The 57,671-nt window shown below is 56.8% G+C and carries 43 protein-coding genes (1 of these 43 running past the window's edge); 14 read left to right on the top strand and 29 right to left on the bottom strand.

The genetic code is table 11. From position 1 onward, the window contains the following. Window positions 1–1,147: the 5' portion of an efflux transporter outer membrane subunit gene (locus tag HY36_RS15420; RefSeq protein WP_162176011.1), read on the bottom strand. It extends 284 nt beyond the left edge of the window; only the first 1,147 of its 1,431 coding nucleotides appear in the window; its start codon is at window positions 1,145–1,147; its stop codon lies off the left edge, out of view. Between the two features lie 322 nt (window positions 1,148–1,469). After that, window positions 1,470–3,242, bottom strand: coding sequence for a nucleoside transporter (locus HY36_RS15415; protein WP_155841985.1), 1,773 nt, complete (start codon window positions 3,240–3,242; stop codon window positions 1,470–1,472). 141 nt (window positions 3,243–3,383) lie between these two features. Here HY36_RS15415 and lldD point away from each other — a divergent pair, with 141 nt between their 5' ends. Further along, window positions 3,384–4,520, top strand: a complete 1,137-nt coding sequence (gene lldD / locus HY36_RS15410) for an FMN-dependent L-lactate dehydrogenase LldD (RefSeq protein ID WP_035554700.1) — start codon at window positions 3,384–3,386, stop codon at window positions 4,518–4,520. Here lldD and HY36_RS15405 read toward each other — a convergent pair whose 3' ends face one another. Next, on the bottom strand, window positions 4,521–5,936 hold the full coding sequence (locus HY36_RS15405) for an FGGY-family carbohydrate kinase (protein WP_035554698.1): 1,416 nt from the start codon (window positions 5,934–5,936) through the stop codon (window positions 4,521–4,523). It lies immediately after the preceding gene. Window positions 5,937–6,047: 111 nt separating this feature from the next. Between HY36_RS15405 and HY36_RS15400 the strand changes: the two genes are divergently transcribed. The 3 genes from HY36_RS15400 to HY36_RS15390 are packed head-to-tail and all read left to right on the top strand — an operon-like array spanning window position 6,048 to window position 10,295. After that, the gene (locus HY36_RS15400) at window positions 6,048–8,153 is read left to right on the top strand and encodes a bifunctional rhamnulose-1-phosphate aldolase/short-chain dehydrogenase (RefSeq protein WP_035554697.1); all 2,106 of its coding nucleotides are present in this window, start codon (window positions 6,048–6,050) and stop codon (window positions 8,151–8,153) included. 15 nt (window positions 8,154–8,168) lie between these two features. Continuing rightward, on the top strand, window positions 8,169–9,461 hold the full coding sequence (locus HY36_RS15395; protein ID WP_035554696.1) for a TIM barrel protein: 1,293 nt from the start codon (window positions 8,169–8,171) through the stop codon (window positions 9,459–9,461). Window positions 9,462–9,506: 45 nt separating this feature from the next. After that, the gene (locus HY36_RS15390; protein ID WP_035554694.1) at window positions 9,507–10,295 is read left to right on the top strand and encodes a DeoR/GlpR family DNA-binding transcription regulator; all 789 of its coding nucleotides are present in this window, start codon (window positions 9,507–9,509) and stop codon (window positions 10,293–10,295) included. Here the strand turns inward: HY36_RS15390 and HY36_RS15385 are convergent. Together HY36_RS15385 and HY36_RS15380 are read right to left on the bottom strand one after the other, a co-directional pair. Beyond that, on the bottom strand, window positions 10,279–10,614 hold the full coding sequence (locus HY36_RS15385; RefSeq protein ID WP_155841983.1) for a hypothetical protein: 336 nt from the start codon (window positions 10,612–10,614) through the stop codon (window positions 10,279–10,281). The two genes, HY36_RS15390 and HY36_RS15385, sit on opposite strands and share 17 nt — an antisense overlap. A gap of 50 nt (window positions 10,615–10,664) precedes the next feature. Next, on the bottom strand, window positions 10,665–11,330 hold the full coding sequence (locus tag HY36_RS15380; RefSeq protein ID WP_035554690.1) for a TetR/AcrR family transcriptional regulator: 666 nt from the start codon (window positions 11,328–11,330) through the stop codon (window positions 10,665–10,667). A gap of 212 nt (window positions 11,331–11,542) precedes the next feature. On the opposite strand from HY36_RS15380, the gene HY36_RS15375 reads away from it, so the two are divergent. Then, complete coding sequence (locus HY36_RS15375; RefSeq protein WP_081806228.1) at window positions 11,543–13,957, top strand: glycoside hydrolase family 2 protein; 2,415 nt, start codon at window positions 11,543–11,545, stop codon at window positions 13,955–13,957. A 93-nt stretch (window positions 13,958–14,050) separates the two neighbouring features. Here the strand turns inward: HY36_RS15375 and HY36_RS15370 are convergent, their stop codons facing one another. Then, window positions 14,051–15,673, bottom strand: a complete 1,623-nt coding sequence (locus HY36_RS15370) for an isocitrate lyase (protein WP_035554686.1) — start codon at window positions 15,671–15,673, stop codon at window positions 14,051–14,053. A 40-nt stretch (window positions 15,674–15,713) separates the two neighbouring features. Beyond that, window positions 15,714–17,351 (bottom strand): malate synthase A, encoded by a 1,638-nt coding sequence (aceB, locus tag HY36_RS15365; RefSeq protein ID WP_051602866.1) that lies wholly within the window; start codon window positions 17,349–17,351, stop codon window positions 15,714–15,716. 153 nt (window positions 17,352–17,504) lie between these two features. On the opposite strand from aceB, the gene HY36_RS15360 reads away from it, so the two are divergent. Then, entirely contained in the window at window positions 17,505–18,944 is a 1,440-nt protein-coding gene (locus HY36_RS15360; protein WP_035554685.1) for a helix-turn-helix domain-containing protein, read from the top strand. Window positions 18,945–18,963: 19 nt separating this feature from the next. On the opposite strand, the gene HY36_RS15355 is transcribed toward HY36_RS15360, so the two are convergent. The 15 genes from HY36_RS15355 to HY36_RS15285 all read right to left on the bottom strand — a co-directional run bounded on the left by HY36_RS15355 (window position 18,964) and on the right by HY36_RS15285 (window position 36,721). Then, entirely contained in the window at window positions 18,964–19,800 is an 837-nt protein-coding gene (locus HY36_RS15355) for a TauD/TfdA dioxygenase family protein (protein WP_035554683.1), read from the bottom strand. 36 nt (window positions 19,801–19,836) lie between these two features. Beyond that, window positions 19,837–22,134, bottom strand: a complete 2,298-nt coding sequence (locus HY36_RS15350; protein WP_035554681.1) for a TonB-dependent receptor — start codon at window positions 22,132–22,134, stop codon at window positions 19,837–19,839. Window positions 22,135–22,322: 188 nt separating this feature from the next. Further along, on the bottom strand, window positions 22,323–23,573 hold the full coding sequence (locus tag HY36_RS15345; RefSeq protein ID WP_035554679.1) for a CynX/NimT family MFS transporter: 1,251 nt from the start codon (window positions 23,571–23,573) through the stop codon (window positions 22,323–22,325). 129 nt (window positions 23,574–23,702) lie between these two features. After that, window positions 23,703–24,365, bottom strand: a complete 663-nt coding sequence (locus HY36_RS15340) for a cysteine hydrolase family protein (protein ID WP_206741216.1) — start codon at window positions 24,363–24,365, stop codon at window positions 23,703–23,705. Further along, window positions 24,366–25,484 carry an LLM class flavin-dependent oxidoreductase gene (locus HY36_RS15335; protein WP_035554677.1) on the bottom strand — a complete coding sequence of 373 codons (1,119 nt, stop codon included), beginning with the start codon at window positions 25,482–25,484 and terminating at the stop codon, window positions 24,366–24,368. A 106-nt stretch (window positions 25,485–25,590) separates the two neighbouring features. Continuing rightward, the gene (locus HY36_RS15330; protein ID WP_035554675.1) at window positions 25,591–25,911 is read right to left on the bottom strand and encodes a 2Fe-2S iron-sulfur cluster-binding protein; all 321 of its coding nucleotides are present in this window, start codon (window positions 25,909–25,911) and stop codon (window positions 25,591–25,593) included. A 24-nt stretch (window positions 25,912–25,935) separates the two neighbouring features. Further along, the gene (locus tag HY36_RS15325) at window positions 25,936–27,015 is read right to left on the bottom strand and encodes a TauD/TfdA family dioxygenase (protein ID WP_199285774.1); all 1,080 of its coding nucleotides are present in this window, start codon (window positions 27,013–27,015) and stop codon (window positions 25,936–25,938) included. A gap of 120 nt (window positions 27,016–27,135) precedes the next feature. Then, window positions 27,136–27,969 carry an oxidoreductase gene (locus tag HY36_RS15320; protein ID WP_035554673.1) on the bottom strand — a complete coding sequence of 278 codons (834 nt, stop codon included), beginning with the start codon at window positions 27,967–27,969 and terminating at the stop codon, window positions 27,136–27,138. Beyond that, the gene (locus HY36_RS15315; protein ID WP_035554671.1) at window positions 27,966–28,898 is read right to left on the bottom strand and encodes a ribokinase; all 933 of its coding nucleotides are present in this window, start codon (window positions 28,896–28,898) and stop codon (window positions 27,966–27,968) included. Before HY36_RS15315 ends, HY36_RS15320 begins: the two co-directional genes overlap by 4 nt. After that, window positions 28,898–30,187 (bottom strand): MFS transporter, encoded by a 1,290-nt coding sequence (locus tag HY36_RS15310; protein ID WP_051602865.1) that lies wholly within the window; start codon window positions 30,185–30,187, stop codon window positions 28,898–28,900. The genes HY36_RS15315 and HY36_RS15310 overlap by 1 nt, the downstream gene beginning before the upstream one ends. Continuing rightward, window positions 30,184–30,675, bottom strand: coding sequence for a VOC family protein (locus HY36_RS15305; RefSeq protein WP_035554669.1), 492 nt, complete (start codon window positions 30,673–30,675; stop codon window positions 30,184–30,186). Before HY36_RS15305 ends, HY36_RS15310 begins: the two co-directional genes overlap by 4 nt. A 51-nt stretch (window positions 30,676–30,726) precedes the next feature. Then, window positions 30,727–31,677, bottom strand: a complete 951-nt coding sequence (locus tag HY36_RS15300; RefSeq protein ID WP_051602864.1) for a helix-turn-helix domain-containing protein — start codon at window positions 31,675–31,677, stop codon at window positions 30,727–30,729. Between the two features lie 101 nt (window positions 31,678–31,778). Further along, the gene (locus HY36_RS15295) at window positions 31,779–32,984 is read right to left on the bottom strand and encodes an aromatic ring-hydroxylating oxygenase subunit alpha (protein WP_035554667.1); all 1,206 of its coding nucleotides are present in this window, start codon (window positions 32,982–32,984) and stop codon (window positions 31,779–31,781) included. Between the two features lie 122 nt (window positions 32,985–33,106). Beyond that, a complete protein-coding gene (locus HY36_RS15290) occupies window positions 33,107–35,431 on the bottom strand; it encodes an acetamidase/formamidase family protein (RefSeq protein WP_035554665.1) in 2,325 nt (774 codons plus the stop codon). A 198-nt stretch (window positions 35,432–35,629) separates the two neighbouring features. Continuing rightward, window positions 35,630–36,721, bottom strand: a complete 1,092-nt coding sequence (locus tag HY36_RS15285) for an acetamidase/formamidase family protein (protein ID WP_035554663.1) — start codon at window positions 36,719–36,721, stop codon at window positions 35,630–35,632. Between the two features lie 273 nt (window positions 36,722–36,994). Here HY36_RS15285 and HY36_RS15280 point away from each other — a divergent pair, with 273 nt between their 5' ends. After that, window positions 36,995–37,750: a DODA-type extradiol aromatic ring-opening family dioxygenase gene (locus tag HY36_RS15280; RefSeq protein ID WP_241764228.1), complete on the top strand. Its 756-nt coding sequence runs from the start codon at window positions 36,995–36,997 to the stop codon at window positions 37,748–37,750. 25 nt (window positions 37,751–37,775) lie between these two features. Here HY36_RS15280 and HY36_RS15275 read toward each other — a convergent pair whose 3' ends face one another. From HY36_RS15275 to HY36_RS15265, 3 genes are read right to left on the bottom strand one after another with little or no spacing between them, the layout of a single operon-like run. Then, the gene (locus HY36_RS15275; protein ID WP_241764227.1) at window positions 37,776–38,801 is read right to left on the bottom strand and encodes a bile acid:sodium symporter family protein; all 1,026 of its coding nucleotides are present in this window, start codon (window positions 38,799–38,801) and stop codon (window positions 37,776–37,778) included. 59 nt (window positions 38,802–38,860) lie between these two features. Next, window positions 38,861–40,213 (bottom strand): CynX/NimT family MFS transporter, encoded by a 1,353-nt coding sequence (locus tag HY36_RS15270; protein WP_051602863.1) that lies wholly within the window; start codon window positions 40,211–40,213, stop codon window positions 38,861–38,863. Next, window positions 40,210–41,616 (bottom strand): peptidase M20, encoded by a 1,407-nt coding sequence (locus HY36_RS15265; protein WP_241764226.1) that lies wholly within the window; start codon window positions 41,614–41,616, stop codon window positions 40,210–40,212. Before HY36_RS15265 ends, HY36_RS15270 begins: the two co-directional genes overlap by 4 nt. Window positions 41,617–41,905: 289 nt before the next feature. Here HY36_RS15265 and HY36_RS15255 point away from each other — a divergent pair, with 289 nt between their 5' ends. Then, window positions 41,906–42,505, top strand: a complete 600-nt coding sequence (locus HY36_RS15255; RefSeq protein ID WP_035554655.1) for a malonic semialdehyde reductase — start codon at window positions 41,906–41,908, stop codon at window positions 42,503–42,505. A gap of 10 nt (window positions 42,506–42,515) precedes the next feature. Here the strand turns inward: HY36_RS15255 and HY36_RS18460 are convergent, their stop codons facing one another. Continuing rightward, complete coding sequence (locus tag HY36_RS18460) at window positions 42,516–43,448, bottom strand: DMT family transporter (RefSeq protein ID WP_162176010.1); 933 nt, start codon at window positions 43,446–43,448, stop codon at window positions 42,516–42,518. A 168-nt stretch (window positions 43,449–43,616) separates the two neighbouring features. Here HY36_RS18460 and HY36_RS15245 point away from each other — a divergent pair, with 168 nt between their 5' ends. Continuing rightward, on the top strand, window positions 43,617–45,032 hold the full coding sequence (locus tag HY36_RS15245) for an amidohydrolase family protein (protein ID WP_035554654.1): 1,416 nt from the start codon (window positions 43,617–43,619) through the stop codon (window positions 45,030–45,032). Between the two features lie 331 nt (window positions 45,033–45,363). Beyond that, the gene (locus HY36_RS15240; RefSeq protein ID WP_035554652.1) at window positions 45,364–48,135 is read left to right on the top strand and encodes a bifunctional aconitate hydratase 2/2-methylisocitrate dehydratase; all 2,772 of its coding nucleotides are present in this window, start codon (window positions 45,364–45,366) and stop codon (window positions 48,133–48,135) included. Window positions 48,136–48,195: 60 nt separating this feature from the next. On the opposite strand, the gene HY36_RS15235 is transcribed toward HY36_RS15240, so the two are convergent. Together HY36_RS15235 and HY36_RS15230 are read right to left on the bottom strand one after the other, a co-directional pair. After that, window positions 48,196–49,728 carry an alkaline phosphatase D family protein gene (locus tag HY36_RS15235; protein WP_035554650.1) on the bottom strand — a complete coding sequence of 511 codons (1,533 nt, stop codon included), beginning with the start codon at window positions 49,726–49,728 and terminating at the stop codon, window positions 48,196–48,198. Window positions 49,729–49,855: 127 nt separating this feature from the next. Continuing rightward, window positions 49,856–52,477 carry a TonB-dependent receptor plug domain-containing protein gene (locus tag HY36_RS15230; RefSeq protein ID WP_241764225.1) on the bottom strand — a complete coding sequence of 874 codons (2,622 nt, stop codon included), beginning with the start codon at window positions 52,475–52,477 and terminating at the stop codon, window positions 49,856–49,858. A 259-nt stretch (window positions 52,478–52,736) separates the two neighbouring features. Here HY36_RS15230 and HY36_RS15225 point away from each other — a divergent pair, with 259 nt between their 5' ends. Next, window positions 52,737–53,513: an HAD-IIA family hydrolase gene (locus HY36_RS15225; RefSeq protein WP_051602861.1), complete on the top strand. Its 777-nt coding sequence runs from the start codon at window positions 52,737–52,739 to the stop codon at window positions 53,511–53,513. On the opposite strand, the gene HY36_RS15220 is transcribed toward HY36_RS15225, so the two are convergent. After that, window positions 53,510–54,412, bottom strand: a complete 903-nt coding sequence (locus HY36_RS15220) for a MurR/RpiR family transcriptional regulator (RefSeq protein WP_035554841.1) — start codon at window positions 54,410–54,412, stop codon at window positions 53,510–53,512. The genes HY36_RS15225 and HY36_RS15220 overlap by 4 nt on opposite strands. A 163-nt stretch (window positions 54,413–54,575) precedes the next feature. On the opposite strand from HY36_RS15220, the gene HY36_RS15215 reads away from it, so the two are divergent. The 3 genes from HY36_RS15215 to phnE are packed head-to-tail and all read left to right on the top strand — an operon-like array spanning window position 54,576 to window position 57,326. Beyond that, the gene (locus HY36_RS15215; RefSeq protein WP_035554646.1) at window positions 54,576–55,511 is read left to right on the top strand and encodes a phosphate/phosphite/phosphonate ABC transporter substrate-binding protein; all 936 of its coding nucleotides are present in this window, start codon (window positions 54,576–54,578) and stop codon (window positions 55,509–55,511) included. 27 nt (window positions 55,512–55,538) lie between these two features. Further along, window positions 55,539–56,312: a phosphonate ABC transporter ATP-binding protein gene (locus tag HY36_RS15210; RefSeq protein ID WP_035554644.1), complete on the top strand. Its 774-nt coding sequence runs from the start codon at window positions 55,539–55,541 to the stop codon at window positions 56,310–56,312. Window positions 56,313–56,321: 9 nt separating this feature from the next. Continuing rightward, on the top strand, window positions 56,322–57,326 hold the full coding sequence (phnE, locus tag HY36_RS15205; protein WP_035554840.1) for a phosphonate ABC transporter, permease protein PhnE: 1,005 nt from the start codon (window positions 56,322–56,324) through the stop codon (window positions 57,324–57,326). The last annotated feature ends 345 nt before the right edge of the window (window positions 57,327–57,671 follow it).

Genomic DNA, 57,671 nt, shown 5'->3' with positions numbered 1-57,671 from the left:
CCGACTCCACTTCACTGAGCGCATTCAACACTGTCTGCTCATATTGCGCAATTGCCGCTTCGGAGACGGCATCCGCAACCGCGATATCAGCGCGGACGCGTCTGAGGTCGGGACCAGCCCAGCTGATGGACGGCCCAATACCGAACCCGAAGCTCGACAGATCCCCGACATTGTTGCTGTCGTCGAACAGCGCGAACAGATCTGCGTTGAGCGTAATTGTTGGAAACAAATCGGCCCGCGCCGCCTCTCCAAGGGCCAGTTGCCGGGCAATGGTCGCTTCAGCTTCGCGGATGTCCGGGCGTCTCCGTACCAGTTCAGCCAGGGAGCCCGTTGCGATGGCTCCCTCATGTTCCGGAATATCCAAACGCGTGGAGACGAGGTTCGCCAAAGAGGCATCCGGATCGTTCGCCGCCCGCCCTGTCAGCGCTGCCAGAGCATTTCGAGACGACTGGATCGTCGCTTCGTAGCGGGGCAATGAGGCGAGCGTTGTCCGGTATTGTGCCTCAGCACGCTCAAGGTCCAGCCGGGTTGCACGGCCATTGTCAAAAAGGGTCTGAAGCAATTCGAGCCCTTCAGCCTGGGTTTGGGCATTCTTGCGCGCAACTTCGAGCCGTGTTTGCGCCCCGCGCATCTGCACATAATTACGTGCCGTTTCGCTGGCGACGATCACCGCCACGTCTCGGCGTGCCTGTCGCGCAGCCTCAACATCGAACTCTGCCGCCGCGATCTGAGCCTCAATCCGACCGAACGCATCAAACTCCCAGCTGGCGCCTAGTCCGCCCTGAACAGACAAATCGACATCTTCGCCCGACCGAGCTGCCCGGCCGACTTCGGCTGTCGTATTGGCCGACGTCGAATAACTCCGCCCAAGACGCGCCCCGAGCGCAGAGGCCTCTGCTGCACGCAAGTTGGCAGAGGCCAGCTCAAGCGACTTGTTGGCAGACAGGGCGCGATCGACCAGCGCGGTCAGTTCGGGGTCACCAAATTGCGTCCACCATTGAGTGTTGAACGGAAGCTCTGCCTCCACACTGAGAAAATCTCCGCCCACAGGTAAAGCGGCCTCCTCCGGCCGCTGCGGCACAGAGGCACATCCTGCCAAAATCGCTACAGCAGCTACAGGAAGGGACAGATTGAAAACGGCTTTCATGCCGCGCATGTACCGCACTGGCCCTTAATATCCAGTGATAGTTGTCGAGAAACTCCTCACATGTTCGTTATAACTCATTCTACGGAGTCCTCCTTAGGGTAGCGCGCGCCTCCACCTCCGTTTGGCCTTTAGCAGCGCACGAGACTTGGCGGACACAAATTCCTTCGCGCCCGCCAGGAATGGTCTGAATTCCAGAAATGCAGAACATTTCTCTAGGTCAGAGTCCTTCTCGCTCGGTCGCGCCTCATTGTTCCTGAAAGCTGCCATTCATTCTAGCTGCTGCGCCCTGGTCGGGCGATCAGGCAAATCGTGTTCAAATCGCTCAGGACAGCTCCCGCTTCTCCCCACGAATGATCACCGCCAGCGCCGCGCAGGCGAAGAAGACAAGGCTTGGCCAGATGACGTTCTCGCGGAATGCGGCAAGGGCACCTGGGTAAGCAGCCGCATCGACGAAAAGGAGTTGCGCGCCGGACACCAGCATCCATGCGAGGGATAGGAAGCCGATTGCTTGCAAACCCCACCACAAGAGTGTGTGCCCGCCAGACTCGTCAATTGGCGCGCCCGACGCCAGATAGCGAGCCTCCTCCGCCTTCCGCATCGCGAGCGTCTCTTCCTCAATCTCCGCCTGCGGATATTGTTTCGCAGCACCGAAGCTGCGCGCGAGTACCAGATAGGCAATCGTCGCGGTGGCCCATGCAGGCAGCAGAAGAAAGAACTGGTGCACACCGGCGCCAAAATACAGCACAGAGATGATGGCAAGAGCCGCGCCCCAGGCAAGAACTGCGGGCACATTCAGCCCCGACTTGCGATACGAAGTCCAGTACCGACGAAGCCCTGTGCGCGGAAACAACCAATGCTCCGCGACGATGATCGCGCCTACCGGCGACAGGATCAGCCCCATCCACCCGACATAACCAAGCAATTGGGTAAACACGAAGGGTGAACACGCCAGCACCATGGTGACGAGGCCAACGAGAATGGTGACATGGGTACGCTTCCAGGCAGGGTTCAGGCTCTGAAACGCAAGTCCTGCCCGGTAAAGCGTCGGATTGGATGTGGTCCAGCCGGCGATGATGACTGCGATAACCCCCGCAAGGCCTAGCGCCTGTGTCGCCACCGCGCCGGGGTCCAGCAGACCTATCTGTGTATTGAGCGCATAGGCCGCGCCCGCCCCCATCGCGCCTGCGCAGACCCAACAGACAAAATGACCTATGAACATGCCGAGTGCGGAGAACCAACCGTAAGACTTTTTCTTCGCAAAGCGCAGCAGCGTCATGTCTCCCAGGGATCCGTGCATTGCGAGATTGGCGACCCACGCAAAGGCCGCAATGGACCAGAAACTCTTGGCTTCGTTCGGGATGGACCAGAAAGCGCCCTCCATCGGGGTGGGCTGGTACACTTGTGTTGAGAGGACCTGCCAGAACACATCGCCTGATACCGCGGGCAAGGCACTTCCGGTTGCCTGAGCCAGCAAGGGATAGAGCACCAGGGCGCCGACAAGGAAGATGCAGATCATCCAGGGTACGACCGCGCCTGCAAACTGCGCGAGCCTTTTGAAGCCCAAGACAGCAAGCGCGACCACGACGGCCCCCACGGCCAAGGCGATGAGCACAAACCGAATGTCGGTGGGGAACATTCCGGTCTGCGGAGCAATTGGCGCACCGGGGACTGCCGAATTGTAGAATACGCGCACAGCTGAGGCAGACACGGTGATCATGGATCCGGCCAGCCCGAGGAACATCACGCCGTTTACAACCGAATAGATCTTCAGGAAATGGCGACCTGCAATCTTCTCGAGATAGGCGTAGAGTGTCAGGCGTGTGTCGACCGCAATCGGTGCGGTGATGAAGGCCCATGTCAGAACTGCCAGCAAGTTTCCGACGAGCAAACCGAGAATCACATCGGATGCAGCCGCGCCTGCCCCGGCAAACAATGCGCCGATGACAAATTCCGTACCTGCAACATGCTCCCCCGAATAGTTTCCGGCGAAATATCCAGCGGGTTGAAGCTTGCGAGGCGGAACCGGGTGGAAGTCCAGATTCTGCGGCTCACCGGTTTCGACGGCGCCTGCGGCGTCCGCTCCAGCAATCGACATTGCGATGTTCCTCCCCTGAATCACATGCACATGTATGACATATTTTGATTGATTATTATCATTGTTGATTGCATTCGATTTATTGTACGTCAAGCACGAACACGCCAGAGTGGTCGGCAAACCATCAGGGAGGCGACGGCCTTGATCATTTCATCACCACAAGACTTTCGTGCTGCCGCGCTTCGCAAGCTGCCAAAATTCCTGTTCGACTATATAGATGGCGGCGCGAATGCGGAGCAAACCCTCGCGCGGAATACATCCGATCTGCAGTCGATCCGGTTACGGCAACGCGTCTTGCGGGGATCAGATTCGATTGACCTGAGCACATCCGTGTTCGGCGAAACGCTCGCTGCCCCTATCGGCCTGTCCCCGGTCGGCCTGACAGGCATGTATGCACGCAGGGGCGAAGTACAGGCCGCCAAGGCTGCCGAGCGGGCGGGCATTCCCTACACACTTTCAACGGTCTCGGTTTGCTCACTGGAAGAAGTTGCAAGCAAGACAGATCGCGCGATCTGGTTTCAGCTCTACGTTCTGAAAGACCGCGCCTTCATGAAGAATGTGCTTGAGCGCGCCGAAGCCGCTGGTGTGCGCACTCTTGTTTTTACTGTAGACATGCCTGTACCCGGGGCGCGCTACCGCGATGCCCACTCTGGCATGAGCGGGCCCAACGCGCCGTTGAAGCGCATGTACCAAGCCATCACACATCCCGAATGGGCCATGTCAGTCGGGCTGATGGGGCGCCCGCATGATTTGGGCAACATATCTGTCTACCGAGGGAAAAAGACAAACTTGTCGGACTATATCGGATGGCTGGGCGCGAATTTCGACCCCGAGATCTCATGGCGCGACCTGGAATGGATTCGCGACACCTGGTCGGGAAACCTGGTGATAAAAGGCATTCTGGATCGTGACGATGTGGACGACGCCGTCCGCCTCGGGGCCGATGGCATCATCGTCTCCAATCATGGCGGCCGCCAACTCGACACCGTGTCGTCCAGCATCAGAGCATTGCCTGACATCGTCCATGCCGTCGACGGACGAATGAAAGTGCTCGTCGATTCCGGATTTCGCAACGGGCTGGATGTTTTAAAAGCGCTCTGCCTCGGCGCGGATGCCGTCATGTTCGGACGGGCTTACATCTACGCACTGGCCGCGGGGGGAGAGACTGCCGTATCGCAATTCATCTCATTGATCGAACATGAGATGCGCATTGCGATGGTGCTGATGGGCGCGAAGTCCGTGCCTGACCTGTCCGGCGATCTGCTCGACAGAAAATAGTCAGCGCCCCTCCGTGTCATACTCCGCTTCGGCCAGACGACTTTCCCATCCAGATGCATATTTGCCGAGGTCTTCGGGAAGAGGCTCAACCCTCTCCAGAACGCCTTGCGGCTCCAGATCAGGATAGATCAGCCTGAGCGCCCCGAAGGAAACATCGTTCTGCGCACTCGATACAAACACTTGATCATCACCCCGCAAGGATGCCAGCCCACGCACGAAAACCTCAGCCCCTGCAAAACGCCCTTCCACCAGGACGGGCCCCGTTGAAGCAACCAGGTCAAGACAGGTATTCGTCATCAGAGCGGCATACAGACTGATGGTCGCCCCTCTGGCATCTGCCGTTCCGGGTTTTGAAATCCAATGACCTGAGCGCTTTGAATAAGGACCAAATCCCGGCGCAAAACAGGGCATCAATTGCGCGCCAGACCTCATCACGTCCGGCACAGCGTCCATCAACCGCGCCTGATCCTGCCTCCGGTCCACTCGCTGCGCATCCGGCGCGACGAGTCGCTCAATCTCCCGCCCGCCCATGAAGCGTGCAGATGGGACTGGCCGGTTCCACGCATCCACATTGACGAGGCAATCTCTTTCATCAGACAAAGCGGGCAAGTCAGCAGACTTTTCCGGTCGCCGCATCGTTACGAACCATGTACCCGTTGAAACGATGCTCATCTCGTCTTCAGCGAACTGAGGGAATCCCATCGCCGCCACGAGCGCCGCATTCGAATCGTGCAGTCCGCAATGAATGACAGCGTTTGGACTCAATCCGGTCCTGTGGGCCAGGTCGCCGCGCAATTGTCCAATGGGCTCTCCCGCAAAGACGACCGGCGCAAAACGCTGCGCCCAGCCTAACCGCTTCGCCATGGGCGAAAAGTCCCGCTCCATCGGCGCCCATAAATCCGTGTGGCAGCCCAGGCTGGTGCCTTCCGAGCGCATTTCCCCTGACAGAAACCATGCCCAGTATTGCGCCCACGGCATGATTGTCGCGTCATCCAGGACCGCATCATTCTCCTGCACCGCCCAGTATAGTTGCGCCCCCGCATTCAAACCGTCGGCCAGAAAGGGCGAACCAGTAATTTCGAACGGATCCCTCTCCGCCGCGTAGCCACGCCGAACATCGTCCGGAATGGGAACTTCGTAATCGAACGGCGGAATGACATGTCGGCCAGACTTCACCACAACAAGTCCTGCCCCGTGCGCGACCGGGATGATGTGGGCGACTTCTGCGAGAGGCGCGAATTTCTTGAGCGTGAAAATCAGCCATTCGGAGATGCCATCAACGTCCAGCGTGGCGCGCCCATTTGAACTCACACGCTCATTCGCCCGGGTCTCCCGCGCCAGGATATCTCCGTCAGGAGACCAAAGACTGAGCTTGCTGACCGTCTTGCCGACGTCGAGCACGATGACGGCACTCATTCGGATACTCCAACAATTGATTCCACAACAATGATCATTATTAAGCGAAAATGATTGAATTTGGCAATTTGAAATGCTAGCGAGCCGAAAGATGTCGTTTGGAGGCCCCACATGTCCACTGATACCGAAGCTCTCGCCCGCTCCGCCACAAAGTTCGCCGTTCCCGAAAGCCTGTGGAACGACGATGTGGCCGCTGATTTGTCCCCTCCTGAGCTGCTCTTGTATCGATCCAACCTGCTGGGATCGGATCTCACCGTAACGAACTTTGGCGGTGGCAACACATCGGCGAAACTTGAAGGTGTTGATCCGCTAACGGGTGAGACTGTTGACGTCTTGTGGGTAAAAGGATCCGGTGGCGACATCGGCTCCATGAAGATCGAGGGGTTCGCTACGCTCTACCAATCCAGACTGCTTGAACTGGAAAAGCATTATTCCGGCCCCGACGATGACGACAAGATGGTCGGCTACCTTCCGCATTGCACCTACAATCTGAACACCCGCGCGGCCTCCATCGACACACCGCTCCATTCGCTTTTGCCCTTTGCGCATATTGATCACGTCCACCCGGACGCCATCATCGCACTGGCGGCATCGTCCGAAGGCGAAGCCGCCACGCAGGAAATATGGAATGGCAAGATCGGCTGGCTTCCGTGGAAACGGCCAGGCTTCACGCTGGGCGTCATGATCCGGGACTATGTAAAACAGAACCCTGACGTTCAGGGCGTGATGCTGGCCGGTCACGGCATCATCTGCTGGGCGGATACCGCCAAGGATTGCTATGAGCACACAATCCAGCTGATTGCAGACGCGGCGAGTTACCTGAATGAGAAACTCGGAGATGCGCCCGCATTCGGTGGCGAGATCGTGGCACCAAATCCGGAGCGGCGCGCCATAGCCGCCGCCCTGATGCCGAAACTGCGCGCGCTGATGACCGGGGACCGGCCGAAACTTGCCCATTATTCCGACGATGCAGAAACACTGGAATTTGTTGGGTCAGCCGATTTCGAACGACTTGCCCGCCTTGGTACATCGTGTCCGGATCATTTCCTGCGTACCAAGATCGCACCACTCACGCTCGATCCCGAACGTTTGAACGATCAGGCCTACCTGCAATCCTCCCTGGAAGACTACCGCGCAGGATATGCCGGATATTACCAACGCTGCGCGGGCCCGAATGACCCGGCCATGCGCGATGCCAACCCTGTCGTGGTCCTTGTTCCGGGCGTTGGTCGGATCACCTTTGCCGCAAACAAGGCCACCGCCAGGATCGCGGGCGAGTTCTACGGAAACGCTATCAATGTCATGCGCGGCGCTGAAGCCATCGGCGCATATGTCGCGCTGGATGAACAAGAGGCATTCAACATCGAATATTGGGCGCTGGAGGAAGCAAAACTGCAGCGCATGCCAAAGCCAAAACCATTGGTCGGCAAGATTGCAGTCGTCACCGGAGGCGCTGGCGGAATTGGCGCCGCGACCGCCGCGCGCCTGATGCGCGAAGGCGCTTGCGTGATGTTGCTTGATCGCGATGAAGCTGCGCTGGACGCAGCGGCGGCTGGATTTCAGAGCGAATTCGGCAAGGATGTCATCAGAACCGCAATCTGCGACGTGACCGACGAAGCCGCCGTTGCTGCGGCATTCAAGTCGTGCGCGGTCGAGTTCGGGGGCTGCGATATCTTCGTCGCGAACGCTGGAATTGCCTCGTCTGCGCCATTCGAGGAGACCACGTCCGCAATGTGGAAAAAGAACTTTGACGTACTGGCTGAAGGCTATTTCCTGACGGCGCGCTCCGCCTTCACGCTGATGAAGCAACAGGGCGAAGGCTCAATGGTCTTTATTGGTTCGAAGAATGGCGTGGCCGCCGCAAATGGCGCCGCCGCCTATGCCTCTGCCAAGGCTGCAGCGAACCACCTCGCCCGCTGCCTCGCCCTGGAAGGCGCCGCGCACGGCATCCGCGTGAACACAGTGAACCCGGACGCTGTAATCAAGGGGTCTCGTATCTGGGATGGCGACTGGCGCAAGGAACGCGCCAGCGCACATGGCATTGATACGGGCAAGGAACTGGAAGAGCACTACAGGCTACGCTCAATGCTGAAGCGGGACGTGTTGCCGGCTGACGTTGCCGAGGCTGTGTACTTTTTCGCCAGCGACATGTCTGCCAAATCGACTGGAAACATGCTCAATGTAGATGCTGGCAACGCACAAGCCTTCACGCGCTAAACGGGAGCAGCCTCGATGACACATCTTCCCATTTCCGCGGACCTGATCGCCGAACAGAATGACAAACGCCTCGAAGCTGTCGAGGAAGACTACGCCGCCTTGTCACGAAAACTGACGCGCAACGGCATCAACATCAGCGACGTACGCCAGAAAGTGTCTGATTTCAGCGTCGCGGTTCCAAGCTGGGGCACCGGCCGCGGCGGCACCCGGTTCGCGAAATTTCCGATCCCCGGAGAGCCGACCAATATTCACGAGAAACTGGAAGACTGCGCGGTGATCAACCAGCTGTCGCAGGCGACTCCGCGCGTCAGTCCTCATTTCCCGTGGGACAAGGTCCAAGACTATTCCGCCCTGCGCCGCGACGCCGAAGCCCTCGGGTTGGGCTTCGATGCGATCAACTCCAACACATTTCAGGATCAGCCGGGCCAGTCACATTCATACGCCAACGGATCACTTGCATCGACGGACGCGGCCACCCGCGCACAAGCCGTTGCCCACAACATCGAGTGTATCGAAATCGGAAAGAAACTTGGCGCGACAGACCTGACCGTCTGGGTTGGCGACGGAACCAACTTTCCAGGCCAGCAGGATCTGGGACGGTCGCTTGACCGGTATCTGGACGCGGCGGCAGAGATCTACGCTGCCCTGCCGGATGATTGGCGCATGCTGCTTGAACACAAGATGTTCGAACCGGCTTTCTATTCTTCCGTCATCTCTGACTGGGGCTCATCCATCCTGGCCGCCCAGACGCTTGGCGAGAAATGCAAATGCCTTATCGATCTTGGTCACCATGCGCCGAACGTGAACATTGAACAAATCGTTGCCCGCCTCCACCGCTTCGACAAGCTCGGCGGATTTCACTTCAATGACAGCAAGTATGGCGATGATGATCTTGATTCCGGATCAATCAATCCGCACCAATTGTTCCTTGTGTTCAACGAACTCGTCGAAGCCGAACGCAATCCACGCGGCGGTTTCAGCCCGTCCTACATGATCGACCAGTCGCACAATGTGACTGACCCGATCGAGTCCATGATGTCCTCGGCTGACGCCATTGTGACGGCGTATTCGAAAGCCCTGCTTGTAGACCGAGACGCATTGCATGCAGCGCAGGAAACGAATGATGTCATGCTTGCCTTCCAGACGCTAAGGGACGCCTACAAGACGGACGTGTCCCCGCTTCTCGCGGCCGTGCGAGCAGACAAGGGCGGCGCAATCGACATGATCGCCACCTATCGCGCAAGCCAATACCGTGAACGAAAGAGCCAGGAACGTGCCGCGGTCGGGCTTGGCGCTGGAATTGTCTGATCGAAATTGATTGATTCTTAGCGTTCGTCGTTCAAAATACCGCTCATGCATGCGACACAACGTGAATCGATCATTCTGGACCTGCTGGCAGAGCACGGCTTTGTCAGCTTTCGGGACATAGAAGCAAAGCTGGACGGATCACCGGCCACGATCCGGCGCGACCTTGAGCGACTGGACGAGGAAGGCAAGATCATCCGCGTTCGCGGCGGGGCAAAATCTGTTTCGTCCAGCGACGGTCAGGCGAAAGCGGATCTGAAACTGTTCGGCACGCCATTTCATGAGAATGTCGTTCTGAACACCCAGCAGAAAAAAGCCATTGGCCAGGCCGCAGCGCAATTATGCAATGCGGGCGAAGGCATCATGATCGATGGCGGGTCAACCACATTACAGATGTGTCCATTCCTTGAGGGGCTCAATCTGCAGGTGCTGACCAATTCTCTACACATCGTCCAGGCTCTGGGCGGCCAGCCCGGCACACGCGTGCTGATACCGGGCGGGGCGGTGTTTCCAGAACAGAACATAGTGCTACCCCTGTTCGGTGAAGACCTCACTCCCGCCTTCCACGCTCCCAAATTGTTCATGGGCGCCGCCGCTCTCAGCGCGCGAGGCCTGATGCAGGATGATGTGGTTCTGGTCGCCAGCGAGCGCCGCTTCATGGAGCGAGCAGAAGAGGTGATCGTGCTCGCCGATGCGTCCAAATTCGAAAGCTCGTCAGGCAATGTCGTATGCCCACTGAATGAAATCGATGTGCTCGTCACAGACGCGCGACTTGGCGACAAGGACGCCAGCACCATCGAAGCAGCTGGCATCCGGCTGATCATCGCCGACGCCTGACCAAGACAAATTCGGAATCCGGACCCTGGTGCCGAAGCATGAAGCGCCGCCCCACCTGTGCCAGGCAGAACAGTGCGAGCGCGATAGCAACCAGGAAACTGGTCGTCAGCAAAACCCTTTGAAACAAGTCTTGCCCACCCGGGCTGAAGCCGACAAGCGCAGGGCCGATCCCCATTCCGGCGAACGCCAGAACCGGTCGTAATGATGTCACCCGGTCAGTGATATCCACTTCCGCCACGGCGCCCATCATCAGGGGCAAACCACCACCCCAAGCGAAGAGAAACAGGCAGCTGGCCACGTAGAAAATGCCGAGGCTCATATCTTGCGAAAACAGCGCAACGCTGACGAACATCAAAACACACACGGCCGTCACTGGCCCGATGCGTCCGACTCTCGATACTGGAAGAAGAGATTGATCACAGACTCTATGTGAGCGTCGACCAGTTCAGGTGCCTGCACGTCCACATCGAACAATGCCTCCGACTCCTTGGCCAGGACATAGGGCATCTGGCAGATCGACGAGACGATGTAGACCAATGACAGCGGGTGCATCTTTGGCATTTGCTGAATGTTGCCCGCTGTCGCCATCTGTCGCTCCACGAGGTCGCGCCGCGGGGCGAGGAAGTTCTCGACAATCCAGTTGAGTCGTTCCCCGCCGCGCATGGCTTCGGAGATCATGATCCGGGCATGCTCCGGATGGGCAGCGCAGTGGCGAATATAGCGCCGCAGAAAATCCTTGTACCCCTCGACACCGCCAGATGGCTCGCCATCAGAGTCGTCAAGCGCCAGCGCCTGATCGAGCATCTGGAACATGTCCCGAACCGCCTCTCGCCAGAGCTGTTCTTTCGTGCCGAAATGGTATCGGATCATTGAATGCCGAGTGCCAGCGGCCGCTGCTATGTCGCGGACATTCGCCGCCTCGAACCCTTCCTGCGCGAAGGCGATACGCGCCTCATGAAGGATACGGGCCCGCTTCTTTTCGGACCGGTCCTGAGCCGGAGTGCGGTGCTTTCGGGTCTCGGCGGTCTGGCTCAACTTGGTCTTCTTCAAAAAGGTTATTGCTACCGCGCCGACCCTAGAAGATCGCCGCACGGGGTCAACGCACACGCCCACCGCGAGCAGGCAGCGGGCCGATGGCGATTGAACACAAAATACGTCCAAACGGACTAATTTTCAATTGACAAATAGTCCAATTGGACGACTTTTGGCGCACCATCGCTCTTCATCAAAGAATCCGGCAGGTCTGCATGTTGCTCAAAAGATTGAAATGGCCCCTCAGAATATTGGCTGGCCTGATCGCCCTCGTGGTTCTTCTCGCCATTGTCGCCTATTTCAATCGGGTTCACATTCTCGTCGCGCTGATGAAGAATGACGCCTTTGTGGAATGGGCAGGAACGTTTGAACCGGGCGAGAATTACACCGCCAGCCTGCAAGGCTCTTATCCGGTGGCCGCCTGCCAGAACAGTCATGTGGACTTTGGTGAAGCCGTACGCAGAACGGTCTCGCTAGATGGGGTCTGGGACGTGGAGGAAGGCCCGCTTTCAGACACCGCGCCCGAAGCTTTTGCTCATCGCGCCCCCGTCCCCGGATTGATCACCAAGGCCACGCCCTCATTCAGCGAGATGGGCAAAAAGAGCAAACAACGCGACGCGTTCTGGTATCGCACACGATTCAGCGCGCCGAACACTCCGTCTGCACAAGCTCATATCTGCCTGCACAAGGCGGCCTATGGCGTCAAAGTCTGGCTGAACGGTCAAGAGCTGGGCGAGCATTTCGGACCGTTTACCCTGTCAGAGTACGACGCCAGCACGGCCATCAAATACGGCGGCGAAAATGAACTCATCGTCCGGCTCGGCGCAGACCGAAGCCAGTTGCCCGACTTTGTTCCCGCTGGCGACGATGATGAGGTCGCGCGGTGGTATCCGGGGCTTTGGGATAGTGTCAGTCTCGTCATGACCGGGGATGCGTCCATTGCAAATGTGAAGGTCGAAACGGATGTCGACACAGGTCAGGTGACGGTCATTACGGAGCTTCACAATTCGTCCGATACCGCCCTTGGCGCCCGCGTGTCCCAGTCCGCCGCTTCCTGGCCGGTCTCGCAGGAATTCGTGCCACAAATATCTGACGAGGTTACATTGGCACCGGGTAGCAATACGAGCCTGACCCAGACCTTCACGATAGAAGACGCCAAGCTCTGGAGCCCGGAGACGCCCCATCTGTACCTGGTGTCGACCAGAGTTGAAACCGCAAACGCTGATGGCGAATGGGTCGCCACCGACGATCGCGCCACACGTTTCGGGATGAGAAAATCCGAGTGGCGTAGCGGAGACGATAAGGGCTTCTATCTGAACAATCGAAAATACTATTTGCGCGGGACGAATGTCGCGCTGCACCGCTTCTTCGGCGATGCGGAACGTAAGACCCTTCCGTGGAATGAGGACTGGGTTCGTGAACTTCTCTCTGGTCATCCCAAGGACTTCCACTGGAACTCAATCCGAACACACAATGGCCGGGTACCGAACTTCTGGTACGACATTGCTGATGAGGTCGGCCTGATCATTGCCGATGAGTACAGCTTCTGGTCTGTCGCGCGCGGAACGGAGTCTGCGGACTGGTCGATTGTCGAGCTTGAGAAAGAGTTCCGGGGCTGGGTGCGGGAAAGCTGGAACCATCCTTCCATTGGTTGGTGGGATGCGGCCAACGAAAATAATAATCCCATGTCGACCGAGGTGATCGCGCGGGTTCGCTCGATTGATCCGACGCGGCAATGGGAGAATGGTGGCTACCAGCGCCCCGAAGGCCCGAATGACCCTATCGAAGAACATCCGTACAAGCTGAATTCCGGCGGAGCGCTGAACCTCAATGATCGTGCCTATACACTTGATGATTTTTCAACAATGGACGGCCAGCCGCCACAGGCCGTTTGGGGCCTGTTCGCCACTTATGCGGACGCGCCAGAGCACCCCTTCATCAATAATGAGTATGCTTTTCTCTGGATCACGCAGCTCGGTCGCCCGACACCCTTGGCACAGAGTGCATTCGACACGATGACAGGCGGACTGGATCTGTCACCGGACGAGTACCGGGAAGCCTACGCCTACGTCACCTCTGAATTGACGGCCTATTGGCGGGCCATGCGCGGCTATGCAGGTGTCCAGCATTTTGTGTATTTGTCGAAATGCAATGATGAGGACCTGCTGCCGGATACGTGGGAAGTTCGCACAACCAGCGCGACATGCGACAGCTTCCTGGACGTCACCAATCTTGAACTCGAACCACGCTGGGAACGCTATGCGAAAGATGTTTTCGCGCCTCAGCTTGTGTATCTGAAGGAATGGCGTGACCAAGCCTATCCGCGCGGGCAAGACGTCGACGTGCCGCTTATCCTCATCAATGATGAGTATGAGGCGGTCGCCGGAAATGTCCGCCTATACGTCGCCGATGCTGCCGGGAACGCCTCGTCTTCAGATCTCCTTCCCGTCACCATCCCGCCTCTGGGCCGGGTAGAGCTGAACGCGCCGCTGAACATTCCGGACCTGGACGCCTTTACGGTTTATGCCAAACTCAGCTCACAGACGGAGGCTTTCGCTCCAGTCTGGAGCCGGCGGAAAATCGGCTTTGAGCATCCCGGTGTGCAGATACAAGATCCTCCCTTTGAATAGGAACTCACCCGGCAGGATTCCGGTCTCTGGCCCATAAAAAGAAGCCCAGCCAAACTGGCTGGGCTTTAGGTCCGTTTGAAAAGTTCAGTATGATCAGTCGACGTTCTCGAACTGGTTCATCGTGTTGTGAACACCGCCCGCCTTCAGCGCGCGTTCGCCGGCAACCATTTCCTTGAACGTATCGCCAAGGTCTGAGCCCACTTCGTGCTGGTGCTTCACGGCAGACACACCATTGCGGATTTCGCGGCGCTGGATGGTCTGCACATAGGCGGCCATCTTGTTCTCGCCGAAGTACCCTTTCGACAATTCGTCCATGGCGAAGGCCGTCATGTGGAAGGTTGGCAGCGTGATCAGGTTGTGGAACACGCCAGCGCGTTCGCTGATGTCATATTGGAAACGTTGCAGGCGTGCGTCAGCTTCCTTGCCGAGATCGGTATCGTCAAAGCGGGCCGACATGAGTTCTGCCTCCGGATATTCATTCTCGGAGATCTTGCCAGCCGCGATCCAGTCTGCCCGGACCTGCTTGCGCAGATTGAGGGTCCAGTTGAAGCTTGGGCTGTTGTTATAGGTCAGCTTCGCATCTGGCACGACTTCCTTGATACGGTTCACCATGCCCGCGATGATGTCGACGTTCGGCGTATCAGTTTCGATCCAGAGCAGGTCTGCGCCGCCAAGCGTAAGGTTGGCGATACAATCCTCGATCACGCGCTCGGTGCCCGTTCCTTCGCGGAAGCGATAGAGGCCGTTTGGCAGACGGACTGGCTTGACCAGCTTACCATCTTTCTGCAGCGCCATCTCGCCATCCTGAAGCGGATTGGAGTCGGAGATCTCTTCGGTTTCAAGCCATTTGATGTATTCCGAAGCCAGGTCGCCCGGCCCCTGAGATACCGGAACCTTCTGGGTCAGGCCGGCGCCGAGGCTGTCTGTACGCGCGACGATCACACCATCGTCTACCCCAAGCTCCTCAAATGCCAGACGGCAGGCGCGCAGCTTCTCGATGAAGTCTTCGCGGGGAACTGTGACCTTGCCATCCTGGTGGCCACACTGCTTCGCGTCAGAGACCTGGTTCTCGATCTGGAGGCAGCACGCGCCAGCCTTGATCAGCTCCTTGGCCAGCAGATACGTCGCATGCTCGTTGCCGAAGCCAGCATCGATGTCAGCAATGATCGGAACCACATGGGTCTCGAACGTGTCGATCCGGTAGATGATCTCATCCAGGACATCCTGGCTTGCACCCGCTTCCCGGGCGGCGGCCAGTTCGCGGAACAAATCGTTCAGAGCAACTTCGTCGGCCTGACGAAGGGAAACATAGATCTCTTCGATAAGCTCTGCGACAGCCGTCTTTTCGTGCATGGACTGATCCGGCAGGTGACCCCAGGTGTTGCGCAGGCCAGCGACCATCCAGCCGGACAGGTACACATAGGTGCCTTTTGCCGTGCCGCGCATGCGCTTGACAGACTTGATCATCTGTTGCGCGTGGAAGCCGGACCAGCAGCCCAGAGACTGGGTGAACTTTGAGTGGTCGGCGTCATAGGCCGCCATGTCAGCTCTCATCACGCCGGCCATTTCGCGGGCAATGTCGAGATGCGTGGAGTATGTGTTCTGGATTTTCAGCTGGACGATATCGTCTATGCTGATCCCGGCGCGCGTCACGCCGTCGGGATAACGCTTGAGCGCCTCGGCGCGCAGTTCAGAGTAAGTTGGGCGGTTGGACATAGTTTTGTCTCCTTGAAATTTGGTGAAGTCAGTGTGGGGATTAGGCGAGCTTTCGCAGCGCCTCGTAAGCGGGGGTTGTCAGGAAGTCTGGCAGGTCTTCGCCGGTTGCCGTTTCGGTGAAGATGTTTGCGGCAAGTTCGTAGCGGCCCTGTTCATAGGCATCTGCGCCGATGGCTTCGCGGATCTTGGCGAGCTCCTCGCCGAGAATTTCCATGAACCAGTCCTGTGAGAACGAACGGGCTTCACCATTCTGCGCGATGATGCTGGCCTGATGATGCAACCACTGCCAGATCTGGCTGCGGGAGATCTCAGCTGTTGCGGCATCTTCCATCAGATTGTGGATCGGCACAGCGCCGCGACCATTCAGCCAGGCGGCGGTGTATTCAATGCCGACGGAAATATTGGTGCGCACACCCGCCTCGGTGATGTCCCCGGTGTGCGGACGCAGAAGGTCGTCCCGACGGATCGGCGGGAAAGTCCGCTGGCTGCGTACTTGATTGCAGGCCGGCATGTGCTCGTTGAAGACTTCCATCGCCACAGGCACGAGCGCAGGGTGAGCCACCCAAGTGCCATCATGACCCGCCTTCACTTCGCGCAGCTTGTCGGCGCGCACCTTTTCAAAGGCCGCCGTGTTTGCCGCCTCGTCATTCTTGACCGGAATCTGCGCCGCCATGCCGCCCATCGCATGGGCGCGGCGATTGTGGCACGTCTTGATCAGCAGCAAGGAATAAGCATTCAGGAATGCGCGGTCCATGCCGACCTGCGCACGGTCTGGCAGCACGTAGGCTGCGTTCTTCCGAAGCGTCTTGATGTAGGAGAAGATATAGTCCCACCGGCCACAATTGAGGCCAGCGATGTGGCGGCGGAGTTCGTAAAGGATTTCATCCATCTCGAATGCAGCGGGAAGCGTTTCGATCAGTACGGTCGCCTTGATGGAGCCTACTGGAATTCCGAGCGTTTCCTGCGCGAACTCAAAGACCTCATCCCACAGGCGTGCCTCCAGATGGCTCTCCATCTTCGGCAAGTAGTAGAAAGGCCCAAGGCCCGAGGCGTGCAGTTTCGCGCCATTGTGGAAGATGTGCAGTCCGAAATCGAACAGGCTGGCGGAGATGGGTTGGCCGTCAATGAGGAGGTGCGCCTCTTCCATGTGCCATCCGCGAGGGCGCACGATCATCACAGCGGTCTCTTCGCCGAGCGCATAGGATTTGCCAGACTTCGGGTCCGTGTAATCCAGGCTGCCATTGGCATAATCCTGCATGTTCACCTGACCGTCGATCATGTTCCCGAAGGTCGGTGACGACGCATCCTCGAAGTCAGCCATGAACATCTTGGCGCCAGAGTTCAGCGCGTTGATCATCATCTTGCGATCAACAGGGCCCGTGATTTCCGCGCGGCGATCCTGGAGAACCGCCGGGATCGGGGCAACTTCCCAGACGCCATCGCGGATTGATTTCGTTTCAGGCAGGAAATCCGGCAGCTCCCCGGCATCGAACCGCGCCTGACGTGCGCGGCGCGCAGCGAGAAGCTCACGACGCCGGGAACCGAAACGGCGCTCAAGGCGAACCAGAAAGTCGAGCGCACCCTCGGTCAGCACCCGGTCTACGCCCTCTACCCGCTTCAGGACTTCAATATGGTCAGCCTCTTTGGGGGCCCGCTCCAACGCTTCGACAAAAGTCATAATGTGCCTCATCAATCAAACTCGAATTGACACAACACTATTTACACTTCTTCCGAATATCGAGTATGCAATTGTTTCTATTGGGTTTTTATGTTTACGATGTAAGGTAAACCCAACGGTAATTGTAAAGTTTGTAAATCTTCAGGGTATTTGATGAGCCAGCGAAAAGAGAAACTCCTCATTGGCGCGAAGCTTCGACGGCTTCGCCGCACGCTTGGACTGACGCAGGCCCAAATGGCCGAAGACCTCGATGTCTCAGCCAGCTACATCAATCTGATCGAGAGCAATCAGCGCCCCGTGAGCGCGAAACTGCTCGTGTCCCTCGCACAAATCTACGATTTCGATCTGAGCGATGTGGGCGGCGCAAGCGACGCCCGACTGGCCTCCGAACTCATGGAAGCGCTTCGCGACCCCGTTTTTGAAGCCGGGCCGATTGGCAAGAATGACGTCGAAGATGTCGTCAACGCCAATCCGGACATCGCGAAGGCGTTCCTCCGTCTCTATTCGCGCCATCAGGAGATGAATATCCGGCTCTATTCGGACGCCAACCCAATGGCAGACCGGGAAAAGGTCGAAGTGCTGGAACAGACGGATCGGAGCGTGGATTCCGTTCGTGAATATTTCCACGAAAACCGGAACTACTTCCCCGAAATCGACGAAGCGGCAGAAGCGCTCTCAGCCGAATTGTTTCTGACCACGGATGAACCTCATACCACCCTGACAGACCGCCTGAAGAAGCAACACAATTACCAGGTCCGGATTGTCCCGGCTCATGTCATGCCAGACAGGCTACGCTATTTTGATCGGCACCATCGCAGGATCGATCTGTCAGAACTGCTCCACCAATCCGGACGACGCTTTCAGCTGGCCGTCCAGATCGCCATGCTGGAATATGCCCCCCTTATTGAAGCGCATGTCGAGAAAGCCAAATTCCCGGATCGCAGCGCGCGAAACCTGGCCAGCGTCAGCCTGGCAAATTACTTCGCCGCCGCGTTGCTGATGCCGTATGCGCGCTTCCTCCGTGAATGCGAAACAACGAAATATGACATTGAGCTGCTCAGCCATCGGTTCGGCGCAAGCTTTGAACAAGTCGCCCACCGCCTCACCACACTTCAGAAACCGGATGCACGCGGCATCCCCTTCTTCTTCGTCCGAATGGACAGCGCCGGCAATGTGTCCAAGCGTTTCAGCGCGGGGCGGTTTCATTTTTCGAAATTCGGTGGCGCCTGCCCGCTCTGGAATATCCATGATTGCTTTGCGACGCCTGACCAGGTTCGCACCCAAATCATTCAGATGCCGGACAATACGACCTATTTCTCAATCGCCCGCACGATGTCACGGTCGGAAGGCGCCTTTGACCGGCCGCCAACCAAGTACGCCATCGGCCTTGGGTGTGACATCGCCTACGCCCCCCGCCTGATATATGCGCAGACACTCAATCTGCCCGCCATGCAGGCGACGCCCATTGGAGTGAATTGCTATATGTGCGACCGGAACAATTGCCCATCCAGGGCCCACGCTCCGCTAAACAAGAAACTTGTCTTCGATACAAGATCGCGCGGTATCTCTGTCTTCAGCTTCGAGCACGACTAGCGGACCACAATCGCATTCCCTAGGAAACGGGTTTGTCACCCGCGATCGTGACCCGGAAACCGGATCTGACTTCCGGGAAATAGTCCCAAACCGCCAGGTGCTGGACGGCACGGTTGTCCCAAAAGGCGATGGAGTGCGGTTTCCATCGAAACCGTATCTGAAAGTTCGGATTCTTCACGTGGTCGAACAGGAAGTTTAGAACCGCCTTGCTCTCCTCATCCGACAATCCCTCAATATGGGTCGTGTAGGACGAATTGACGAAGATACATTTCTTTCCGGTCACCGGATGCCTGCGAATGACCGGATGGGTCGCAACCGGATACCGTTTATCATAATCCTTGAACAGAGCATGATAAACCGGATTGGCGTCATGCACCGCCTCCAATCCTTCGAGATATGTTTTCATCCGTTCAGACAAGGCGTCATAGGCTTTGTACATGCTGGAAAACATCGTATCCCCGCCCGTTTCCGGAACGGTGTGAAGATAAAGGATACTACCAAGTGGAGGTTCTTCATCTGCACTCAAATCCGAATGCCAGCTCTCTCCGGCAACATATTTTGAGTCCGCATCGGCATGAATGGCCACAATCTCTGGATGTCCATCGATGCCAGCCACCGCCGAATGGATCGCGAGAGGCCCAAACAATCGCCCCAGATCCTTGTGCGCGTCATGACTGATTTCCTGGTCACGAAAGAAGATAACCTGGAACCTGGCCAGCGCATCTCGCAATTCGTCTGCCTGGCTGGGTGAGAGGGGCCGGGTCAGATCAATTCCATCCAACTCGGCCCCCATGTAGGGCGTGACTCGATTTGCGGTGAAATGCTGGTACGTCTTGTCGCCGTCAAATTCGGACACGTCTATTTCCTTCTAATAATTTGGCTTCGCTTCAGATCAGAACTCAAATCCGAATGTGACGAGCAATTGCCGCGGAGGGACATACTCATTGCTCACAGTTCCGCTTGAGTAAGGATCCACGAACCGGCCCGAGATACCCTCTTCATCTCCAATATTCGTGATCGAAGCCGACACGAACCACGGCGCTTCATTCGGCTGATACTGGAAGTACGCATTCCAGAGGCTGTATGATGGCACATCATCCGCGCCAGCCGTGTTGAAAATGCGCGCCTCATACTCTCCAACATATACATTCTCGATGCGAGACGTCAGCTCACCATGATCACCAACTGGCTGGAACCAGGCCGCATACAGATTGTATGTCAGGTCAGCGAGATTTGGCGGGGTGTTGCCCTCGACCTGCACGCCTGCAGACTGACGCGCGAGAAACCAGTCATAAGACCAAGGATATGTAGCGCCTGAATTCACCGCTTCATCTCCGGCGAGGTCAGCAAGGCGGCGATCCAGCGCCACATAGTCAGCAGTGACCTCCCCGTCCAGCATGGCCATATTGCCGCCAAGCATGAGCTGGTCGTTGAAGGTCAGATAGCTGCCCTCCAGTTCGATACCATATGTTTCAGCTTCAGGAATGTTGCCAATGCCCCCGGCATAGGGGATCGGATCCTCTTCGATGAACTGCATGTTTTCATACTGATTGAAGAAGACCGAGGCGTTGAGCGTTGCGCGGCCATCAAGAAATGTGTTCTTGGAGCCGAACTCGATCGCCTCCACAGTCTCTTCATCATATGTCGAGGAGACAACAAGTGCGCCTGACGTTCCGCCATTCAGTCCGCCCGGCTTGTAACCGCGTGACCAGCTCGCATACACCATCGAGTCTTCGGATATATCGTAATCAAGCCCGACTTTCCCGGTCCAAGTCTGTGTTGCGAACGAACTGGCGGTCGGCGTTGAATAGTACGAAGCACCCTCGCCGTCATACTTGTCGTCATTGTAACGCGCGCCGACTGTTGCGCTCAGGTTTTCCATCAGCGGGATTGTCGCCTGAAAGAACGGAGCAATCGACTCACGATTGACGGTCGAAATGTTTTCATAGGCAAGGTTTGAAGGAATTTCCGCCGGAGTGGTGTCACGAGGCAGAACTGGGAGGCCGGGAATGGAGGTGACGCCAAGCTCCCGGTATTCGACCACATATTGAGCCGAGTCCGTGTTCGAATAGAATACGCCTGCAATCCAGTCGATTCCGGATTCCGGAAGTGAGCTGATTGTCAGTTCTTCCATGAAGGTTTCGGCTTCTGTAGCCCACGTCGCAACATGATCGTAGCCGCCATAGGTCGCCAGATCGAGGCGATCGGCGTCAAACGACTGGTCATGCGACATGTCCTGATAACTCGTCACAGACTTCAGCGTCGCGAAAGGAAGCTCGTACGATACGTTGAGCGTGGCAAGTTCCGACCTCAGCTTGAACTTTGCGGGAAAGTCCTGCGTGACTTCGCGAATATCAGGATTGGGGTCCTCAATATTCTTCAGTGCTCCGCCATTATGCTTGTCATTGTATAGCGTATAGGAAAGCGTTGTGGACAGCTTGTCCGTTGGCTCCCACAAGGCGGCGAGGCGATAATGCTCATTGTCTGCGTCATCCAGCTCATAACCGCCATCAATACTGGTGGCCGTCGCATAGCCATCATGAGACGTTTGCTGGATTGACCCGCGGATCGCCGCTGTTTCACCAATCGGCACATTATAGGAGGCAAATCCCTGAACGTAGTTGTAGTCGCCCAGAGTTGCCTTAAACGTGCCCTTCGACTCTCCAAGCGTTGGCTGGTTCGTGATCACGTTGATCGACCCACCGGTTGAACTCTGTCCGAACACAGTGCCCTGCGGGCCGCGAAGGACTTCGATGCGATCTACATCAAAGAACCCCATATTGAGCGCGATGGAATTTGGCAGGAACGCGCCGTCGACATGAAACGACACACCCGGAATTGTCGCGAAGTTCTCTGGAGTCTGCTGGCCTACACCGCGAATGGTGACGATGCGCTCAGACCCGCCACTTTTCGTGATCATGAGGCCGGGAACATACCCATTCAGCTGGCTCGGATCCGTGATGCCCGCCTGCTCCAGGATATCCCCGGTGATAGCGCTCAGCGCGATTGGCGCATCCTGAAGAGTGGTTTCCCGCTTCTCTCCGTACACTGTTATCTGGTTCATGTTGCGGATGTCATCTTCATCACCCGCCGCATCATCGGCAAATGCAACACCACCGTGAACCAGCGCAACACTCAGCGCTGCAACAGCAGCACCACACTTCATAAAACTTCTTTTGTTCCGACCCATGACATTACCCCTCAAGCTGCAGAAAATCACAAACTTTGCGATATCTCACGCTAGATTGGGGTTCTCGTCCTGACTTGATTTGGAGCGCCAAAATAGTTGCAAAAGCTGAACCACCAGAAACACGAAACTTACTCTCCACACACACCAACAGGTTGTATTCGCAGCCACAGCGGACGCTTCACAAGGACTTACGCTTTGAGAGCATCGGCGGAACCAGTTTCCTGTGTCGTGCCTGTGAGTTGAAGCTTTGACAATCCCGGGTCCCTCAAAACCTGGATAAACAATGCCAAAAGCCCCAGCGCAATTGCGAACACGAAGAAAACTGGCGCGAATGAGCCGACCTTGTCAGCGGCCAGTCCAGCTGCCAAGGGACCAAAGGCGGCAACCGAGGAAATCTGGTGCGACACGCCCAGCAATTGGGCACCCAGTACCCTGCCGAAACGCTCAATGAGCACGACCATCGTCGCGACAACGGTGATCCCCCACCCCGCGCCAAACAGCAAGGAAGACACCACAACGATGGCCGGGCTCATGGCGATCGCAAACAGCACAATCCCTACAGCTTGCAAGGCCATACTCACGGCCAGCAAGTGTTTCGACGAAAACCGCTCACAGAGCGGTCCAGCCAGGCCTTTGAATGCCAAGGATACAAACGCCATGAAGCTGAGGCCAAGTGCCCCAACGGAAGGCGATAGCCCAATCAACTTCAAATGACTGACAGCCATTGAGTGGACGGTCGTGACGCATGCGAGATTGAAGGTTACCGCCGCCGCAATGACCAGAAAGAGCGGACGAAACACTGCCGTTTTCCAGTTCTCGGAACTTCTTGCCGCCGAGCCCTCCAGCGCGCCCTCATTGGTCTCCCGTTCCCGATACGACGTCTTGTCCTTTGGAATGGCCAGCGCGCCAAGGATTACCAGCATGCCACAAACCCCGGCCAGAATGGTCCAGTTTGCACGCCAACTCGTCCACTCGACCACGTAGTAACTCAAGCCTGGGCCCACGATATCGCCAATGCCGCCAAGCATGAGATACAGGCCGATCATCCGGGCCGTTCGGATCGGGAACCATTCTCCGATCAACCACACCGCCGTGACATTTCCGGCAAGGGAGAATCCCGCTCCGACAAAGCACATGGCCGCAAAAAAGGTCATCAGCGCTTCGCTCGCGCTCGCCAGACCAAACCCGGCACCGACCAGGACGAAGCCGAGTGCAAATGTCTGTCGTGCACCAATACGCGGAAGCAGAAAGGCCGGCAGAAACCCTGTCAGCCCGACGGCGAGCCCAAGCACGGTGAAACCCAATCCGGCGGACGTGTAGCTCCACCCCAGATCGTCCGCCATAACAAACAGGACGACGCCGAGTGATGCAAATGTGCTGGCATTGAGCACGAAGAAGCCGCCGACCAGAATGGCAAAGACCAACCACTTTCGAAACATGCTCGCCATCCTGTCAATGTGAGGGACCAAGCATCAAAGGTCTCACATCGGGGGCGATCAATATTGTCGCTGTGCGCACTCCGAGTTTGTATTTGCGCCCAGTCGGAGCGGTCGTGCTCCGATTTCGTGTTACCCTTCCAGGGTGTCCAGGACTGTTTGCGTGTCAGCCAGCAAAGCGCAATTCTTCTCCAATGCCATGAGCGCACCGACATGAAGTATCTCTTCATAAGCCGCGCACGCATCAGAAACGACGACGACGTTGAAATTGTGATGAAAGGCAGACCGAGCGGTCTGGTCGACACAGCAATCCGTCGTCACGCCCGCCATCAACACAGTATCAATGCCGCGCGCCTTCAATTCCGCGTCGAGTTCCGTGCCATGAAACCCATCGAACAGAACCTTCGCTATATCGAGATCACCATCCTCCGGGACAAGCTGATAATAGTCTGACCCCGCCTCATCCGCACGGCATATCGCGTGCTGGCCCGGCTTGCCGCGCCAAGCATAGAGGTTCTTCAAGGCGTCCGTGTCTGTTTCATCCCGGGTCACGACCTTCAGGAAACAGATGGTTCCGCTCTTTTGCTTGAGCGCCTCACGAAGACGAGCCATCTGGGCCATTGCGATGTGCGCTGGGCGAAGGTCAACGCCCGCCTGCCCGATCACGCCATCTGGCGAAACGAAATCCACCTGAACATCGACCAGGACCAAAGCGGTACGTGCAGGATCAAGTATCTCGCTGAGCAACTCGGACCCGACATGCGGCAAGTCAGATACAGACGGCAAAGCTGTCATCTATGCCGCCCCGGCGAGAGACGGAAACTTTGCGCGCAACTTTGGAAGCACTTCTTCCGCAAATTTCGGCATTCCCTCAATATAGTCGGGGAAGATCAGCATGAGGCCATCCAGACCCGACACTTCCAATTGCTGTGACAGACGCTCCACAACTGTATCAGGCGATCCTGCAACGTGCGGCGACATGAACGATGATCTGGCCTTTTTCACGAACGCATTCTCCTTGCCGATTTCGGCATCCAGGAACCCGTAGGCGCGCATCATACCGCGCAGGGCCTCTTCATCGAGACCATCCCGATAGTGCTGCGCCGTCGCTTGAGCCTCTTCATCTGTGTCGCCGAGGACAACGGTCATCATCGCGTACGTGCGGATGTACCGCCCCATTTCGGCGGCGATGCCTTTCACCTTGTTACTGGCAGCGGCCAGCACTTCAGGAACGTCGCCAGACAAGAAGATCGCGTCCATTTCGTTCGCGCTGAATCGCATTCCCTTTTCAGACGTACCCGCACAAACAAGGAATGGCTTTTTTGAAGGCTTGGGGTTCGAAACACAGTCATCCAGTTGGAAATACTTGCCATCCATCGTGACAGAAGGCTCGGTCCACAAGCCCTTGATGGCCTTGATCCACTCGTCGGCAAGGTCGTATCGGGCGTCGTGGTCAACATCGTCCGGCCACATACCCATTTGGGAGAACTCGCCCTTGTAGGAACCCGTGACCACATTGAGCCCTGCCCGTCCGTTCGATACCTGATCCAGCGTAGCAATCATTTTCGCGACCGTTCCCGGATTTTGCAGGATCGTGTGGACAGTGGTCCAGACCTTCACGGTTTTGGTGACTTCTGCCAGCGCTGCCATCGTGACCGTCGCGTCGAGTGTCGCATCCCACTGTTTGGTTTCGCCGCCATATCCGCGATACTTTGCCATGGACATGATGAAGTCGTATCCCAGCTCTTCTGCCAAAACCGCGACTTTGCGGTTGTAGGCATATGACCCATCGAGCTCCGGCTTGTTTCTCGACAGGATCCACCCCCCATTGGCGATCGGCATGAAGATGCCCAGATCCTTGCCTCCGGTATCGGATGGCAAGTCAAACTTGGTTGGAGAAACTGGCTCTGACATGTCTTCAATTCCCTCATTTCGATACCGTACTATCACCAAGACAAGCCATCCGGTTCTTGATTTCTCGCGCCTCAACTATTGATCGGCGACCATCTTCCACAGGCGCTCACATTTCCTCAGGCGCAACTTCCACGCACAAACCCGACAGCTCTTCCGTCATGATGATCTGGCATGATAGCCGGGATTGGGGCCGTGCATTGTCGGAGAAATCGAGCAACTCTTTTTCCGGTTCGGATGCCGCCCCCGTACGATCCAGGAACTCATCCCCCACGAAGACATGACAGGTTGCGCACGCGCAGGCACCCCCGCAAATCGCAGCGATATCTTCGGCGCCAGAAGCAGATATGGCCTCCATTACGCTATGGCCAGCGGTTGCCTCTATGACGACCTCTTCTCCGGAGCGCTTGATCACTTTCAGTTCGGGCATTCAGCGTCTTCTTCTGTGGCTTGATCAGGAAATCATTCTGGGCACGGCAGCGTCCGCGACATGGAATTTGCCGATCACTTCATCATCGACACCTTCCCGAGGCTTTTCCCTGACCTGCACGACACCATTCTTGCCAAAACCCTCCACAACCGGTCGCCCTGCATCCCGGCTGAGCCACAAGCGCAGAAGATGGCGTTTGCGTTGCGGTTCAGGATGATCAAAGAACTCCGTACGAGAATGAAGTGCGGCGTAGTTGGATAGCCACTGAATATCACCGGGGCGGAAATCCATATCGATCGCCATGCCTGGCTCATAGGTAATTTCGTCAAACAGCGCGAGCACTTCCTTTTGTGCGTCCGTCAGCTTCGGCACCCCCGGATATTCCTGCGCCGTCAGAATATAGAGCGAGCCCGCATACATGCTGAACACGCCTTCTTCGATACTGATCACCGGCGATGTGTACGTGTTGGCCGGGGCATTGTGATCTTGCCGCCGCCAATCCCAGTGAAACGGCTCCAGCAACAATGGCGCAAGGTCGGGCCGGCGGCGCAGAATTTCATTATAGATCTCGGCTCCTGACACCAGACAGGATGCGCCCCCTTCCTTGGCTGGCCTCAGGCACATCAATGCGACAATGTCAGAACTGTCGGAATGATAGACGAGCTTGTCACGCACCTTTGATGAGAGCGCCGTCGGGTCATCCATCGTCTTGTCGGATGTCGCGTAGATATGGTCAATCAAATCTCCCATCTCATTTTGACGGATCGGATCGCCCATGTGCAGGCCGAGAATGTAATAGATCGCCGAGGACAGGGCATCCGAATACAAATGGGTACGCAATCCTCGCACCAGCACGAAGCCGCGCCCCGTGTCGACATCCCGGCCCCAGGCTTCCACCGCATTCGCGCAGGCGGTCAGCGGGTACTCAGATGCCTGCACGAATCGAAGGTCTGGATCCACCTCAACAAACCGGGCTCCGAGGTCCTCCAATTCCTCTACCTGCTCAGGTGAAAGATGGTAGATCCATTCCTCGCCCGCCTTGATCTCATCGCCACGCCAGGCCGCCGCGGTCGTCACAGGTTTGCACACAGTTTCAGTCGTCATCATGGCCTCCAGGCTCAGGAAATTCAGCAAATTCGGAATTGAGAATATCAACGCCGGATGCATCGGTCTTGCACCGAGCGACATGAATTCTTGTGGCGTGCTGAATTGCTGAAAAAGGCATCACACTGCCTCCACTGACACAGAATGCGTGAGCTCTTTGAACGCATCCATAGCATCAAGCTGGCTTCTGAGATGGTCGGTCGCGTATTTGTACGCATCCGCGCCCAATAGCAGCAGCCGCGGCGGCACATCCATCTCCACCAGGTGCGCAATCGCCGATGCGATCTTGCCAGGGGCGCTTGGTTCCCGGCCCTTGCCTTCCGAAAGCACTTGATGGGCCATATGGGCCGTCGTTTCGTAGTCCGGAATAGTCGGCTCGACTGCGCGCAAGGAGCCGCCGGCGAAATCCGTGCGCATTCCCCCCGGCGCCACATTCGTCACATGAATGCCAAGTGGCGAAACCTCGTCCGCCAATGTCTGACCAATACATTCGAGCGCATACTTGCTTGCGCCGTAAATTCCGGTTCCTGCCCACGGCGCAAGCCCGCTGGCGGAGGAAACATTCACAATGTGCCCCGCGCGTCGCCGGCGCATTCCTGGAAGCACGGCCTGGATCATGGCGATGGCGCCAAGAACGTTTACGTCGAAAAGCGATCTGATTTCCTGAATAGAGGTTTCCTCAATGGCTCCAGTCAATCCGTATCCGGCATTGTTCACAAGCACATCAATCGGACCGTGTTCTCTTTCAGCTTCAGCTACTTTCTCAGAGACTTCATCGAAGTCAGTCACATCAAGCAGCAGCGCAATGGCGCGCCCGCCCGCCTGACTGGAAAATTCCTTGTGATCCTGTTCAGAACGCACCGTGCCGATCACACGGTCGCCTTGCTCCAGCATTTGTAAAGCGATCTGCTTTCCCAGCCCCTTGCTGACGCCGGTAATCAACCAGGTCTTCATCCGGGAACCTCCTCCGACTCCATCTCGAAGATGATCAGCTCAACATCTTCCCGCGAGGGCATGGATGCGGCGGCGCCATCTTTCTCAACGGACAAGGATGCCGCTATGGATGCGTATTGCATCGCTGCATCAAGTTGGTCGCCCATGGCAAGTCGCGCGCACAAGGTTCCACAGAAACAGTCGCCTGAACCGGTTGTGTCTCGCGCTTTCGTGCGTCGCGCGGGTGTTACGTGCAGGTGATTGCGACTGATTACCAGCGCACCCGCGGCACCACAAGTCACGATGATAACCTGATCCGCACGCGAGAGCAGCGTCCTCGCAATTCGGGTGATATCTTCAATATCTTCCGGAAGGCTCTCAATTTCTGCATAGAATGCGAGTTCAGACTCGTTCATCACGATGATGTTCATCACGTGGAACAAGTCATCGCGCGCCCGCAATATTGCTGGCGCCGCATTCAACACAGCTGTCGTATTGGAACCTGCAAGCGACGCACAATACGCAAGTGTCGTTTCGATCGGCGTCTCCAATTGGGACAAGACAACTTTCGCGTCGGCCCGCTTTGGCGGAACGACCTTGAGCTGAGCATTTGCGCCGGCATCGACGACGATGTGATTTTCGCCTGCTGCGTCCACGCAGATATAAGCGCGACCGCTCCGCATGGATGGCAACTTTTCGATATCGCCCGAAGGCACAGAAAGTACCTCCAACTCTGAAATGAGCCATGCCCCGTCCTCATCATCTCCAAGGCAGGCATAGAATTCCAGATTGACCCCAGACCGCGCGGCGGCAACCGCTTGGTTGGCTCCCTTCCCACCGAGATAATGATCAGAGCCTGTTGCAGAAACAGTTTCCCCCGGCCTTGGCAAGCTGGCAACACGAAGCACAACATCCAGATTGACGCTTCCCAATATGGTCAGGTCTGCCATCAGCTGATCACCTCCTGATCGTGAGCAGATGAGTTCTTGCTGAACTCCGGAAGCAACAGGATCAGGACAGTGCCAAGCAAGAGCAGACCTGCGAGCACCCATACCGACGTCACATAGCTGCCCGTGACGTCAAAGCCGATATCCATCAAGACCGGCGCCCCTCCCTGGAAGACTATGACGACGGAGTAGAAGACCCCAATGATCGTTCCGAATGAGCGAAGCCCGAAATAGCGGGACACAAAATAGGACAGACAGCCAAACTCTGCCCCAAGCCCAATGCCCATCAAAGCTGCGCCGATGTAGATGGTCGGCAGGGCCGTTCCATACTGGAAACAAAGCAGGCCAAGGATCGCCGCAGCAAACATGGGCACCGCTACTTTTGGCGTATAAAAACGGTCCAGGAAGTATCCCGTCATGACTTGCCACCCCGCAGTTACCAAGGCGAAGATACTGATGGCCAAGGTCGCGGATTGAAGGGAAATGCCGCGATCCATCAGCATGGGCACCACATGGGTAAAAATGGCGGTCATGCATCCGGCGCCAAGGGCGACAGCCGCCATGAGAATCCAGAATGTCCGCATGGACGCTGCTTCGCCAAGACTAACGCCGGATAGCGTCTCCGTTGCGGGAGAAACTCGCGCACCTCTTTCGCCCTTCTGGATCACCGCCAGCCGGCCAGGCGCGTCCCGCAGCAAGGCGAAAAGAACAGGGAACCCAAGACAGAAGACAATCAGGCCAATCCCGATATAGGCGCCACGCCACCCGAACTGTACCAGCATCAACCCCGCCGCAATTGGCATCAAGGTCGATCCAAGCCCATTGCCGAACCCTGCTGCCACCCCAAGCATCAGTCCCCGCTTTTCATCGAACCACTCGGAAATCACCTTGGAATAAGCAGGCGTTGACGGGATGGCCCCCGCCGCGCCGACAAGCGCAAACAGGGCGTAGAACTGAAGTACGGAACCATTCGCCAGCGCCAATCCCGCAATTGCCGGAGCAAACACAGCGCATCCGAAAAGGATAATGCGCCGTGAGCCCCATTTGTCGGACAATCGACCGGCGATGGGATATATGATCGCCGACATGACAGCCGTTAGCAGCAGGACTCCAGACACAACTGACCGCGGCCAACCAAACTCTGTCGAAATCGGCACAAGGAACAAGCTGAAGACCGCACTGACGGCGGGCGTTGTGCTGACAATATTCCCCACCGTTGCAGCAACGACCACACCCGTCTTGCGAGTTACCGCCTGCTGCCCGATAGCGTCTGCGCCCGCCAGGTCGGTCATTCGCTGGTATACCCCTCTGGGATCACCGGATCTGCTCCGCCTTTGCGCCAAAGAATGATCTGGTTGCCCCACGGGTCTTGAAAGGAATCATTGAAGCCATTGAATTCCTTCCAGTAATGATTTCGCCAAAGCGTCTTTGCTCCGCGCGCCTCCGCCGCTTCCATGATCCGGTCAACCGAATCATCTTCGCTGACCAAAACCCAGAGCCGGGATGTGCGGGTCTCTGTCGATAGCGCCCGGGGATCCACTCCTGCCGGATCAGGGTTGGGGCGCAAGTTCTTCACATTGCCGATCCCGATATGCAAATTGCCGATCTCGCTGTCCGACCCATCCGGATTCTTGAAGTTTCCACCCGGCACCATGCGGCAGTACTGGCCATCCATCCGGACGTCGTCTTCCCAACCCATGACTTCGGCATAGAACTTTCCAGCCGCCACGGGATCGTCCGACATCAAGTCAACGAAGATGAGTGTGTTTGGATTTGGCATATAAATTCCCTGTACTTACTTATTCGGTATCAAATGATGCATAGTGTCATGCTAGGCGCGACCTTGGGCAAACTCTTGATACTCGCCCCATAATTTGTTGACCTCAGCCTCATCCTGGGCGCGGTTTGCCAGCCCTGTCCGCCGATGCTCGCGCGGCGACAAACCAAACTGCTCCCGAAAGCTGCGACTGAAATGAGCTGAACTGCTGAAGCCCCAGCGAAACGCCACTTCGGAAATAGATTCCTGCGCGTGGAGCGGACTGATCAGGTCCGCATGACACCGCTCCAATCGACGTTTCTTGAGATATCCGCTGAAATTGTGCCCATCCGCAGCGAACAGGCGTTGCAGATAACGGGGAGAAACACCAACCTCATCTGCCGCCTTCACAATCGTCAGATCAGGATCCCACAGGAGCGTTTCCAATGTCTGTTGGATTCTGTGGAGATGGGCCGCTCTTGCGCCCTGCGCGCCACCAAGCGATCGCGTGTCTGCAATTTCAAGCAGCTTGCTCGTCAGCAACTCGATCAAGGCAAGCTCAACCGGGGGCAGGTCCTGAGTCGAGATGTCGCCAAGCTCATCGGCCATGACGAGAAGCATGCCCAGCAGCATTCGTCCAACACCAACGCTGCCGTCAATTGTGCCGGATTTGTAATGGGTTGGCGCAATCAGTCGGCCACCCAACGCCACATCCGGAATGCGCACAAACAGGATCGCATTATCTTCACTCACTTCCAGACGGGAGTCGTGTCGCGTCGCGCCGTACACGATCATATTCTGCGTCACGTCTACAGCCACGCCGTCAGAACTGAAGCGCGCATTCCCTTTCAGCAGGACAAGCAACCATATGCCCGCGCCCTGCTCCAACTCACGCCCATCAATGACCTGGCGTCCAGACTCGATGCGTGCGAATTGCAAGCCCAGCGCCGAAGACTGAATGGTCATCCGCCCGTCAATCGGTTGCCCTTCCGGATCTGACACGAAAGGCAGTCGCAACCGCCGCATGGCGTTGGCCCAGGCCGCATTCCTCTGCGTGGTAGGCACTGATCGTGTCTGGAACCGCCAGGTCGTGGGGTGTTCTGAAGGGTGCACGTGCCTGCTCCGCCCTATTCGGCAGCAACCGCAGCCCCGACAGCAGACGGATCGCGCCTATCCCATTCCGCCAGATAGCGGTCGACAAGCCATTCATTGAATTGCGCTTGCGCGCCTTCTTGCCAGGAATACCGCCCACGTTTTGCAAAGCGGGAGCGCAGGCCCAGTTGAACCATCTCGTCCACATGCCAATCCTGAGCGATGATATGAGATGTCGAATTCATGATCATCTCCATCTTGTGCTCATACGCCTCATCCGCCATCGCGCCGGGCGCCACAAGTACGCCCGTGTCCATGTAATGCGTTTCAGGACTGTCAGGCCGGATGATCAGATAGATGACCATGTCGCTGGTCATGACCAGTGACAGGCTGGGCGGGATATTTGCAAACGTCATCCGGTTGCGGGCTTCATCGGACAGTCCCGGAAAAACCGGCAGTACTGCCTTCTGCGTGGGATTAAAGCTCGCGTCAGGATGAAGCGTACCGTTGAACCGCAGATAGCCTGCGGCCCCTTTCGGCGCATCGGGGAAACTTGCCTGTTCTGACGGCACAAAATCATGCAACGGGCCGTGGTGCAGGCGGCTGGCGTGATAGCCATCATTGTTGTTCTCGAACATGACTTTCCAGTTCCACATGAGGCGTGGCGCCGGGTCAGGTCGGGGCCCTTCCGCATTGGCCAGGTCGTAACCACTGATCGCTTCCTGAACATGCGTCAGACGGGGCGCCAGTGGCGCAGCATTCTGATCGAAATTGATGAAGATGAACCCTTCCCACACCTCAACCTTGAAATTCGGAAGCCCATTTGCCTTGCGGTCGAATTCGCAAGTCTTGTTCATCGCCGGCGCGCCGACCAGATCACCATCCAGCGAGTAGCTCCAATGATGATAGGGGCAAACAAATCCACGCGCATTTCCGCTGCCTTCGGCAACCAGCATCGCGCGGTGCTGGCAAACAGACGACATTGCCTTCAATTCGCCTTTGCGATTTCTGGCCACGACAATTGGTTCGTTTACGGTGGAGGTGGTGAAATAGTCGCCCGGCTCTTTCACCCATTCTTCCCGGCCGACACACAACCAGTCATGCGTAAAGAGGGCTTCCTTCTCAAACTCGTAGAAATTGGCGTCCGTATAGCATTCTGGCGGAAGCGTTTCAGCTTCGAGAACATCTCCTTTTGAAGATGCCAGAGACTGGATGAACTCTTCGGTGATGGTGATCGGCATGCCCTGAATGTCCTCTTCTTGTCAGCATCACCCTGTCATTGGCGGCCCGTCCATTCTTGTCTCTGCGCGCACAAGAACTTGTTGGGCTCGCGATTTTCGCCGTATCACCGGGAAACGCGCCCTTACGCCGTGAACAATTCCTTGCGGATAATGGCATGGACTCCCCAGTTCCCATTGACGACCTGAGTAATCCCGAAATCCACGCCGACAGAGAGCAGCGAGATCGCCTCATCCTCATCAAGGTCGCGTGCGGTCATCAGGAAACGACGCGCTTTGCGGAACGCATCCCGCATGGCCAGATCAATTGAAGACTTCTTATAGATGTCACTCTGTGCAGATGCCCCGAGCTCTTTGAGATAGTTCGGATGGCTAAAGCCGAAGATCACCCATTCGTCCTGGGTTTCCAGAAGAGGATAATCGAGATCCCGGATATGCCCTCTCTTGTCGCTCGCCCGATGCAGAATAGGCTGGATAAGCGCTGTCATTGAACACTCGATTGCCGTCCCACACAGCTCCGAGTCTCCTTGCGACGCATGCGGATCACCGAGGGACAACAGCGCACCCGCCACACCGACAGGCAGAAACAGGCTGGACCCCGGCGCAATACGCCAATTGTCGAGATTACCTCCGAAATTGCCTGGCGGAATGGAGTCGACCAGTTTGGATTGCGGCGGAGCAACACCAATCACCCCAAAATGCGGACGCACCGGAATCTCGATGTTGCGAAGGACATCATAGTTTTTCTTGATCGTGCTCGTGTCCACAGGCAAGCCGGGATAATCGTACAATTCATGCACAATACCAAACGGATCTGTCTGAGGGGTCCAGCGATAATTGTAGACGGCACGTGCACAGGACCGCCCCATCTCGCTCTCGACTTCATAAATGGTAATGACTTCGCGTTGTTTCGGTTCCGTCAGAAGATCATTATACTGAAATCCCCAATACGCTGCAGCATTGCTGCCGAATGACTGCCCCGCATATTTCGGGTTCCCGCTGGTCCGCGGCTTCAGTTCCAGAATACGGATCTCGACAATGTCATTCGGCTCTGCCCCCGCGATCTCAATCGGGCCAGTGCAGATATGAACACCAAAGCCCTCACCCGCGCCGCGCCCTGTTGAGGAAGACGAATCCAGGGCGCCCGCCCCTCGTCGGTTGATGGTTTTACCCTCCGGAGTCCAGCGATAGATATCCTCAATCGCCGGGTCTCCCATGACCATACGCTCATGGTCGTCATTCGCATGATGCGTCAGGGTTTCAACCGTCACATAATCCCCGGATTCCACGGTCAGGACTGGCTTCAGCGAACTGCTGAAATGCCCCCAGTGAATGGTTTCAGGCGTAACTGGCAAATAGTGATGCCGGGCTCCATGCTGGACCGGAACGTGCGGCAGATCCGATACGTCAGAAGTTTCCTGTTCGATGTCATCCAGCATCTCGTCAGCCTGGGATTCGATCGCCTGATCTTTCGCTGTCGGCGGCCGTCCCCGTTGCGGGGCTTCGGCTTGCGCTTCTTCCTCTTGCGGCGCTCTGCGATACTCCCGCGGGCTCATCCCGTACTGTTCTCGAAACGCTCGGCTGAAAGACGCGCTATCGTTGAAGCCCCACTGGAACAAGATGTCCGAGATGGAACGCTGTGCATGTAACGGGCTACGAAGGTCCAGCCGGCACCGCTCCAGCCGCCTGAGTTTCACAAAATGACCGAAACTATCGCCAACAGATTCGAACAATTTCTGAAGGTAGCGCGGTGAGATATTGTGTTCCTTGGCGACCTGATGAAGGTTCAGGTCAGGATCACTCAAACGCATCTCGATGGTCTGGAAAATTCGCTCCAGCAACGCCGCCCGGACGCCGGCCGCGCCGCCCAACTCCTTGGTAGAAGCTTCGCTCATAAGCGCCGTGGAAATGAATTCAGGCAGCGCCACCTCAATGGGACGCATCTGGTCATCGTCGACATCCATGATCGTGTCGGCGACAGATCGCAACAATCCTGACAACATGCGCCCAACGCCTGTTTCAGAGACAAGATTGGAGATGTCAGCTTGCGGCTTTGAACGCAGACGCAGTGCCGGATGCGTGACCGGCACCTGAACCATCAAGAAGCGATTGTCGCGCTTGAAATCGAGCGTGACATCCAGATCGCCAATTCCATAAACGATATCGCCCTCGGAGACATCGATGGAGTTGGTTTCCGTTTTGGCGACGAGGTCACCTTCCAGCAGCATGATCAACCAGAACTGGGAGGGGCCCTGCGACAGGTCCAGGCGGATGACGTGTTCCGTGGACGTGATGCGGACAAATGTGAAATCCTGAGCACTTCGATAGCTGACCAATTCGCCATACAGCTCTCCCTCATGCTCCAGAAGCTCCATGGAAAATCGCTGTAACGCGAAGTGCCAAGCGTCCTTCCGCTGCTCCTTCGGATACGCATTGGTTGTAAACTGCACCGACTGGCTCCGTTCCGCTCTCGCTCTCAGTCCTCACCCAATGCTGATCCTCGGACCGCCACTACAGCGGTCAATGAAACCTGCATCTCACACTGCAGGACACAGGTGACGCTGCCTGACTTTTGAGCAGCATCTACCCATTCCGCCGCCGATCACGCCCATTTTGGCCGGGCTGACAGGGGTCACCGACGCGCAGGATCAATCCGGATCTTTCACGACGCCCTTCTCCGGGAAGATGTTGCGATCAATCTTAACGTGAATTCCCTGCGTCCCATCGACGACTTGCGTGATTCCGAAATCCGTCGCGACGCTCATCAGGGAATAGGCATCATTGCGGCTGAGATCCTGATGCTCGGTAAGCAGGTGGAGCATATCCAGCGACGCATTCTTCATCGCCTTGTTCAGGTCTTCATCGAACCCGTGCACGATCCAGTGGTCCGGCGTCTCAAGCAAGGGGGAAGGGAATTTGAAATCCTTGCGCAAGACAATCTGGAACAAAACGTCCAACGATGCCTCGATGGCTGTGCCACTGATCTCGCCGTCTCCCTGGCTGACGTGTGGGTCGCCAATCGAGAACAGGCCACCCTTTACCTGCACGGGATAATACATCGTCGCGCCTGCGCCGATGCGCCAATTGTCGATATTGCCGCCATGCAGGCCCGGCGGAATGGTGCTGACGCGTTCATCAACGGCCGGTGCCACCCCAGCCGTTCCAAGATGGGGCCGGGCGGGCACGCGAACGCCGGTCAGAGCGGGCTCCTTGTCACAATCAGGGCAATGCGTGATTGTCCCCGGAATCAGATACTTGCCTTCAAAATCATAGGCGTACAGCGCATGAGCCGTATTGGAATTCGGGTCTAGCTCGTAGATTGTTACGCGCTCTTTCTCGCCAAACTCCTGGTAGAGATGCCCCCAATTGGCGGCAAGGTTCGAGCCATAATTGCATCTTGGCACCATGCGAAAATACCGAACTTCCAGCATATCGCCTGGTTCAGCACCTTCGACATAGATCGGCCCGGTCATGATATGCACACCGGGAGCGCGGTCTTCTGGCTTCACCCCTTCCCAGATCGCCTTGACGGTTTCATCCATCATCAGATCCGGCGCGTCGCCCGCATGGTGCGTAATTGCTTCGGCCTGAATGAGGTCGCCGCTCTTGACGTGCAAGGCTGGCTTTATGTTTGGATGGAAGTATCCCCAGTGAACCGTTTCAGGCGTCGCCTTCAGATGATGCAGATTTTCGGGCTGGACCTGAACCTTGCTTTTCCGGGTGTCTTCAATCAACGCCATACCTAACTCCTTGAACCAAACGCCGTGTACGAAATCTGGCTGCAAGGCCGGCACTTGGTCTTGTTCAAATGCGCCCAACTAGTTGCGCATGCTTGTCACCCCCCTCAAATGGGGAGCAGGTTCAAGTTTGCGGTCGTCCACCAACAAGACAATCGTCACCATGTCGCCTACCAATCCCTTTTGGATCAGTATCGGGAACAGACTATGCCAGAGACACCGTCCACCAGAATGCCCACCTTGTTCATTCCGCATGGCGGAGGTCCCTGCTTCTTCATGGACTGGAGTCTGATGGGTGGCCCTGCCGATACGTGGGACCAGACCGCTGCATGGCTGAAGAGTATTCCGGAAAGTCTGCCCGAAAAGCCAAAGGCGCTTCTGGTGATTTCGGCGCATTGGGAAGAAGACGAGTTCACGCTCTCGACAGCGTCGAAACCCGGCATGATCTTTGACTATTACGGCTTTCCACCGCACACTTACGAATTGAACTATCCGGCCCCGGGCGCCCCCGAACTGGCAACACGAGTGTCGCAGCTCATCACGCAACAAGGGTTGCCGGAGCCGCGCAACACGGATCGCGGCTTTGACCATGGCGTGTTCGTGCCGCTTCTGGTGGCATTTCCAGATGCTGACATCCCAATCCTAACTTTGTCGCTGACCAAGGATCTGTCACCGGAAAAACACCTTATCCTTGGCGAGGCGCTTTCTGCCCTCAGAGATGAAGGTGTGCTGATTATCGGCAGCGGCATGAGTTACCACAATATGCGCGCGTTTCGGACACCCGCGGCAACCGCCCCGTCAGAAGAATTTGACCACTGGCTGACGGACACAATCGAATCCGATTCAGGAGACGCGCGATGGAATCGCCTGAGCAATTGGCTGTCAGCCCCCCAGGCACGCAATTCTCACCCGAGGGAAGAACACTTCATTCCGCTAATGATTGCGGCCGGCGCAGCCCGCGATGATGCTGGGCGCAAGATTTTCTCGGACAATGTGATGAATGCCACAGTCTCCGCCTTCCAGTTCGGCTGACCCGGCCATTCGCCGGACTGGGGGCCTAGTCTCGCTCTCCATAGTTACGAGCGATAATTGCGCAGACAATCAATTGAAGCTGGTGAAATATCATCAGGGGAAGGATTATGACTCCTACCTGCGCTGGTGCAAACATCGCCGCAGCCATCGGCACACCGCTCGCCAGGCTTTTCTTGGATCCACACATGACGAGGGTGATTTCGTTCTCTTTCGACAATCCCATCAAGTGAGCTGTCCTGCGTGTCACCAGCAGCACGACTGTCAGGACAACCGCACTCACGAGCAAGATCGTTGCGATATCCAAAGCGGACACTCTCTGCCAGATACCCTCTACCACCGCCGCGCTAAACGCCGTGTAGACAACCAAAAGGATAGCTCCGCGGTCAAGCTTTGACAGAATCGCCTTGTTCCGATCAATCCAGCGTCCGATAAGAGGACGGCTGAGATGTCCGATGATAAAGGGCGCTAAAAGCGTCAGCATGATCGAGCGCATGACGCCCAGCATGTCCCCGCCACCCGATTGCAACTCCGAACGCATGAGCAAGCCCGCGAGCAAGGGCGTGATGAAAACGCCAAGCATGTTGGATAGAGACGCCGTGCAGACTGCCGCAGCGACGTTTCCACGAGCCATTGATGTGAATGCGATAGACGATTGCACCGTAGACGGCAGAATGGTCAGGAACAGGAAGCCCATTTTTACGCTGGGACTGATCAGCATATCGGGCAGACAGCTGACCGCGAGGCCGAGCAGCGGAAAAAGAACGAATGTGCTTGTCAGGACAAGGCCATGTAGCCGCCACGCGCCAATTCCGCCAAGAATGGCTTCGCGTGACAGTTTCGCACCGTGCATGAAGAAGAGGAGGAAAATCGCCCCCTTCGTCAACCATTCGAATCCGATCGCCACATCGCCGCGACATGGAAGAATGCTCGCGGTCACGACGACGCCAAGCAGCACCAACGCATACGGGTCCGGCTTCAACCATTTGACCCAGCCAGAACGCGGCATCCCCTTTGGCGGGTTCGGGTCTGACGCTTCAGGGTGAGGGGACATAAGTTCTCCGCAATCGGGCTCATCACACCCGAATTTGAGTTGGCCAAATATCTGGATCGCTACTCCGCGGGTTGACGATATGGCACGTCATTCGCGTCCGCAGGCACATCAACCTGCCCCTCTTGCGCTTCCGCCGGATATGGCGGCTTCATGAACAGAACGAACATGAAAACAAGCGCGGACAGGACAGAAAGGATCAGGAAGATAAGAGAGAAACTGCCGGATACATCGCGGATGACCCCTCCGATCACCGGGCCCAGCGCCGAAATCGCCCCCGTCACACACATGGCGGAGAAAAGTTCGAGATTGTACTTTCTCCCGAAATAATTGAGCAGCAAAACGGTACAAGCCAACTGGGTGGTGCCAAATCCAATCCCCGTCCCGAACGCATACAGCAACAGCATCACATGATCGGTTGTCAGCGCGAGCACAGCGCACCCGATCATCGTCGCGAACAGCGCAAACGTCGCCAGATGCTTCGGATCGAAAATATCTCCCAACGCGCCCGAAAACCCTCGGATGAGCACGGCAATCAATGCCTCAATGCTCAGCATTCCCCCGGCCACGGTTTCGGAAACGCCGCGCTCGATCAAATGGCCCACCGACAGACTCGTGACTGTGACGAGACACATCATATTGAGGCAATAAGCGGCTGCCAGGATTTTGAACTGCGTGGTCTGCATCGCCAGCTTGGCGGGCCAGTCCTTGGTGGTGCGGTAAATATTCCGCCCAAACCGCGAAGCTGGAGAGTCCGCCTGGTCGGGCATGATGACCGGAGCGGGATCCTCCACCTCTGGAACTTCAAGCTCCTCTTTGGCAGGTCGGCGAAAACTCCGTTCGAGACCAATGATAACGGCACAGAGTATCGCCGCAGCCAAAATCGCAAGCGCCTGGTATTCCCAGTAATTTCGCCAGGTCTGCCCTTTCAGGGCAAGCACTCCCAAAACCATGAGCGGCCCCACCACTGTGCCCAGGCCGCTGATGGTTGCGGCCACTCCAAGCGCGGTGGACTGGCGCTTGAACAAACGACTGACCATGAAAGTCGTCGGGATTGACGCCATCATCGGATAGGCCAGACCGCAAATTGCCGCCGCCAGATAGTACTGGATGAGATTGTCGACGCCATGAAGCAGATACAAGCCGAGACTGGCGAGCACTCCCCCAAGGAGAATGGTGTTTCGTACGCCGATTCTGCGAATGAGAAATGGCGGAACGGATGAGGCGAGCCCGGTGACGGCGCCAAGCACGGTGAAACCGAGCCCGGCTTGCGACCAGCTCCATTCAAGATCCATCACCATGAATGGCAGTACGACCCCCAGGGATGAATATGTCGCCGCGGCCAGCAGCAGCTCCAGAGAACTCATCGCGACGAGTTGGCTGCCTGCCTTGAACGGGATTGCGGCTTTGATCATTCTGCCTGCTCCTGCTTGGCGAAGGGGTTGTCTCCATACACATCAGACCGGGAAGTCATCTCGCCCCCTTCGGATTCTGACGCCCGGCCACAGAGTGACAGGGCTGTCAGCGCGTAAATCAACGTGCTTTTGATCATGTCCTCCGGGGTCGGGCGCCAACGGGGGAACCCGGTTGTCACGGCTGGAATACGGTTCATGTTGAAAACGTTGTGGTCGCGCCACATGCTGGAATAGACCGGGTGGGCAAGTTGCAATGGCTCGCCAAGCGTGTCCCGAGTGGCGGCATCCACAGCGGCCACCAATGGCCCCACGCGCGTCTCGTCGGCAGCAAATCCATGCCGCACGACCACCGGCTCAATATCGAATTCGCCGAGTCCCTGTTTTCGCAAATGAGCCTGCAAGCTTCTGAAGACCTGACCGACTTCAACATGCGGCGGCAAGCCGACCTCAAGATACAAAGAGCAAATTTCGGTGCCAGCTCCGAACGCATAGGGCACTCCCCCGCGCACCGAAGAGATCTGGGTTTTCGGCTTCGCAACGCCGCCATCGGACGAATAGATATTCTCTTGTTCGTACACTCGTCCCCAGTCCAGTAACGACTGGATCGCATCGCCCAACCGGTAGATCGGGTTCGGATGATCAGACGCACGCTCCGGATTGTCGAGAAGTGGAGTGAATACCCCTTCCCCGAAAAGCTGAATTCGGAAGACGGCGTAACCGCATGCGACCCAAGTCAGCCCGAAGTCACAGCCTTCCGCGGCAATGGCATAATCCGGCGCGACGCCGCCGTGATAGAAGGCGTAGTGCGTGCCGATTTCCTTGCCCATGTACTGAACGCCTCGTGCCTCTTCGATCGGCTCGGGGCCGATCTCTCCGGGCGACGCGGTCAGATAGAGGCGCCCTGACAAGTCTATACCACAGGCTTTCAGGGCCTTTGCCGCCATCAGGAAGCACACCATCGGGCCGCGATCGTTCGAAATCGGGAAGCCATGAAAGGCACCATCCTGCAACCAGCATTGGTTCCACTCCGGGTTCGCCAACGTTTCGGGCCTGAATTTCTGCGCATCCAGATCAGGGTCCCAGGTCGGGCTCTCAGTATCGAGGTGGGCCGTAAAGAGAAGGCTTTTCCCGTCTCCCTTACCTCCGTACGTGGCGATAATGTTTGGGCGCTCGGGCGTCGCCCCCACTTTCCTTGGCGCGAACCCTTCACGGGTCAGCCAATCAAACACGTATTCAGCTGCAGATGCTTCCTGCATTGAAGGGCTATCGATGTTGCCAAGCTCCAAGGCGGTGCGCGTCAACTCATCCTTGTCGATGGCCGCTTCGATGGCCTCTCGTTCTTCCGGTGTCACTTCATACGCGACAGGGGGCAGATTTTTGAATGCCGGGCTTGCTTCTGTCACGCTGGTACCTGATCCGTTTGGGGGTCGTTCTACTCTGCCAGAAAAGAAATCATTTCAAGCCGCAGCAAGTCTTGATCTGCGCCGCACAGTTTCTTGCCCGCTTCAGATGGATATTTGAGCAGCCCGCCGCAACAAGCGCGCACAACTGGTCGCAACCGCAGATATCTGGCACTGCCGACGTCCGCAAGAAATAGGGCCGTAGCCGCAAAGAAACGCGCAGCGACCGCGATCACATTGCATACCAGCACCCAACCGCCGCTGCATTCGCAGCCTGATATGCGAGATAGACATGAATTTGACCAAAGCAGAACTGGGCCGCGGCGCCCTTGAGCAACTTTTCCTTGAGGCTCGCACCTTCTCAGACTGGCAGGACAAGCCGATTTCGGACGAGGACTGCAAACGTATCTACGAACTCGCAAAACTGGGCCCGACGTCTTCAAACGCTTCGCCGGCAAGGTTCGTTTTCATTCGGACCAGCGAGGGAAAAGACAAGCTCAAACCCTTTCTCTCTTCTGGCAATCTGGAAAAAACAATGTCGGCTCCACTGACAGTCATCGTGGCGCATGATCTGGATTTCGCGGACAGGATACCGGAGCTGTTCCCGCATTTCCCCGCCGCCGCGAAATGGTTCGCTCCAGAAGACATCAAGCTTGAAACCGCCTTCAGAAACAGCAGCCTGCAAGGCGCCTACCTGATTCTGGCCGCACGCAGCCTGGGTTTTGATTGCGGCCCCATGTCAGGCTTTGACCCGCAAGGACTGGACAAAGCCTTCTTCAGCGGCACGAACGTCAAATCGAACTTTCTGGTCAATATCGGATATGGGGAGCCTTCGAACCTGCACCCGAGACTGCCGCGCCTCTCTTTCGAAGATGCGTGTCAGATCGCCTAACGAAACAGGTTCACGCGGGCGTTCGCGAAGTACGTAGCATTCCGGCAAGCGGCGTGTACTTCCAGACACCTGCCACGATGATCAGGACGAGCCCAAAAACGGTCGGCGCGTCGATCGGGTCATGAAAGAGGAATACACCATAGCCCACAGCCCAGACGACTTGTGAATATTGCATGGGGCCCAGAAGGTTGGCTGGTGCATATCTGGACGCAAACATGATTGTCAGATTCCCCAGCGCAATGAAAACACCATAAACTGCGATAGGCAGCCAAAGCGAAAGGTCAGGAAGCCGAAAGTCGGGAATGATCATGATTCCGCAGAAGACCATCGGAAGAAGCGTGGCGGCACCGAAATGGGAGATCGTGTGCTCGTCATGCTTTATATGGCGAAGGATCACGAAAACCGACGACGAACATATGGTCAGCACGAACGCAGCGAGATGCCCGATCGTAAGCTCCCGCATGCCCGGACGCAGCACAATCAAGGTGCCAACGAAGCAGACGAATATCGTAAGCCAGGTCGACCGTGTCACCTTCTCGTTCAGAAACACGATCGACATCAGCGAAATCATGACCGGCATGAGGAAGACCAGTGAAAACGCCTCAACCATAGGCAATTCAGTGAATGCGATGATGCCAGCTATGATGCCGACAGTCTGAATCACGCCGCGCAAAATCCACAGTTTCGGACGCCTCGGCCGAATGATGTGGATCAGTCGTTCTCCGCGCCCGCGCACAAGGGGTGCCAGCACCAAGCATAGCAGGCACCCGAGAAATCCCAGCATGAATGGCGGAACCTGGCCGCCCAGAAAGCGAACCACGGCATCCTTTGTTGCAAACAGAGAGAATGAAACAAGCGCCAGTGTGACGCCTCTCGATAGGTCATTTGTCTGGCTGTTCACGATGTTCACTTTATCTGGATCAGGGCAACTTATCCGCCTCATGATGATGCAAGTCACCCGACGGGTCTTGCCCCAGCGCGGCCAGTTACTTGTCTGCATCAAAGATTGTAGGCTGTCAGGAATTCCTTCGCCTGGCGTCAATTGCAGCGCCTCAAACGCGTTTAACATCGGTCGCAAGAGAACCAGCTCCTCGAACGGTCGGAGAACGCGATGGATACCAATCAGCCAAACTCGCCTGCATCTGCTGACTTGATCATCAAGCATGTCTGGATTGTCACCATGGATGAGGAACGGCGCATCTTTCGCGATGGCGCCATCGCGGTGAAAGGCGACAGGATCACCGGCGTTGGACCATCTCCGGATATTCTCCAGAACTTCCGCGCCGACACGGTCATCGACGGCACGGACAAATTTGTGATCACGCCGGGCCTTGTGAATGGCCATGTGCATGTTACGGGCGAGCCCATTACGCGCGGCCTGGTTCCCGACAATACCGATTGGCAGGAAAACGTATTCGGTTGGCTTATCCCAACCTATCTCTCCCAAACGCCGCAGGATGAACAACTCTCGGCCAAACTCGCGGCGCTGGAAATGCTCCGCACCGGCACAACCTGCTTCGTCGAGGCCGGCACAATTCTCGATCTTGACGCCACGGTCCAAGCGTTGAACGAAACTGGCATCCGCGGCAGGCTTGGGCAGTGGCTGCAGGATCGCGCGTTCGATCCAAATGATGACCAGTCCGAACTCACAAAAAACGCCGTCGCCAAGATGGTGGCCCAGCAAGACCGATACCCTGCCACTGAAGACACACTTCTGGCCGCAGCGCCGTGTCTGGTCGGGCACAATACGGCAACTGATGAATTATGGCGCGAAGCGACGCATCTCGCCCAAGATGCACATGTTGGTGTCACAGCCCATATGAGCGCTGACCCGGCCGATCCGAACTATTATCTGGAAACTGCCGGTGCGCGCGCAATTGAACACCTCGCCAATTTGGATGCACTGGGCCCACACCTGTCCCTCACACATGCCGTTCATCTGGATACGCACGAAGTGGACCTGCTGGCCCAAACGGAAACAAGCGTCACACATTGCCCGATGACAGCGATGAAAGGCGGATATGGCGCGACGGCAACTGGCCTGTTCCCCGAGATGTCAGAAAAGGGCGTCAACATTCTGCTTGGCACGGATGGCGCCAATAACGGCAACTCGTCCGACTTGATGCGGGCGATGTTCTGCTCCGCGGGCATCTTCAAGGACAGTCGCCAAAATCCGAACCTTTTCCCTGCCACCCAAATTCTGGAAATGGCGACCATTAACGGTGCCAAAGCCGCCCAAATGTCTGACCAGATTGGCTCGCTGGAAGTAGGCAAGAAAGCAGATTTTGTTCTTCACGACCGCAAGCGACCGGAATGGAGCCCGCTCATTGATCCGGTGAACCAACTTGTCTACGCCGCTGATGGGCGAGGCGTTCATAGTGTGTGGATAAACGGCGTTCGCGTAATCGACAATTACCGATCCACCCTGATCGACGAAGAAAAACTCTATTCCGAGATTCAGCAGGCAAGCGACACTCTGGTCGCGCGTCTCGACAGGAAGAGCACACCCGCCTGGCCAGTCATCTGAGCGTCACGCGGCGTGGTCAAGTCAGCTAGATTTCTCTTCCCCTGCGTCTCTCGCCATACTCAAAGGCCGTCAATTTCCACCAATCCCTGATTGTTCGGAGACGAACGAATAGCGCGCGGCGCTTGGATCAAGGGATTCATTCAAAAACGGCGCCAGAAGTACAGCCGTTTGAGAACGCCTCTCAAACGAGAGCCGACGCTCAGCAGGAAATGTCTTGCAAGGGAAAACTGACTAAAATAATACATCTTCACAAAAGCGAAGAACCGGCCGGCTATGATACTGCTTGAGCCAGTATTCTAGCTGAAATCAATAACATAGCGCCGGGAAAAATATGAATATCTACACAACTTACCTTGATGAAATCGAAACCCGGAAAATTCAGGGTCTGCATCCAAAACCTATCGAAGACGCCGAGCTCGTAGATGCACTTGTTGCTCAGATCCTTGATCCCGCTCACGAACATCGCGCCGACTCCTTGAACTTCTTCATCTACAACGTGCTCCCCGGCACAACCAGCGCGGCGGGCGCCAAATCCCGGTTCCTGAAAGAAATCATCCTTGGGACCCATAAGGTTGAAGAGATTTCACCAGAATTCGCCTTCGAATTGCTCTCGCACATGAAGGGCGGCCCCTCAATTGAGGTGCTTATTGATCTGGCGCTGGGCGACGATCAGGCGATCGCACGCGCGGCAGCGGACGTCCTCAAATCCCAGGTCTTCCTGTACGAAGCAGACACAGACCGCCTTGAAGCCGCCCACAAGAGTGGCAACGCCCTGGCGACCGAAATTCTTGAAAGCTATGCCAAGGCTGAGTTTTTCACGAACCTTCCTGACATCGAAGAAGAAATCAAAGTCGTCACCTTCATCGTCGCCGTAGGCGATGTCTCGACTGACCTGCTCTCGCCGGGCGCGGATGCCCACTCCCGTTCTGACCGCGAACTGCATGGCCAGTGCATGTTCGAGCACAACAAGGAACAGCAAGCCGCCCTCAAAGAGCTTCAGGCTCAGCACCCCGACAAGCGCGTCATGTTGGTCGCCGAAAAAGGCACGATGGGCGTTGGTTCGTCCCGCATGTCCGGCGTCAACAATGTGGCGCTCTGGACAGGCAAGCAAGCCAGCCCCTACGTTCCATTCATCAATATCGCTCCAGTTGTTGGCGGCACGAACGGTATTTCCCCGATTTTCTACACGACTGTTGGCGTGACCGGCGGCATCGGTGTGGACCTGCAGAACTGGGCCAAGAAGCTGAACCACAATGGTGGCCCGGTTCTCGATGAAGATGGCGAACCTGTTCTGGAACAGCTCTATTCCGTCGACAATGGCACAGTCCTGACGATCAACACGAAAACCAAGAAACTCTACAATGAAGACGGCAGCAAAGAGCTCGTCGACATTTCGAACGCTCTGACTCCACAGAAAGTGGAGTTCATGAAAGCGGGCGGCTCTTATGCCGTGGTTTTCGGGAAGAAGCTTCAAACGACTGCCGCTGAAATCCTCGGCGTTGAAGCCCCGGCCGTCTATGCGGAATCCAAAGAGATCCATCACGAGGGGCAAGGCCTCACCGCCGTCGAAAAGATCTTCAACCGGAACGCGGTCGGTGTCGCGCCCGGTAAGGTTCTTCACGCGGGGTCAGACGTTCGCGTCAAGGTGAACATCGTCGGCTCACAGGATACGACAGGCCTGATGACGGCCCAGGAACTAGAAATGATGGCCGCGACGGTGATTTCACCAAGCGTAGATGGCGCATATCAGTCCGGCTGTCACACAGCATCCGTATGGGATCAGAAAGCTCGTCAGAACATCCCGAAACTGATGAGCTTCATGAACAAGTTCGGCCTCATCACCGCGCGTGATCCCAAGGGCGTCTACCCCGCCATGACGGACGTGATCCACAAGGTTCTGAACGATATCACGGTTGATGATCGTGCGGTCATCATCGGCGGCGATTCCCACACCCGCATGTCCAAGGGCGTTGCCTTCGGCGCTGACTCCGGAACGGTCGCACTCGCGCTCGCGACGGGTGAAGCGACTATGCCTATCCCGCAATCGGTCAAGGTGACGTTCAAGGGCACGCTGAAGGACCATATGGATTTCCGTGACGTGGTGCATGCCACGCAGGCGCAGATGCTCGACCACTTCAATGGCGAGAACGTGTTCCAGGGGCGCATCATCGAGGTGCATATCGGCACCCTACTGTCCGATCAGGCATTCACGTTTACTGACTGGACTGCCGAAATGAAGGCCAAGGCGTCGATCTGTATTTCCGAGCCGGACACGCTTGTGGAATCTTTGGAGATCGCGAAGCACCGTATCCAGATCATGATCGACAAGGGCATGGACAATGACAAGAAGGTCCTTCAGGGCCTGATCGATCTGGCCGAAGCCAGGATTGCCGGGATCAAGTCCGGCGAAACCCCACCACTGGTTCCAGACGAAAATGCGAAATACTTCGCTGAGTTCGTTGTAGACCTCGACGCCATCAACGAGCCAATGATTGCGGACCCGGACGTCAACAATGAGGACGTGTCCAAGCGCTACACTCACGACACCATTCGTCCGGTCTCATACTATGGTGGAAACCGCAAAGTGGATCTTGGATTCGTCGGCTCCTGCATGGTGCACAAGGGTGACATGAAGATCCTCGCCCAGATGCTGCGCAATATCGAAAAGCAGAACGGCTCGGTTGAGTTCAACGCGCCGCTCGTTGTTGCTCCGCCAACCTACAACATCGTCGATGAGCTCAAGGAAGAAGGCGACTGGGAGGTTCTGGAGCGGTATTCCGGCTTCGTGTTCGACGACGCCAATCCGAAAGACACCGCGCGCAAGAAATATGAGAACATTCTCTATCTCGAGCGCCCTGGGTGTAACCTCTGCATGGGCAACCAGGAAAAGGCCGAGCCGGGCGACACCGTCATGGCCACGTCCACACGCCTGTTCCAGGGACGTGTTGTGCGCGACTCCGACGAGAAGAAGGGCGAGTCCCTGCTGGCTTCAACGCCCGTCGTTGTCCTTTCATCCATTCTCGGCCGTACGCCGACTATCGACGAGTACATCGCGGCCGTAGATGGCATCAACCTGACATCGTACGCGCCTCCGGTGCACTAAGACAAAGTGAGGGGGCCGAGTTCAAACTCTGCCCCCTCTTGTTTCACCTACCGGGGGTGATCACATATCGCTGGTGCGGATGTCGATATCCGTCGAAACCGGAGAGTCGGCACGCCCGGAATCTTCCACTACCCGGAACTCGCCGCGGCAATTGTCCTTCGTGAAGGTCGCGCGCAGATAGCCTCGCTGCTTCCCATTCAGGTGCGCCACGTGCGGATTGGCGTCGCGCATGATTTCCATATCACGGGCCCACGGGCAGTAGGACGAGATCGGCCCTCCGACCAGTTCGTGGCCAATGCGTTTTGAGGTCGTATCGAACGGATCCTCGTGAATGGTGGACGCCATGGCCGTGTGCCAATCCCCGGTCAGGAACACAGGGTTGGACACATCATTGGCCAGAACCGAGTTCAACCGCTCCCGGGCTGCCGGGTATCCGTCCCAGGAATCGAGATTGGTCACGGCTCCCTCGGGTGGCGCATTGTAGCGATAGGACGTGTACCAGATCTGCGTCGCAATCACATTGAATGGCGCATCGGACCGCTTCAGCTCTTGTGTCAGCCACGCCTCCTGAGTCTTGCCCAGCATGGTCCGGGACGGATCGAGCGCGTCCGCGCAATAGGGCTTGCGCCCGTCGCCACACGGCTGGTCTGACCGGAATTGCCGCGTGTCCAGCAAGTGAACCTGCGCCGGCCCGAACACGTACTTGCCATACATCTGCAAGGCCGGTTCCATGTTGCGCAGGATTGGCGGCTGCTCAATCGGCATGTGCTCATAATACGCCTTGAACGCCATGTACTTCCGGACCTGGAACTCCAGTGGCGTCTGCTTTTCCGGGTCCTGCGGAATCTGTGCCGCCCAGTTATTGTCGACCTCATGATCGTCCATCGCGACGATCCATGGCGCACAGGCATGGGCCGCCTGGAGATGCGGGTCTGACCGATAGAGCGCATAACGATTGCGATAATCCCACAGCGACGTGATCTCGTTGCCATCATGCTGGCGGACAATCTCGAACAGACGGCGCTCGCCACCGCCGACATCGCGCATCTTCGCGCCAAGCGGACTGACGCCGCCTTCATAGATATAGTCACCCGTATGAATCACACAGTCGGGCAACCAGTCCGCCATATCGCGATAGGCCGCATAGCGACCCGTTTCATAGTGCTGGCAATAGGCCAGCGCGATCTTGGCGGACGCATCGTCAGGGCTTGAGGTGCGTGTACGGCCGACCGGGCTTTCCTCGTCGCCATAATAGAACTGATAGAAGTATTCCCGACCCGGCTTCAGGCCTTCAATGCGCACATGCACCGAATGCCCCTTGGCATCAGATGTCTCTGCCACACCATCCTGCAACGTGTTTCGCATGGCTTCATCTGAGCACACACGATAGCGCACTTGCGCGGAGCCAACCGGCATACCGCCCCCCTGCAGGGGCTCCGGGGCCAGGCGCGTCCAGAGGATGACGCTGTTGGGGCGCGGCGAACCGGATGCCACCCCCAATGTGAAATGAGGCTTGCCGCCTTGCGCGACCGCCATCTTGGGCAACCAGAGCGCAGCGCCAGACGACGCCAGAAACAGTCTACGGGAAAACATGGCACTTCCTTTCATCTGAGTTCGAAAAGGGGTGGTCACCGGCAGGGGACTATTTCGCCGGTGACCAGAACCATTCGATCGGGGCTGGACATGGACCCCGCCCTCGCGGGGTCCGGCCATCGAATGGTTAGAACGAATACTCGTACTGGATCCAGAAGGAACGCGGCTTACCATTCCATCCGTACTGGCGGTAATAAGCGCTGTCGTTCGGTCCGATTTCCCCACGCACGACCGCGCGATCACGGCTATAGCCAGATCCGCCTGAAGCACGTTCGAAGTAATCTTCACCCAGAAGGTTCACGCCGCGGATCAGGAAGCGGTGCTGCTTCTCATCACCCATGAAGTACTGAACCGATCCGTTGAGGACAAAGTAATCACCGAAGTTCAGGTCTTCCACAACACGGTTGCCATCCTCGTCCACCATGCGGGCAAGGCTGGTTCCGGCATAAGCCCATTCCGGCCCCTGCCAGCGTGGGTTGAGTGACAAGATCCAGCGGTCGGTTGGTGTGTAGGAGACCAGACCAGACAATGTCCACTCCGGACGCTCGGACGACTGACGGAACTCAGCGCTCCCTGCCCGCCCCGGCACGACAAAGCCAAGATCGGTGGTTGTGCCGTCAAGGCGTGCCGAAACGCCGTAGACCGGGTTCGGCTCGAGCGATTCCATGTCTGTGAAGCTGAAATCTGCCTGCCACTTGTCGAAGTCGAAGGCGACATCCAGGGTGATGCCCTCAATGTCCTGTTGGCGGATCGTATTCACTGCAACCGTTTCACCCGGATCGCTCAGGCCCGCGGCTGCGGTTCCGCAGAACTCATCGGGCGCAACAATGTTGTTGCGGTTCCGCTCAATGGTCGCCGTATCGTTGATCAGATTGTTGAACAGCGGATTGGCGACATCATTGGCATACTCAAAACATACCGCGCCGACGGCCCGGCTGGAGAACAGATTCTTGATCTCCGTTTCGAAGTAACCGATCTCGACATTGTACGTGCCGCCAAAGATTTCGCCGTCGATACCTGCACCGATGTTGAATGCGTTGACTTCCTGCGGCTGCAGGCCCGGGTTGATGTTGGACCCGGCACCAAACGCCCCGATCTCGTCAATCTTGGGAAGGCTGTAGGATGTACCGCCCGACCCGCGAGCATAAATGCCACGGCCGAAATCCTGACGCAGACCAACTTTCCAGACGGCCTGATCATCGAAATTGTCGTTGAAGTCCTGACGGGCCGCGAATGAGCCGCTGAAGCCGTCCAGTACCGGCATGGAGACACGCAGGTCGCCGTAGATGCCTGTGCTGGTCAGCGTCACATCACGAACACCGAAGGAGTCGTCGGAATTATCCGTGTAGCTGGTGTTCTGGATACCGGCAACGATTTCAAGGTACTCGTTCACAGTATAGGTCGCGCGGGCATTGATGCCGTAATCGACATAACCGGATTCACGCTGGTCCGTGGTACCGAAACCCTTTGTCAGGCCGCCATCGCCGAAGCCAGCCGTGGACTGGATGACATATCCCATCGGCGCGCCAATCGGGAACGGGTTCTCATGGGTGCCATAGGGCTGACCGTAGAATGGGCTGTCCGGGTCCTGATTGATGTAGAATGAGCTACCGCCATTCCAGTTATCATCCGATGCGCCACCTGCACTGCCGACAGGATTGGTGACACACCCGGCGGAGAGGCCAGGAATACCGGCAGCGAAGCTTTCAAACGCAGATGCTGTCGAGAAGCCTGAGATCCCTTGATCAGCGGCAAGCGTCTGAATGTCGGCCGGCAAGTCTTGCAGGCGCGGGATCTGACAGATTTGCGCGTCAATCTCGTTATTCTTCAGCTGGGGGTCCTGATAGTGGGCCTCAACATTCAGCTTCAGCTTGTCACTGAAGCGATGCTTGAACTCACCTGTATAGATCGGGAACTCAGTGAAGTTCGGCTGGAACACAGTGCTTTGCGGGAAGGAGTCCCGGAAATCGATCGTGGTGTAGGATGCGCCCAGCAGCAACTCGGTCTCTGGGGCGATGTCCCAGAGGTATTTGATGCCGAGGCTGTTGAAGCTGTAAGGGAATTCGTGGCGGCCGCCGAGTGCCAGCACATTGTCGCTATAGGCGGACTCATCGAATAGTTCGTGCGCGTCGGTTTCGTAGGAACGCCCGTAAACCAGAACGGAGTGCTTGCCATCCTTGTCCAACGGGAAGGACATATTGCCGTAATACTCGCGCGTCTTGAACGAACCGGCATAGACACCAAACTCGCCCTTCAGTGTGCCATCCGGACGCTTCGTCTTCACGCTGACGACACCAAGACCACCATTTGATCCGAAGTACAGGCTGTTGCCGCCACGATAAACTTCAACACTTTCGATCATGCGCGGATCGATTGCCGTGGCTGGCCAAAGGTCTTCCAGTGGCGAAGAGCGATCAAAGAAAGGCGCGCCATCCACGAGGAGAAGCGTGTCGCGATCAGTACCGCCATCGATACGGATGGTAAATTCGCCTTCATCCGGCGAATAACCGATATTCGCTCCACGGATCAGGCCCGATGCAAGTTCACCGAAATTGGTGAAGCCGCCGGTCTCGATTTCGTCGGAGCTGATCAGCTGAACCTGCGTTCCGAACTCGGCAAAATCGACGGCAATATCGGATACGGAGGCATCAACGGCCTGACCTTCAACGCGGATGGTTTCAAGGCGGCGGGAGTTCTCCCCCGTCTCAGATTCTTGCGCCAGTGCAGCGGGAATCGCTGCCGTCGCCATCAGGGCACTCAACCCCACTCTCAAACTTCTGCTTGTCTCAATTCTCATCGCTGGTCTCTCTCATCTAACCCCAGGGACCGCCACCATCGGCGGGTTGTGGCCGGGCGCTGGTGGGCGCTCTCTGCCACGAGGCTGCTCTAGAGCCGCAACGCGACACTTACATGAAGATTAAGAAAACATTGTATGAATGATATTTACATCGTGATGGTTTTGTAATTGAGGAAAACTCATCACGAACATGCCGTCACCGGAGTTGACTATGGCCTACGAGAATGCTGCCTCGCGCCTGCAGGAAATAATCAATATCAGCAAGACCACCGCCGGGTATCTCGTCGACTGGGACGGCTGCTGCGCCCTTGGCAACACGCTCACCCCGGAAGCAGCAGCCTTCCTCCGCGCTCATCAGGATCGCGTCGCCATCGTGTCCAACAACTCAACCTGCACGCAGGAAGACTTCCAGGAGATCCTGGAGCGCGACGAAATACGACTCCCGCGCGACAAAATACGACTTGCCGGCATCGAGGCGCTACATCGCGCGACACAATTCGACAAAGGCGACACTATGGTCCTCGGGGATCCACACATGCGCGGAGTCGCCAGGAAGCTCGGATTGGGCCTCACACAGGAAGACGCCAATGTCGTGGTCCTGTTGAGAGATCGGCGCTTTACCTACCGCCGGCTGGAGCGCGCGGTGAACGCGCTCGCGAAGGGCGCCCACCTCATCGTCGCCAATCCGGACCTGACTCACCCGGCTCAGGATGGCGGCCTGAAACCCGAAACCGGCTCGCTCCTCGCGGCCATTCGCGCCTGTGTGGAACTGGACGCGACAAAAATCGACATCGTTGGCAAGCCCTCGCCGCTCATGTTTCACGAAGGTTGCCGCACGCTCGGCCTGCCACCAGAGAAGGTCACCATGCTGGGGGACAATCCCGCGACCGACATCGCTGGCGCGAGGGCCCTTGGCATGCAGGCGATCCTCACCTCCGCCCGGTCACCGGATGTGTTCGAGGCATTGATGGGCGTCGATGCGCGCTAGAACCGCTTCAGCGACAACACGTCGAAGGTCTTGCGCAATGTGTCGGTCGCACGGTCATAATCAGCCAGTGCCAGCGCTGCGATCAGGGCATCCAGCACGCACAATTGCGCGATGCGGCTGGTCATGGCCTCGGTGCGGAACTTGGTTTCCCGCGCCATCGTGAACAGCTTCACATCTGCATATGCCTGCAATGGTGAACTTGAGAAATTCGTCACAATGATCGTCTTCGCCCCCGCATCCTTCGCCAGGCGTGTCGCCGCCAAAGTTTCATGCGTCGACCCCGAATGGGAGATGGTCAAAACGGCCACATCGGGACCGGTGCGGGATGCGCTGATCGCCTGAACATGACTGTCCACCACGACGCGCGCGTCCAGGCCGATGCGCAACATGCGATACTGGGCATCCTCGGCAATCGGTGCGGAAGACCCTATTCCATAGATTTCGACCCGTTTTGCAGATCGTATGATGTCGACCGCCGCCGAAACCGCATCCGCATCAAGGATCGACATCGTATCCTTCAACGCCTGCACGCCCGCATGAAACATCTTGCGGCAAACCGTGCCCGTATCATCGCCCGGCTGCAGGTCCTCATGAATGAACTGAACCGGCTGCACAACTTCCTGCGCCAGGCTCAGTTTCAACTGCTGAAACCCGGACAAATCCAGCTGACGACAGAAATTGATTACACTCCCATCACTCGCCCCCGTCGCCTCAGCAAGTTCGGTGACAGACATTCCGACCACTTTTCTAGGATTTTCCAATACATAGTCAGCAATGGACCGCGTACTCGGACCCAGGGACGGATGCCTGACCCGGATACGAGTCATCACATTGTCCACTATCGCGACATCGGAACGCTTCTTAGGGGCCGATTTACGTTTTGTTTTGCTCTGCGCCATGCGCATTCCTCGAGATCGTTAGCGTTTGAGTTGAATACTACTCAAATTTTATCAAAGATATATGAATTTCGTAACACCAATGTCATGTCGGACTGCTACTCAATCCCACATCAACTTCGCGCGGTCTGAACGCGCCTCACCAAGCGAGAATTGGGTTATCGAGATGCGTAGTCTACCCGCAATCTTCACGCTCCTCTGTATTGTCTTCATACTGCCCGTCACAGCGCAAGCTGACCAAATTGGAAGTCACAAAAAGCCAATCCGAGTCATGCTGATCCCTGCCGATGGCGGGACCGAGGATGGGACAAAGGCAGATTTTCAGCCATTGTTCGACGCCATCACGCAGTCAAGCGGTTTGCAATTTCAAGTCAGCACGGGGCAAAGTTATGCCGCCGTAATTGAAGGAATGTGCGCTGGACTGACAGACATCGCCTGGTTTGGCCCCGCCTCCTACATCGAAGCGCGGGACCGCGGCTGCGCCGAGTTGCTCGCGGTCGAAGAGAGAAACGGTTCTTCGACCTATTTCGCGGGACTGTTCGTTTCAGCAGACTCAGATTTCGAACAAACAGCAGACCTCAAGGAACACTCCATCGCGCTCGGGTCCAGCCACTCGGCCAGCAGTTTTTCCTACCCGCTCGCCATGCTTCGCAAGGTCAATGTTGATCCGCTCAGAGACTTGTCGAGCATTCGAATTACCGGAAGTCATACCAACAGCCTGCTAGCGCTAAAAAACGGACACGTAGACGCCGCAGGTGCTTCCTTCATTTCATTCGAGCGCGCGGTAAACCAGGGTGGCCTGGACGCGCGCAGCTTCAAGATACTTGCAAAGTCCGCACCCATTCCAAATCCGCCGATCGCAATGCACACTCAACTTCCCAGCGATATCAAAATGAAACTCAGGCAGGCGATTGGCAATGTCCACACGAACAAAGATATCAATCCGGAAGCCATTCGCGGATATGGCGGCAAACGCGTGGACCGATATAACGTAGAGACGGGAGAAGCACTGTTCGATAGCGTCGTCGACGCCACGTCGTTTCTGAACGACGATTACATGGCGGCACTATTGCGCAAGGCCGATTCCGCAAAACGCGGCTAAGCGCCTGTCTCCAAACCTGGAATTCAAATGACAGAACAAGTCACCCCGGCGCTCGCCCTCTCAGGTGTATTCAAATCGTACGAGACTGGCACCAATGTTCTCTCCAATTTCAATCTCGCCATCCAACCAGGATCGTTCTGCGTCCTGTTAGGGGCCTCGGGATCGGGAAAGTCTACGCTGCTAAAGTGTATTGCTGGCCTGACACCGCTGGATGCCGGAGATATTCGGCTGCACGGCACACCACTTTCACGAAAGCGCTTGCAAGACATGGGAATGGTGCACCAGGATTTTGGGCTGTCAGACCGTTTGACCGCTGCGCAAAATGTCATGTCGGGCACCGCCCCTTCGGTCAGTTGGTGGCGCGTCGCGCTTCAACTCTACTCTCGCACAACACAACAAAAAGCATGCGCTTTGTTGGAGCGCGTGGGACTTACCGAAGCGCATGCCAATCGTACCACGGACAAGCTATCTGGCGGTCAGAAGCAAAGAGTAGGTATCGCGCGTGCGCTCATCTCAGATCCACGTCTTATCTTGGCCGACGAACCGGTTGCGAGCCTTGACCCCAGATCCTCTGCCGAAGTCATGAGCTTGCTGAAGAATGCAGCAAATGAACGCGGCGCGTCCGTACTCTGCTCCCTGCACCAGATTGATCTCGCGCGAGCATATGCGGACCGCATCATTGGCCTCAAGCATGGACACATTGTTTTCGATGGACCGCCGGACGCGCTCACACACGATACGATCCGTTCGATTTTCAACATCGAAGCCAGCGCACCTGAACGACAGCTGGAGATCGCCTAGATGTCGATAATGACCACAAGGACTTCCGTACCAGATTGGCGTCTCAGGCAACCTTTCGGATGGAAATCGGTTGTCGGCCTGCTCGCCATACTTTTTGTGGCCTGCCTTTCGGCAGAACGGGTTCAATTGGACCGTATGGCTATCGAGATAGGCAGTTTCTCGCTGGAGCTGGCAGGTCTTTCTGAAGGATCACAGATTGGTCGCGGCGTGGAAAGTGTGACGCGCGATATGTTTCCGATCGCCATATCGGAAAAAAGACCACTCGATCTGGTCGAAGATTTTGACGCGAACGCTCTCCCGTTTTGGGCCCGCATAGAGACAGAGTACGTAGAGACAACAACCCTTGATCCGGATACTCTTCAGATGGGCATCATCACTGAAGAGCAACGTTTTCTTGTCCAACCAATTGGATACCTCGTCTTTGTTCTGGGCAAAATGCTGGAAACAATCGAGATTGCCATATGGGCAAGCCTGATCGCCATTATATTTAGCCTTCCGCTCGCCTGGCTTGGATCATCGAACTACTCTCCCCACCCTCTCGTCTATGCATGCGCAAGAGGTTTTGTCTCGTTCCTTCGTTCGATACCTGAACTCATCAGTGCACTGTTTCTTGTACTCGCGTTTGGCTTCGGCCCAATCGCCGGAATTCTGGCGCTAACCTTCCACAGTATTGGGTTCCTTGGAAAGTTCTACGCCGAGGACGTCGAGGCAGCGAATGTGAGCCCTCAGAACGCCATGAAGGCCGCCGGAGCGGGAACGTTCACAATTCTGAGAATCGCAGTGCTGCCTCAAGTGTTGCCGAGCTATATCGGCCTGTCTCTCTACATACTCGACCGAAACATACGGATGGCTACAGTTATCGGCCTGGTGGGCGCGGGAGGGATCGGTCAAGAGCTCAAGGGCCGGTTCGATATGTTCCAATACGACCGAGTCGGAACGATTCTTCTTGTGATCTTTCTGACTGTCGTCGCGCTTGACATCATCTCGGCGCGCTTCCGAAAACGCTTGGTCTAACTCCACGCCCGCCTCCTCGCCTGACCTCGTTGAATAGGGCCTGGCACTTCACAAACAATGGGAACAATTCGCATACTCTGTGTGATTTCATCGATCGAATGGCCCAATCGCGCAATTGCCGCCTTCCCCTTCGGCAGTCAGACGATGCTTACAAACTCTCAGCAGATTCTACCGGCTTGTATTCAGAAGGATCCGTCACAAATTCCGCGTGACCATAACTGGCGAGCTGTCGTCTGAGTGCTGTCAGACAAACTCGAACCAGTCTCCGTTTTTCACGGACGAGCAGGTCTCAGGCAGCGAGAAGCTCGCGCCATTCGAGAAGAGCGGCGTCGCGTAGCGATTTGA

Origin of the sequence: Hyphomonas atlantica corrig. (assembly GCF_000682715.1) — a bacterium.
GTDB lineage: Bacteria > Pseudomonadota > Alphaproteobacteria > Caulobacterales > Hyphomonadaceae > Hyphomonas > Hyphomonas atlantica.
This window is presented reverse-complemented; position numbering and strand designations above follow the sequence as displayed.

What these genes read in the sequence shown, in the direction of transcription:
- HY36_RS15295 (WP_035554667.1), bottom strand. Translation starts at nt 32,984, where the DNA reads ATGCCGATCACCATCACCGAAGAGTTCATCCAGTCTCTGGCATCTTCA.
- HY36_RS15325 (WP_199285774.1), bottom strand. Translation starts at nt 27,015, where the DNA reads ATGACGACTGAAACTGTGTGCAAACCTGTGACGACCGCGGCGGCCTGG.
- HY36_RS15240 (WP_035554652.1), top strand. Translation starts at nt 45,364, where the DNA reads ATGAATATCTACACAACTTACCTTGATGAAATCGAAACCCGGAAAATT.
- HY36_RS15340 (WP_206741216.1), bottom strand. Translation starts at nt 24,365, where the DNA reads ATGACAGCTTTGCCGTCTGTATCTGACTTGCCGCATGTCGGGTCCGAG.
- HY36_RS15215 (WP_035554646.1), top strand. Translation starts at nt 54,576, where the DNA reads ATGCGTAGTCTACCCGCAATCTTCACGCTCCTCTGTATTGTCTTCATA.
- HY36_RS15400 (WP_035554697.1), top strand. Translation starts at nt 6,048, where the DNA reads ATGTCCACTGATACCGAAGCTCTCGCCCGCTCCGCCACAAAGTTCGCC.
- HY36_RS15255 (WP_035554655.1), top strand. Translation starts at nt 41,906, where the DNA reads ATGAATTTGACCAAAGCAGAACTGGGCCGCGGCGCCCTTGAGCAACTT.
- HY36_RS15280 (WP_241764228.1), top strand. Translation starts at nt 36,995, where the DNA reads ATGGACTGGAGTCTGATGGGTGGCCCTGCCGATACGTGGGACCAGACC.
- HY36_RS15220 (WP_035554841.1), bottom strand. Translation starts at nt 54,412, where the DNA reads ATGGCGCAGAGCAAAACAAAACGTAAATCGGCCCCTAAGAAGCGTTCC.
- HY36_RS15390 (WP_035554694.1), top strand. Translation starts at nt 9,507, where the DNA reads ATGCATGCGACACAACGTGAATCGATCATTCTGGACCTGCTGGCAGAG.
- HY36_RS15270 (WP_051602863.1), bottom strand. Translation starts at nt 40,213, where the DNA reads ATGATCAAAGCCGCAATCCCGTTCAAGGCAGGCAGCCAACTCGTCGCG.
- HY36_RS15235 (WP_035554650.1), bottom strand. Translation starts at nt 49,728, where the DNA reads ATGTTTTCCCGTAGACTGTTTCTGGCGTCGTCTGGCGCTGCGCTCTGG.
- HY36_RS15335 (WP_035554677.1), bottom strand. Translation starts at nt 25,484, where the DNA reads ATGTCAGAGCCAGTTTCTCCAACCAAGTTTGACTTGCCATCCGATACC.
- HY36_RS15385 (WP_155841983.1), bottom strand. Translation starts at nt 10,614, where the DNA reads ATGAGCCTCGGCATTTTCTACGTGGCCAGCTGCCTGTTTCTCTTCGCT.
- HY36_RS15310 (WP_051602865.1), bottom strand. Translation starts at nt 30,187, where the DNA reads ATGACCGACCTGGCGGGCGCAGACGCTATCGGGCAGCAGGCGGTAACT.
- phnE (WP_035554840.1), top strand. Translation starts at nt 56,322, where the DNA reads ATGACCACAAGGACTTCCGTACCAGATTGGCGTCTCAGGCAACCTTTC.
- HY36_RS15370 (WP_035554686.1), bottom strand. Translation starts at nt 15,673, where the DNA reads ATGTCCAACCGCCCAACTTACTCTGAACTGCGCGCCGAGGCGCTCAAG.
- HY36_RS15245 (WP_035554654.1), top strand. Translation starts at nt 43,617, where the DNA reads ATGGATACCAATCAGCCAAACTCGCCTGCATCTGCTGACTTGATCATC.
- HY36_RS15225 (WP_051602861.1), top strand. Translation starts at nt 52,737, where the DNA reads ATGGCCTACGAGAATGCTGCCTCGCGCCTGCAGGAAATAATCAATATC.
- HY36_RS15395 (WP_035554696.1), top strand. Translation starts at nt 8,169, where the DNA reads ATGACACATCTTCCCATTTCCGCGGACCTGATCGCCGAACAGAATGAC.
- HY36_RS15230 (WP_241764225.1), bottom strand. Translation starts at nt 52,477, where the DNA reads ATGGCGACGGCAGCGATTCCCGCTGCACTGGCGCAAGAATCTGAGACG.
- HY36_RS15300 (WP_051602864.1), bottom strand. Translation starts at nt 31,677, where the DNA reads ATGCGGCGGTTGCGACTGCCTTTCGTGTCAGATCCGGAAGGGCAACCG.
- HY36_RS15375 (WP_081806228.1), top strand. Translation starts at nt 11,543, where the DNA reads ATGTTGCTCAAAAGATTGAAATGGCCCCTCAGAATATTGGCTGGCCTG.
- HY36_RS15305 (WP_035554669.1), bottom strand. Translation starts at nt 30,675, where the DNA reads ATGCCAAATCCAAACACACTCATCTTCGTTGACTTGATGTCGGACGAT.
- HY36_RS15405 (WP_035554698.1), bottom strand. Translation starts at nt 5,936, where the DNA reads ATGAGTGCCGTCATCGTGCTCGACGTCGGCAAGACGGTCAGCAAGCTC.
- HY36_RS15330 (WP_035554675.1), bottom strand. Translation starts at nt 25,911, where the DNA reads ATGCCCGAACTGAAAGTGATCAAGCGCTCCGGAGAAGAGGTCGTCATA.
- HY36_RS18460 (WP_162176010.1), bottom strand. Translation starts at nt 43,448, where the DNA reads ATGAGGCGGATAAGTTGCCCTGATCCAGATAAAGTGAACATCGTGAAC.
- HY36_RS15360 (WP_035554685.1), top strand. Translation starts at nt 17,505, where the DNA reads ATGAGCCAGCGAAAAGAGAAACTCCTCATTGGCGCGAAGCTTCGACGG.
- HY36_RS15285 (WP_035554663.1), bottom strand. Translation starts at nt 36,721, where the DNA reads ATGGCGTTGATTGAAGACACCCGGAAAAGCAAGGTTCAGGTCCAGCCC.
- aceB (WP_051602866.1), bottom strand. Translation starts at nt 17,351, where the DNA reads ATGACTTTTGTCGAAGCGTTGGAGCGGGCCCCCAAAGAGGCTGACCAT.
- HY36_RS15350 (WP_035554681.1), bottom strand. Translation starts at nt 22,134, where the DNA reads ATGGGTCGGAACAAAAGAAGTTTTATGAAGTGTGGTGCTGCTGTTGCA.
- HY36_RS15315 (WP_035554671.1), bottom strand. Translation starts at nt 28,898, where the DNA reads ATGGCAGACCTGACCATATTGGGAAGCGTCAATCTGGATGTTGTGCTT.
- HY36_RS15415 (WP_155841985.1), bottom strand. Translation starts at nt 3,242, where the DNA reads ATGTCGATTGCTGGAGCGGACGCCGCAGGCGCCGTCGAAACCGGTGAG.
- HY36_RS15275 (WP_241764227.1), bottom strand. Translation starts at nt 38,801, where the DNA reads ATGTCCCCTCACCCTGAAGCGTCAGACCCGAACCCGCCAAAGGGGATG.
- HY36_RS15210 (WP_035554644.1), top strand. Translation starts at nt 55,539, where the DNA reads ATGACAGAACAAGTCACCCCGGCGCTCGCCCTCTCAGGTGTATTCAAA.
- HY36_RS15345 (WP_035554679.1), bottom strand. Translation starts at nt 23,573, where the DNA reads ATGTTTCGAAAGTGGTTGGTCTTTGCCATTCTGGTCGGCGGCTTCTTC.
- HY36_RS15320 (WP_035554673.1), bottom strand. Translation starts at nt 27,969, where the DNA reads ATGAAGACCTGGTTGATTACCGGCGTCAGCAAGGGGCTGGGAAAGCAG.